At 70.7% G+C, this 56,186-nt stretch carries 52 protein-coding genes and 5 pseudogenes (2 of these 57 cut by a window edge); 40 read left to right on the forward strand and 17 right to left on the reverse strand.

Annotated elements, in window-relative coordinates; genetic code table 11:
• The 5 genes in view from ACTWP8_RS09535 to ACTWP8_RS09555 are tightly spaced (at most 26 nt apart) and all read left to right on the forward strand, a layout consistent with a single transcriptional unit that may run on beyond the window.
• Positions 1-366: the end of a lipid II flippase MurJ gene (locus tag ACTWP8_RS09535; RefSeq protein WP_443321705.1), read on the forward strand. It extends 2,169 nt beyond the left edge of the window; 366 of the gene's 2,535 nt are visible here — the last part of the coding sequence; the start codon falls outside the window, past its left edge; it ends in the stop codon at positions 364-366.
• Between the two features lies 1 nt (position 367).
• On the forward strand, positions 368-1,117 hold the full coding sequence (locus tag ACTWP8_RS09540) for a polysaccharide deacetylase family protein (protein WP_443321706.1): 750 nt from the start codon (positions 368-370) through the stop codon (positions 1,115-1,117).
• Between the two features lie 26 nt (positions 1,118-1,143).
• A complete protein-coding gene (locus tag ACTWP8_RS09545) occupies positions 1,144-2,340 on the forward strand; it encodes a glycosyltransferase (protein ID WP_443321707.1) in 1,197 nt (398 codons plus the stop codon).
• Positions 2,341-2,348: 8 nt separating this feature from the next.
• Complete coding sequence (locus tag ACTWP8_RS09550; RefSeq protein ID WP_443321708.1) at positions 2,349-3,080, forward strand: Wzz/FepE/Etk N-terminal domain-containing protein; 732 nt, start codon at positions 2,349-2,351, stop codon at positions 3,078-3,080.
• On the forward strand, positions 3,077-4,267 hold the full coding sequence (locus ACTWP8_RS09555) for a GNAT family N-acetyltransferase (protein WP_443321709.1): 1,191 nt from the start codon (positions 3,077-3,079) through the stop codon (positions 4,265-4,267). The genes ACTWP8_RS09550 and ACTWP8_RS09555 overlap by 4 nt, the downstream gene beginning before the upstream one ends.
• 68 nt (positions 4,268-4,335) lie before the next feature.
• Here ACTWP8_RS09555 and ACTWP8_RS09560 read toward each other — a convergent pair whose 3' ends face one another.
• Entirely contained in the window at positions 4,336-5,472 is a 1,137-nt protein-coding gene (locus ACTWP8_RS09560) for a glycoside hydrolase family 26 protein (protein ID WP_443321710.1), read from the reverse strand.
• A gap of 113 nt (positions 5,473-5,585) precedes the next feature.
• Between ACTWP8_RS09560 and ACTWP8_RS09565 the strand changes: the two genes are divergently transcribed.
• The 4 genes from ACTWP8_RS09565 to ACTWP8_RS09580 all read left to right on the forward strand — a co-directional run bounded on the left by ACTWP8_RS09565 (position 5,586) and on the right by ACTWP8_RS09580 (position 11,570).
• Positions 5,586-6,878 (forward strand): carboxylate--amine ligase, encoded by a 1,293-nt coding sequence (locus ACTWP8_RS09565; RefSeq protein ID WP_443321711.1) that lies wholly within the window; start codon positions 5,586-5,588, stop codon positions 6,876-6,878.
• A gap of 148 nt (positions 6,879-7,026) precedes the next feature.
• The gene (locus tag ACTWP8_RS09570) at positions 7,027-8,232 is read left to right on the forward strand and encodes an NAD(P)-binding domain-containing protein (protein ID WP_443321712.1); all 1,206 of its coding nucleotides are present in this window, start codon (positions 7,027-7,029) and stop codon (positions 8,230-8,232) included.
• A 549-nt stretch (positions 8,233-8,781) separates the two neighbouring features.
• On the forward strand, positions 8,782-9,750 hold the full coding sequence (locus tag ACTWP8_RS09575; RefSeq protein ID WP_443321713.1) for an MBL fold metallo-hydrolase: 969 nt from the start codon (positions 8,782-8,784) through the stop codon (positions 9,748-9,750).
• Positions 9,751-9,989: 239 nt separating this feature from the next.
• A complete protein-coding gene (locus ACTWP8_RS09580; protein WP_443321714.1) occupies positions 9,990-11,570 on the forward strand; it encodes an alpha/beta hydrolase in 1,581 nt (526 codons plus the stop codon).
• A 50-nt stretch (positions 11,571-11,620) separates the two neighbouring features.
• Here ACTWP8_RS09580 and ACTWP8_RS09585 read toward each other — a convergent pair whose 3' ends face one another.
• Positions 11,621-12,367: a type 1 glutamine amidotransferase domain-containing protein gene (locus ACTWP8_RS09585; RefSeq protein WP_443321715.1), complete on the reverse strand. Its 747-nt coding sequence runs from the start codon at positions 12,365-12,367 to the stop codon at positions 11,621-11,623.
• Positions 12,368-12,650: 283 nt separating this feature from the next.
• On the opposite strand from ACTWP8_RS09585, the gene gvpO reads away from it, so the two are divergent.
• The 11 genes from gvpO to ACTWP8_RS09640 all read left to right on the forward strand — a co-directional run bounded on the left by gvpO (position 12,651) and on the right by ACTWP8_RS09640 (position 18,093).
• Positions 12,651-12,953 carry a gas vesicle protein GvpO gene (gene gvpO, locus ACTWP8_RS09590; protein WP_443321716.1) on the forward strand — a complete coding sequence of 101 codons (303 nt, stop codon included), beginning with the start codon at positions 12,651-12,653 and terminating at the stop codon, positions 12,951-12,953.
• A 38-nt stretch (positions 12,954-12,991) separates the two neighbouring features.
• Entirely contained in the window at positions 12,992-13,426 is a 435-nt protein-coding gene (locus ACTWP8_RS09595; RefSeq protein WP_443321717.1) for a gas vesicle structural protein GvpA, read from the forward strand.
• The gene (locus ACTWP8_RS09600; RefSeq protein ID WP_443321718.1) at positions 13,423-14,169 is read left to right on the forward strand and encodes a GvpL/GvpF family gas vesicle protein; all 747 of its coding nucleotides are present in this window, start codon (positions 13,423-13,425) and stop codon (positions 14,167-14,169) included. Before ACTWP8_RS09595 ends, ACTWP8_RS09600 begins: the two co-directional genes overlap by 4 nt.
• Positions 14,169-14,441: a gas vesicle protein GvpG gene (locus tag ACTWP8_RS09605; protein ID WP_443321719.1), complete on the forward strand. Its 273-nt coding sequence runs from the start codon at positions 14,169-14,171 to the stop codon at positions 14,439-14,441. The genes ACTWP8_RS09600 and ACTWP8_RS09605 overlap by 1 nt, the downstream gene beginning before the upstream one ends.
• Positions 14,438-14,767, forward strand: coding sequence for a gas vesicle protein (locus ACTWP8_RS09610; protein ID WP_443317417.1), 330 nt, complete (start codon positions 14,438-14,440; stop codon positions 14,765-14,767). The genes ACTWP8_RS09605 and ACTWP8_RS09610 overlap by 4 nt, the downstream gene beginning before the upstream one ends.
• Positions 14,764-15,636, forward strand: a complete 873-nt coding sequence (locus tag ACTWP8_RS09615; protein WP_443321720.1) for a GvpL/GvpF family gas vesicle protein — start codon at positions 14,764-14,766, stop codon at positions 15,634-15,636. The genes ACTWP8_RS09610 and ACTWP8_RS09615 overlap by 4 nt, the downstream gene beginning before the upstream one ends.
• A complete protein-coding gene (locus ACTWP8_RS09620; protein ID WP_443321721.1) occupies positions 15,633-15,848 on the forward strand; it encodes a gas vesicle protein in 216 nt (71 codons plus the stop codon). Before ACTWP8_RS09615 ends, ACTWP8_RS09620 begins: the two co-directional genes overlap by 4 nt.
• Before the next feature lie 8 nt (positions 15,849-15,856).
• Positions 15,857-16,135 (forward strand): gas vesicle protein K, encoded by a 279-nt coding sequence (locus ACTWP8_RS09625; RefSeq protein ID WP_443321722.1) that lies wholly within the window; start codon positions 15,857-15,859, stop codon positions 16,133-16,135.
• A gap of 180 nt (positions 16,136-16,315) precedes the next feature.
• A complete protein-coding gene (locus ACTWP8_RS09630) occupies positions 16,316-17,359 on the forward strand; it encodes a YihY/virulence factor BrkB family protein (RefSeq protein WP_443321876.1) in 1,044 nt (347 codons plus the stop codon).
• Positions 17,360-17,456: 97 nt separating this feature from the next.
• On the forward strand, positions 17,457-17,627 hold the full coding sequence (locus ACTWP8_RS09635) for a hydrophobic protein (protein ID WP_443321723.1): 171 nt from the start codon (positions 17,457-17,459) through the stop codon (positions 17,625-17,627).
• 349 nt (positions 17,628-17,976) lie between these two features.
• Positions 17,977-18,093 carry an LPFR motif small protein gene (locus ACTWP8_RS09640; RefSeq protein ID WP_443317423.1) on the forward strand — a complete coding sequence of 39 codons (117 nt, stop codon included), beginning with the start codon at positions 17,977-17,979 and terminating at the stop codon, positions 18,091-18,093.
• 52 nt (positions 18,094-18,145) lie between these two features.
• On the opposite strand, the gene ACTWP8_RS09645 is transcribed toward ACTWP8_RS09640, so the two are convergent.
• Positions 18,146-18,967, reverse strand: a complete 822-nt coding sequence (locus ACTWP8_RS09645) for a SigB/SigF/SigG family RNA polymerase sigma factor (protein WP_443321724.1) — start codon at positions 18,965-18,967, stop codon at positions 18,146-18,148.
• Between the two features lie 236 nt (positions 18,968-19,203).
• A complete protein-coding gene (acs, locus tag ACTWP8_RS09650) occupies positions 19,204-21,321 on the reverse strand; it encodes an acetate--CoA ligase (protein WP_443321725.1) in 2,118 nt (705 codons plus the stop codon).
• A gap of 482 nt (positions 21,322-21,803) precedes the next feature.
• On the opposite strand from acs, the gene nhaA reads away from it, so the two are divergent.
• The 4 genes from nhaA (at position 21,804) to ACTWP8_RS09670 (ending at position 28,638) form a co-directional block, all read left to right on the forward strand.
• On the forward strand, positions 21,804-23,690 hold the full coding sequence (gene nhaA / locus ACTWP8_RS09655) for a Na+/H+ antiporter NhaA (RefSeq protein ID WP_443321726.1): 1,887 nt from the start codon (positions 21,804-21,806) through the stop codon (positions 23,688-23,690).
• A gap of 350 nt (positions 23,691-24,040) precedes the next feature.
• Positions 24,041-26,119: a M4 family metallopeptidase gene (locus ACTWP8_RS09660; RefSeq protein ID WP_443321727.1), complete on the forward strand. Its 2,079-nt coding sequence runs from the start codon at positions 24,041-24,043 to the stop codon at positions 26,117-26,119.
• A 145-nt stretch (positions 26,120-26,264) separates the two neighbouring features.
• Complete coding sequence (locus ACTWP8_RS09665; protein WP_443321728.1) at positions 26,265-27,908, forward strand: sensor histidine kinase; 1,644 nt, start codon at positions 26,265-26,267, stop codon at positions 27,906-27,908.
• The gene (locus ACTWP8_RS09670) at positions 27,835-28,638 is read left to right on the forward strand and encodes a response regulator (RefSeq protein WP_443321729.1); all 804 of its coding nucleotides are present in this window, start codon (positions 27,835-27,837) and stop codon (positions 28,636-28,638) included. The genes ACTWP8_RS09665 and ACTWP8_RS09670 overlap by 74 nt, the downstream gene beginning before the upstream one ends.
• Before the next feature lie 33 nt (positions 28,639-28,671).
• Here ACTWP8_RS09670 and ACTWP8_RS09675 read toward each other — a convergent pair whose 3' ends face one another.
• Positions 28,672-31,461 (reverse strand): AAA family ATPase, encoded by a 2,790-nt coding sequence (locus tag ACTWP8_RS09675; RefSeq protein WP_443321730.1) that lies wholly within the window; start codon positions 31,459-31,461, stop codon positions 28,672-28,674.
• 172 nt (positions 31,462-31,633) lie between these two features.
• Between ACTWP8_RS09675 and ACTWP8_RS09680 the strand changes: the two genes are divergently transcribed.
• The 6 genes from ACTWP8_RS09680 (at position 31,634) to ACTWP8_RS09705 (ending at position 38,668) form a co-directional block, all read left to right on the forward strand.
• On the forward strand, positions 31,634-32,251 hold the full coding sequence (locus ACTWP8_RS09680; RefSeq protein WP_443321731.1) for a TetR/AcrR family transcriptional regulator: 618 nt from the start codon (positions 31,634-31,636) through the stop codon (positions 32,249-32,251).
• A gap of 485 nt (positions 32,252-32,736) precedes the next feature.
• Positions 32,737-33,699, forward strand: coding sequence for a hypothetical protein (locus ACTWP8_RS09685; RefSeq protein ID WP_443321732.1), 963 nt, complete (start codon positions 32,737-32,739; stop codon positions 33,697-33,699).
• 81 nt (positions 33,700-33,780) lie between these two features.
• Positions 33,781-34,266, forward strand: a complete 486-nt coding sequence (locus ACTWP8_RS09690; protein ID WP_443321733.1) for a DoxX family protein — start codon at positions 33,781-33,783, stop codon at positions 34,264-34,266.
• Positions 34,267-34,645: 379 nt separating this feature from the next.
• On the forward strand, positions 34,646-35,245 hold the full coding sequence (locus tag ACTWP8_RS09695; RefSeq protein ID WP_443321734.1) for a universal stress protein: 600 nt from the start codon (positions 34,646-34,648) through the stop codon (positions 35,243-35,245).
• Between the two features lie 74 nt (positions 35,246-35,319).
• Positions 35,320-38,028, forward strand: a complete 2,709-nt coding sequence (locus ACTWP8_RS09700; RefSeq protein ID WP_443321735.1) for a bifunctional acetate--CoA ligase family protein/GNAT family N-acetyltransferase — start codon at positions 35,320-35,322, stop codon at positions 38,026-38,028.
• 127 nt (positions 38,029-38,155) lie between these two features.
• Positions 38,156-38,668, forward strand: a complete 513-nt coding sequence (locus ACTWP8_RS09705) for a flavodoxin domain-containing protein (RefSeq protein WP_443321736.1) — start codon at positions 38,156-38,158, stop codon at positions 38,666-38,668.
• A gap of 739 nt (positions 38,669-39,407) precedes the next feature.
• Here ACTWP8_RS09705 and ACTWP8_RS09710 read toward each other — a convergent pair.
• Positions 39,408-39,641, reverse strand: a complete 234-nt coding sequence (locus ACTWP8_RS09710; protein ID WP_443321737.1) for a hypothetical protein — start codon at positions 39,639-39,641, stop codon at positions 39,408-39,410.
• A 265-nt stretch (positions 39,642-39,906) separates the two neighbouring features.
• Between ACTWP8_RS09710 and ACTWP8_RS09715 the strand changes: the two genes are divergently transcribed.
• Positions 39,907-41,043, forward strand: a complete 1,137-nt coding sequence (locus tag ACTWP8_RS09715; protein WP_443321738.1) for a PP2C family protein-serine/threonine phosphatase — start codon at positions 39,907-39,909, stop codon at positions 41,041-41,043.
• Between the two features lie 193 nt (positions 41,044-41,236).
• On the opposite strand, the gene ACTWP8_RS09720 is transcribed toward ACTWP8_RS09715, so the two are convergent.
• From ACTWP8_RS09720 to ACTWP8_RS09730, 3 genes and pseudogenes are all read right to left on the reverse strand, one after another.
• On the reverse strand, positions 41,237-41,458 hold the full coding sequence (locus tag ACTWP8_RS09720; protein ID WP_443321739.1) for a hypothetical protein: 222 nt from the start codon (positions 41,456-41,458) through the stop codon (positions 41,237-41,239).
• Positions 41,459-41,971, reverse strand: a complete 513-nt coding sequence (locus ACTWP8_RS09725; protein WP_443321740.1) for a hypothetical protein — start codon at positions 41,969-41,971, stop codon at positions 41,459-41,461.
• 361 nt (positions 41,972-42,332) lie between these two features.
• Positions 42,333-42,506 (reverse strand): annotated as a pseudogene (locus ACTWP8_RS09730) (universal stress protein); the annotation flags it as partial.
• A 150-nt stretch (positions 42,507-42,656) separates the two neighbouring features.
• On the opposite strand from ACTWP8_RS09730, the gene ACTWP8_RS09735 reads away from it, so the two are divergent.
• Both ACTWP8_RS09735 and ACTWP8_RS09740 read left to right on the forward strand, forming a co-directional pair.
• On the forward strand, positions 42,657-42,803 hold the full coding sequence (locus ACTWP8_RS09735) for a hypothetical protein (RefSeq protein ID WP_443321741.1): 147 nt from the start codon (positions 42,657-42,659) through the stop codon (positions 42,801-42,803).
• Positions 42,804-42,839: 36 nt separating this feature from the next.
• A complete protein-coding gene (locus ACTWP8_RS09740; protein ID WP_443321742.1) occupies positions 42,840-43,313 on the forward strand; it encodes a cyclic nucleotide-binding domain-containing protein in 474 nt (157 codons plus the stop codon).
• 420 nt (positions 43,314-43,733) lie between these two features.
• On the opposite strand, the gene ACTWP8_RS09745 is transcribed toward ACTWP8_RS09740, so the two are convergent.
• Positions 43,734-44,936 (reverse strand): globin domain-containing protein, encoded by a 1,203-nt coding sequence (locus ACTWP8_RS09745; RefSeq protein WP_443321743.1) that lies wholly within the window; start codon positions 44,934-44,936, stop codon positions 43,734-43,736.
• A 456-nt stretch (positions 44,937-45,392) separates the two neighbouring features.
• On the opposite strand from ACTWP8_RS09745, the pseudogene ACTWP8_RS09750 reads away from it, so the two are divergent.
• From ACTWP8_RS09750 to ACTWP8_RS09760, 3 genes and pseudogenes are all read left to right on the forward strand, one after another.
• Positions 45,393-46,063, forward strand: a pseudogene (locus ACTWP8_RS09750) (molybdopterin-dependent oxidoreductase); the annotation flags it as partial.
• A 67-nt stretch (positions 46,064-46,130) separates the two neighbouring features.
• Complete coding sequence (locus tag ACTWP8_RS09755; RefSeq protein WP_443321744.1) at positions 46,131-46,517, forward strand: universal stress protein; 387 nt, start codon at positions 46,131-46,133, stop codon at positions 46,515-46,517.
• Positions 46,502-46,639, forward strand: a pseudogene (locus ACTWP8_RS09760) (BON domain-containing protein); the annotation flags it as partial. The gene ACTWP8_RS09755 and the pseudogene ACTWP8_RS09760, both read left to right, overlap by 16 nt.
• On the opposite strand, the gene ACTWP8_RS09765 reads toward ACTWP8_RS09760, so the two are convergent.
• The 4 genes and pseudogenes from ACTWP8_RS09765 to ACTWP8_RS09780 form a co-directional block, all read right to left on the reverse strand.
• Complete coding sequence (locus ACTWP8_RS09765) at positions 46,626-47,288, reverse strand: DUF4389 domain-containing protein (RefSeq protein WP_443321745.1); 663 nt, start codon at positions 47,286-47,288, stop codon at positions 46,626-46,628. The pseudogene ACTWP8_RS09760 and the gene ACTWP8_RS09765 sit on opposite strands and share 14 nt — an antisense overlap.
• A gap of 66 nt (positions 47,289-47,354) precedes the next feature.
• A complete protein-coding gene (locus ACTWP8_RS09770) occupies positions 47,355-48,089 on the reverse strand; it encodes a hypothetical protein (protein ID WP_443321746.1) in 735 nt (244 codons plus the stop codon).
• Between the two features lie 46 nt (positions 48,090-48,135).
• A pseudogene (locus ACTWP8_RS09775) lies at positions 48,136-48,408 on the reverse strand (Acg family FMN-binding oxidoreductase); the annotation flags it as partial.
• Between the two features lie 4 nt (positions 48,409-48,412).
• The gene (locus tag ACTWP8_RS09780) at positions 48,413-49,543 is read right to left on the reverse strand and encodes a site-2 protease family protein (protein WP_443321747.1); all 1,131 of its coding nucleotides are present in this window, start codon (positions 49,541-49,543) and stop codon (positions 48,413-48,415) included.
• A gap of 381 nt (positions 49,544-49,924) precedes the next feature.
• Between ACTWP8_RS09780 and ACTWP8_RS09785 the strand changes: the two genes are divergently transcribed.
• Positions 49,925-50,914 carry an Acg family FMN-binding oxidoreductase gene (locus ACTWP8_RS09785; RefSeq protein ID WP_443321748.1) on the forward strand — a complete coding sequence of 330 codons (990 nt, stop codon included), beginning with the start codon at positions 49,925-49,927 and terminating at the stop codon, positions 50,912-50,914.
• A gap of 73 nt (positions 50,915-50,987) precedes the next feature.
• Here ACTWP8_RS09785 and ACTWP8_RS09790 read toward each other — a convergent pair.
• Positions 50,988-51,338: pseudogene (locus ACTWP8_RS09790) on the reverse strand (NAD(P)-dependent oxidoreductase); the annotation flags it as partial.
• A gap of 459 nt (positions 51,339-51,797) precedes the next feature.
• Here ACTWP8_RS09790 and ACTWP8_RS09795 point away from each other — a divergent pair.
• Positions 51,798-52,700: a universal stress protein gene (locus ACTWP8_RS09795; RefSeq protein ID WP_443321749.1), complete on the forward strand. Its 903-nt coding sequence runs from the start codon at positions 51,798-51,800 to the stop codon at positions 52,698-52,700.
• Between the two features lie 138 nt (positions 52,701-52,838).
• On the opposite strand, the gene ppk2 is transcribed toward ACTWP8_RS09795, so the two are convergent.
• On the reverse strand, positions 52,839-53,711 hold the full coding sequence (gene ppk2, locus ACTWP8_RS09800) for a polyphosphate kinase 2 (RefSeq protein WP_443321750.1): 873 nt from the start codon (positions 53,709-53,711) through the stop codon (positions 52,839-52,841).
• A 768-nt stretch (positions 53,712-54,479) separates the two neighbouring features.
• Here ppk2 and ACTWP8_RS09805 point away from each other — a divergent pair.
• Both ACTWP8_RS09805 and ACTWP8_RS09810 read left to right on the forward strand, forming a co-directional pair.
• On the forward strand, positions 54,480-54,962 hold the full coding sequence (locus tag ACTWP8_RS09805; protein ID WP_443321751.1) for a pyridoxamine 5'-phosphate oxidase family protein: 483 nt from the start codon (positions 54,480-54,482) through the stop codon (positions 54,960-54,962).
• 101 nt (positions 54,963-55,063) lie between these two features.
• A complete protein-coding gene (locus tag ACTWP8_RS09810) occupies positions 55,064-55,792 on the forward strand; it encodes a response regulator (protein WP_443321752.1) in 729 nt (242 codons plus the stop codon).
• 15 nt (positions 55,793-55,807) lie between these two features.
• On the opposite strand, the gene ACTWP8_RS09815 is transcribed toward ACTWP8_RS09810, so the two are convergent.
• Positions 55,808-56,186, reverse strand: the 3' end of a protein-coding gene (locus ACTWP8_RS09815; RefSeq protein WP_443321753.1) for a GAF domain-containing protein. The gene runs 1,337 nt beyond the window's last position; the window shows 379 of its 1,716 coding nt (coding positions 1,338-1,716); its start codon lies off the right edge, out of view — the gene reads right to left on this strand; its stop codon occupies positions 55,808-55,810.

Here is a 56,186-nt window from a genome sequence, read left to right on the forward strand (position 1 = left end):
CTCATCACCATCGTCGCCGCCAAGGCCGCCATCGCGCACTGGGGCGTCCACGGCATCGCCGCGGCCAATGCCGCGGGCATCACGGTCACCGCGCTGCTCCTGCTCCGCGGCCTGGGCAAGCAGGGCATCGCCGTCGACGTCCGCCGCGTGACCGCCGGTCTCGCACGGCTCGCCCTCGCCGCCGGTGCCGCCGTGGCTGCCGGCTGGGCCGCCGCACCCCTCGTCCCCTCCACCCCCGGCACGGCCGCGGCCGGCTGCCTGATCGTCCCGGCCGCCTTCGCCGCCGCGGCGTTCGCCGTACGGGCGCCCGAAGTCCCCCTGCTGCTCCCCCCGCTGATCTCGTCCGCGAAACGGAAGCTCCTGTGACATGCCCGCTGATGAACCCTGGCTGCTGATGTACCACTCCGTGACCGGATACACGGAGGACCCCTACCGGATCACCGTCACCCCGGACCGGCTGCGCCGCCAGCTGCGCTGGCTGGCGGGCCGCGGCCTGCGCGGGGTCGGCGTGGCGGAGCTGTTGCGCGAGCGGGCCGCCGGGCGCGGGTCCCGCCTGGTCGGCCTCACCTTCGACGACGGCTACACCGACTTCACCGAGAACGCCGTCCCGCTGCTGCGGGAACAGGGCTTCACCGCAACGGTGTTCGTCCTGCCGGGACGGCTCGGCGGCGACAACGTCTGGGACCCGCTCGGCCCCCGCAAACCCCTGCTCACCGAGGACGGCATCCGCGCCGCGGCCGCCGCGGGCATGGAGATCGGCTCCCACGGCATGTTCCACGTGTCCCTCCCCGAGGCCGACGGGAACACGCTGCGGCAGGAGACCGCCCGCAGCCGCGAGCTGCTCCAGGAGATCACCGGCCGTACGGTGGACGGCTACTGCTACGCGTACGGCCATGTCGACGCCCGCGCCGTCGCCGCCGTCCGCTCGTCGGGATACGACTACGCCTGCGCCATCGACCCCGGGCCGCTCACCGGCCGGTTCGCCCTGCCCCGTATCCACGTCGGCGACCGCGACACCTCCCTGCGGCTGACCGTCAAGCGGCTGCTGCACCCTGTACGCCGCCGCGCCATGCCCGGGGAGGGGAGCGCCACGCCGCTCGCCGGAGCCGGCCGATGAGGGTGCCGGGGAGGGCGCCCCTGAGGGTGCTGCACATCATCACGGGCCTAGGCGCGGGTGGAGCGGAGCAGCAGCTCAGGCTGATGCTGCGTCATCTGCCCGTGCACTGCGACGTCGTCACCCTCACCAACCCCGGGGCCGTGGCCCGCGGCATCCGCAGCGACGGCACCCGCGTCCTCCACCTCGGCATGGGCGGCAACCGCGACCTGTCCGCGCTGCCCCGGCTGGTCACCGCCATCCGCTTCGGCCGTTACGACCTCGTGCACACCCACCTCTACCGGGCCTGCGTGTTCGGGCGGGTCGCCGCCCGGATGGCCGGGGTCGAGGCGGTGCTCGCGACCGAGCACTCCCTCGGCGCCACCTGCATCGAGGGCCGCCCGCTCACCCCCGGCACCCGGGCCCTCTACCTCGCCAGCGAGCGCCTCGGCTCCTCGACGGTGGCCGTGTCGGCCACCGTGGCGGACCGGCTGCGCGCCTGGGGCGTGCCCCGCCACCGCATCGAGCTGATCCCCAACGGCATCGAAGCCCGGCACTTCCGGTTCGACCCGGCCGCCCGGGCCGCCGCGCGGGCCATGCTCGACTTCCCGGACCAGGCCTTCGTGGCCGGGGGAGTCGGTCGCCTCGTGCCGGGCAAGCGCTTCGACATCCTGCTGCGGGCGGTCGCCGAACTGCCGGGCGCCCGGCTGCTGCTGGTGGGGGAGGGGCCGGAGAGGGCCGCACTCGAGCAGCTGGCCGTACGGCTGGGCGCCGAGCAGCGCGTACGGTTGCTGGGCGAGCGCGGCGGGGCCGTCGAGTGGAGCGCCGACCGGTCCACCGACATCCCCGGACTCCTCGCCGCCATGGACGTCTTCGTCTCCCCGTCCGCCGAGGAGTCCTTCGGACTGGCCGTCCTCGAAGCCCTGGCCGCCGGGCTGCCCGTACTGCACGTGACCTGCCCGGCGATCGACGAGCTACCGGCCGGAGAGGTGCCGGGTGCGCGGCGGATCGGCCTCGGCGTACGGGCCCTCACCGCCGCCCTGGCCGACGTCCTGCGCGAGTACGAGCGCGCGGGACCGCGCCGCCTGCCCGCCCCCGCCGCCGTCGCGCGCTACGACATCGCCCGCAGCGCCGAGCTGCTGACGGGGCTCTACGAACGCACCGCCGCTGCCTGTGGGAGAGCCGGGCGGGACGCGTTCCACCGCCCGTACCACCACGCCCCCGCCGTTTCCCGACCGAAGAGGTGACCGCCGTCATGACCGACACCGCCCTGGCAGAGAGCCCGGCAGCAGAAAGCCCGGCAGGAGAGTGCTCGTCAGCAGAGAACCAGTCAGCAGAGAACTCGGCACCGCGCCCGCGCAGGCGGATTCTCGCCGCGCTCCGGCCGCCCGCCTGGTGGCCGCTGGCCGTGTGCGTTCTGCTGGGCACACTCTGCGGCGCGGCCTACGGGGTGCTTAAGCCGCCGCAGTACACGGCCACCAGCTATGTGGTCGTCGCCACCTCGCGGTCCGCCGACCCCGCCACGGCGCTGGGCTTCGCGCACGCCTACGGCCGCGTCGTCACCAACAGCGCCGTCCTCGCCGACGCCCAGGCAGCGACCGGAATCCCCGCCTCCGATCTCGGGGCGCGCGTCCAGTCGATCACGTCCCCCGACGCGCCCATGATCGAGATCGTCGGGCGCGACACGCGGGCCGAACGGGCGGCCACCAACGCCAACGAGATCGCGCGCGCCCTCACCGAGTACGCCAACGCCTCGGCCACCAGTACCGGCGTGCGGCTCTCCGTGCTCTCCAAGGCCCCCACACCCACCGCCCCCACCTCCCCCTCGGCGCGGATCGCCACCGCCGTCGGGGCCTGCGCCGGGGGACTGCTCGGCGGCCTCCTCCTGCTCGTACGGCCCGGTGGCGGCCGCCGCTCCGCGGTCTCCGAGGCCCCCGCGCCGCCGGCCCGGACCGCCGCGCAGCCGGTGACCGAGGGGGCTCGGTGACGGCGGAAACGACCGCGCCCCCCACCGCACACCAACCGCCCGCCACCGGCCTGTCCGTGACGCTCTGCCACCACCCGGACCGCTTCGCCGCGCTGGCGCCCGAATGGGACCGCCTGCACCGGCGCTGCCGCACCGCGACGCCCTTCCAGACCCATGCGTGGCTGCACTCGTGGTGGCTGTCCTACGGGGCCGCCGCCCGCCTCCGGCTCCTGCTGGTGCACCGGGAGGGCAGGCTGGTGGGCGCCGCTCCGCTGATGCTGACGTACCGTCCGCTGCCGGTGCTCGTCTTCCTCGGCGGCGCCATCTCGGACTTCCAGGATGTGCTGATCGACGACAGCTGCGCGGGCGCCGCGGCGGCGGGGCTGGCCGGCGGGCTGCGCCGGGCCGCGCGGGGCGCCGTCGTCGATCTGCGCGAAGTTCGCCCGGGCGCGGCGGCCGAGCGGGTGGTCGACCGCTGGCCCGGCGTCAAGCGCAGACTCGACGACTCGGTGTGCCTCGAACTCCCCGGCCTCCCGTTCGACGAGCTGATGCAGCGCCTGCCCCGCTCGGCCGCCCGCAGAACGCGCGCCAAGCTGCGCAAGCTCGACTCGATCGGCATCGAGCACCGCAGCGTGCCCGAGTACGAGGTGCCGGAAGCGGTCGCCAGCATGCTGCGGCTGCACAACCTCCAGTGGCGGGGCCGCGGCGTCACGCCGGAGCACCGCAGGCCCCGGTTCGTCGAACACCTCGCGCGCGCCGCCGGGCAGATGGCCGGAACCGGTGACGCCCTCATCACGGAATACCGGAGGGGGGAGCAGGTGCTGGCCATCGACGTGACGCTGACCTCCCCCGACCTGGCGGGCGGCTACCTCTACGGAGCGCACCCCGATCTGCGGGCGGCCAAGGCCGACATCACCACCATGCTGCTGCGCCACGACGCCGCCTACGCCGCCGAGACCGGCCGTAGCGTGATCAGCCTGCTGCGCGGCAACGAGACCGCCAAGCACCACTGGCGGCCCGTCACCGTCACCAACCAGCGCTTCCTGCTGGCCCGGCAGGAGATGGCGGCGGCGCTGCGGCTGCACGCCGCCCAGGTGGCGGGCCGGGCCCGGCTGGCGGAGGAGGCCAGGACGCGGTTCCCGGCACTGCTCGCCTGGCGGGCCCAGCTGAACGACTGGCGTGCCGGAGCGGCCCGCCCGGCCCACTGACGCGCCCGGCCGGACCCCGGACGGGGGGCCGGGGGCTGCGCCCCAGCCCCGGGGGCAGGGCCCAGACCCTAACCGCTGCGCCAGCTGAAGCGGATGCAGAGCCGGCGCTCGCCGAGGATCGACTCCACCCACGAGCCCAGATCCACCGTCAGGCAGTCGGCCCCCTGCTCCCCTGGCCGCTTCCCGGTGAACTGCTGGGCCCGGAAGACCCTCGAGGCCAGCGGATTCTCCCCGCAGCGCCAGACCCCGTGCGGACAGTAGTCCGTAATGGTGTGGTACGCGGGCGGGTGTTCCGCGATCCACCGCAGCATGCGGCGCATGTATTCCGGGTTGTCGCCATTGCGGAACAGGCCCCATTCCGGATACGAGATGGGCTTGTTGTGCTCGCGCGCGAATTCCACCTGCGCGCGCAGCCCCAGAGGCTGGTTGACCTGCTCGTCGAAACTGTGCCCGGGCGGCTGGTCGTAGGAATCCATGCCGATGATGTCGACCACGTCGTCGCCCGGATAGCACTCCGTCCACGGGATGGCGTCCTCACCCCGGCTGGGCGCGAAATCGAATCGGAACCGCTGCCCGGGAATGGAGCGCATCGCCCGTACGATCCGCCGCCAGTACGCCCGCCACGCGTCCGGGTGCGGCGCGCACCGGCCGGTGTACGTGGTGCCGTTCATCTCCCAGCCGAGCACGATCACCGTCTCCGGCACCCCCAGCGCGACCAGCCGCCCCGCCAGGGTGTGGAACACCCCGTCGAACTCCCCCCGCGCGCCGCGCTCCAGCAGCTCGGCGACCTCCTCGTCCGGCACGCCTTCCTCGTTGCGCTCCAGCATCGGGACGTTCAGCACGAACATCCGGCCGGGGGCGGAGCGCCGCCACAGGGCCCATGACTCGAGCAGCCGGACGTCGCCCTCGATGTCCGCCCAGTGGTTGCCGGGAAGGTAGGTGTGCCCGACCCGCATCTCGGATCCGCCGAGCCAGTCCTGCATCCCGGCCATCTGTTCCACACCCTCAGGACCCGAGCCCAGGAACGCCCCCCAGGGAACGCCCGGCACCGGCTCCACGAAAGGCGCGTTCTCCTCGGCGGGTGTACTCTCCCCGGCCGGTTCCAGCTCAGCGGCCCCTGCTCCCAGGGCCGCCCCGGCGAGCAGAACTCCCGCGGTGACCGCTCCCAGGCAGGTCGCGGCCAGCCTCCGAGGGGGGTGGGACATGGCTACTCCTTCCGGCGTGCAACCAGCGCGGAATGCATACCCTACGAATCCATTTGGGACGTATTCCGGAGAACTCCATCGCCCGCACGGCCTATTGATCCCGAAGAGGAGCAGTGCACCACGAATCCGCGGCCCGCCCCGCCCTGTCCCCCATGCTCGACACCGGAGTACCGGCACTGCTGATCCGCCTCGACCGCAATCCTTTTCACCACGGAACCCTGGGGGCCGTCAGATCCCTGGGACGCGCCGGAATCGAGGTGCATACGCTCGTCGAATCCCCCGGCAGTCCGGTCAACCGGTCCCGCTACGTCCACCGGGTGCACCGCTGGCCCTCCGGCGATCCGTCGGCAGCCCGGCTCTCCATGGCTCTCTGTCAGATCGCGGAGCGGATCGGGCGGCGTGCCGTGCTGATCCCCATGGACGACGTCAGCGCCATCGCCGTCGCCGCGCTCGCCGAGCGTCTTGCCGGCTCCTTCCTGATGGCGAGTCAGCCCAGCGGGCTACCGGAACGGGTGGCGGACAAGGCCGCGCTCGCCGACCTGTGCCGCAGCGCCGGCGTACCGCACCCGCCCACCGTCATCCCCGGCAGTGCCCCGGAGGCGGCCGCGGCCGCCGACGAACTCGGGCTGCCCCTCGTGGCGAAGTGGAGCAGGCCCTGGCTGCTGGCCGGTGCCGCAGGGCTGCGCAGCACCACCCTCGTTCACACCCCCGACGAGGCGCGGCAGCTCTACGAGCGAAGCGGGCAGGCGCGCAGCCCGCTGCTGCTTCAGCGGCACCTGCCGGGCGGCCGGGGCACCGACTGGTTCTTCCACGGCTGCTTCGGCGAGCGCTCCGCCTGCCTGATCGGCGGTACGGGGCGCAAGGAGCTGTCCTGGCCGGTGGGGACGGGGCTTACGGCCGTCGGCACGTGGCTGCCCAACGCGGAGGTGGACGCATCGGCCCGGCGGCTGGCCGAGCGGCTCGGGTACCGGGGCATCCTCGACCTCGACTTCCGGCGTGACGCCGCGACCGGCTCGTACTGTCTGCTCGACTTCAACCCGCGCCCGGGTGCGCAGTTCCGGCTGTTCGCCGACCGGGCCGGGCTGGACGTCGTACGGGCGCTCCACCTGGACCTGACGGGGCGCCAGGTAGCTGCCCCGCAGCCGCTGCCCGGGCGGATCTTCGTGGCGGAGAACTACGCCCTGCTGTCCGGGCTGGCCACGGCCGCGGCTGCGCGGCAGCGGTCCGGGGCGCGGGAACGGCGGCGGGCCCGTACCGGGAGGCTGTACCGAGCCCCGGAGACCGCCTGGTTCGCCGCCGACGACCCCGCCCCCTTCGCCGCCATGGCCGCCGCGTGGGTGGGGCGGGGCGGCCGGAAGGGACTGCGGCGGCTGCGGCCCCGGCCCGCCGCCGTAGCGGCCCCCTGATGCCACAGCGGCCCTCTTGTGTCTGAGCTGCTCCCGAATCCGATCAACCGACCCACCGCGCCCCCACGGCGCACGACCTTCACGACGATCGCTGCCCCAGCGATCGCCGCACGGCGATCGCTTCACGACGAGAGAGCGGGAACCATCCATGTACGACCTGGTAGTCGTCGGCGCCGGCCCCTACGGACTGTCGATCGCGGCCCACGCGGCCGCGGCCGGACTGCGGCTGCGCGTGCTCGGCCGCCCGATGGCCTCATGGCGGGACCACATGCCGCCGGGCATGTTCCTCAAGTCGGAACCCTGGTCCTCGAATCTGTCCGACCCCACCGGCGACCGCACGCTGTCCGCGTATTGCGCCTCCCGCAAACTGCCCGCCGAGCACGGCAGACCGGTGCCCATCGCCACGTATACGGACTACGGGCTGTGGTTCGCCCGGCATGCCGTGGAGCGCATCGACGAGCAGACCGTGACCTCCGTGCGCCCCAGCGCCGGCCGCTTCGTGGTCACCACGGACGACGGGGAGACGATCCCGAGCAGGACCGTCGCGCTCGCGGCCGGGGTCATGCCCTTCGTCAACGTCCCGGAACCGCTCGTCGCGCTTGATGAGAATCTCACCTCCCACAGCAGCCACCACGGCGATCTGGCCCGGTTCAAGGGCAAGGACGTCACCGTGATCGGCGCCGGGCAGGCGGCCCTGGAGACCGCGGCGCTGCTGGCCGAGGAGGGCGCCACCGCCCGCGTCGTCGCCCGCTCGGGCCGCCTCAACTGGAACGCCCCGCCCCAGCCCCTGAACCGCGGGCTGATGCGCTCGCTGCGCGACCCGCACTGCGGTCTGGGCACCGGCTGGCCGAGCTGGGTCTGGTCCGAGATCCCGTGGGCGGTGCGCCGCCTGCCCGGCTCCACGCGGCTGCGCATCGCGGCCACCGCGCTCGGGCCGGCCGGCGCGTGGTGGCTGCGCGACCGCTTCGAGAGCGCCGTGCCCGTACTGCTGGGCTACCGGCTGCGGGCGGCGTCCCCGTCGGGAGGCGGTGTGCGGCTGGACCTCACCACGCCCGCGGGCGCGCGGACCGCCCTCGAGACCGAACACGTCATCGCCGCCACGGGCTTCACACCTGATCTCACGCGGCTGCGGCTGCTGGACCGGGAACTGGGGGCCGGGCTGCGGCGGGTGGGGGGTGGCGGGGCCCCGGAGCTGAGCGGCCGGTTCGAGTCCTCGTATCCCGGGCTCTTCTTCGCGGGCCTGCTGACCGCGCCGTCGTTCGGGCCGGCGATGCGCTTCGTCTACGGGGCGGGGTTCACGGCGCACCGGCTGGTGCGGGGGGTGCGGCGGAGGCTGGGAAGGACGGGGAGCTGACATGCGGGCCCTTCGCGGGCCAACGAGATCATTGCGGCCCACTCGCTGGCGGCTCGGGCTCGCCGTCATGGAACCGCCCCGCCCCGGAAACCGCCGCACCGCGCGGCGATTTCCGGGTCGCCGGTTCTCCGGTTCTGCGGGTCGTCTCCGGCCCGTCGTCAGCCCTTCTTGTGGTGAACGGTGCCGCGCAGCGCCGCGAAGGCGTCGTCGCAAGTGCTGTACGAAGTCGGCCCCGAACTCCGTCACTTCATCCGTGCGGCGGTCGGTCTGGAGCGCGGTGACGGTGAAGGACCCCGTGGTAAGGGAGTCGCTGGAGCAGAAGCGCCCGTTGCCCGTGACGTAGACGCGGGCCAATCGGGCCTGTCCGCAGAGCGGCCTCCGCGGACTTGCTCGCGCCTGTCATCGCGCCAGCCGTCGCGTCAGCCATCGCGCCAGTCGTCGCCCCTCGGGTCCGGCGTGGTGGCTCTGGCTGAATGGCGATGGCGGTGCGGTGAGTGCGGTCCCGGTTGTCACTCCTGTTGAAACCGCGCGCGCCTCGCGTTCGTCACCGTGGCTGATGTCATCTGCCACGAGGAGGAGTTCATGGTCGCGTCCGATGTGAAGCTCGAGGAGGTCGCCGACGGGGTGTTCGCGTATCTCCAGCTTCCCGGGGGCTGGTGCCTCAACAACGCCGGTTTCGTGGTCGGTTCCGAGGAGTCGGAGACCGTGCTCATCGACACCGCGGCGACCGAGGGGCGGGCGCGCGCGTTGCGCGACACCGTGGTTGCGACCGCGGGCCGGATGCCCGGCGTGCTCGTCAATACGCATCACCACGGGGACCACACCTTCGGCAACCACCTCTTCACCCCCCACGCGCGCGTGGTCGCCCACCCGCACTGCCGTGAGGAGATCCTGCGCACCGGAGTGGACCTCCCGACGATCTGGCCCGATGTCGCATGGGGCGACATCGCCGTCACCCTGCCCACGACGACGTACGCCGACCGCATGACCCTCCACAACGGGGACGGGGATGGGAGCGGGGACGGCGACATCGAGCTCATCCACCCCGGCGTCGCGCACACCGTGGGCGACACCGTCGTATGGCTGCCCGAGCAGAGGGTGGTCTTCACCGGTGACCTGATCTTCTCCGGAGGCACGCCATTCGTCTTCATGGGGTCGGTGGCCGGCTCGCTCGCCGCGGTCTGGCTGCTGCGCGGGCTCGGCGCGGAGACGGTCGTACCCGGGCACGGGCCGGTCTGCGGGCCGGAGGTGTACGACATGGTGGAGCGGTACCTGACCTGGATTCTGCGCCTGGCCGAGCAGGGCCGCGAGGCCGGGATCACTCCGCGCGAGCTGGCGCTGGAAGCGGACCTCGGGGAGTTCGCCGGGCTGGGGGAGCCGGAGCGGCTGGTGATGAACCTGCACCGGGCGTACGCCGAGCTGGAGGGCCTGCCGGACGGCACCCCGCTGCCGCTCCCGGACGCGCTCGCGGATGTGATCGCGTGCAATGGCGGCGCGCCGCCGGTGTGCCACGCTTGACCGGCCGACGCGCCTCCCGTGGCCTCCGCCTCGCCTGTTCCTCACCGAGCGGGACCGGTCACACAGATCCACAACCCCCCACAACAGGAAGATCGGTTCCATGTGCAACTCCAGAGGAGGATCCGGTGGGTCGTAGACGCATGACCCACAGGCTCGGTCGTCGTTCGTCCGCATCCCACGCGCGGAGTGGCCCCCGTTTCCTGCATCGCCTCCGGTTCGTCGTCGCCGGTGTGGGCGTGATGGCGGTTGCCGGGGCCGGTTTCGCGGTCGCGGGCCCGCGGGCCGGGTCCGGGAGCGCGCCACCGGTTCCCGAGCTGTCCTGGTCGCCGTGCCCGGAAGACGAAGGCGGCAAAGAGGGATTCACGTGCGCGAAGGCCGAGGTGCCGCTCGACTACCGTGAGCCGGACGGCCGCAAGATCTCGCTCGCGGTGACCCGCCACAAGGTCGCCGACCCGGCACAGCGGCAGGGCACGCTCTTCCTGCAGCCCGGCGGACCCGGCAGCTCCGGAGTGGACTTCGCGCGCGGCAACTACACCGACCTGCCGGCCGGGCTCCGCGACCGGTTCGACGTTCTCGGGTACGACGTGCGGGGCGTCGGGCGCAGTTCGCCTCTGGAGTGCTGGGACGACAAGCAGTACCTCCAAGCCGTTACCGAGGCCAAGGGGAACCCCGGGCCCGGCGCCTTCGCCCCGGCGCTGCGGACCGCAGCCGGATTCAACCAGGCCTGCCTGCAGAAGTCCGCCGACCTGCTGCCCTTCGTCGGCACCGACTACGTCGCCCGCGACATCGACCTGCTCCGCCAGGCGCTGGGCGAGGAGCAACTCACCTTCTACGGCCGGTCGTTCGGCTCCTACATCGGCACGGTCTACGCCGACCTCTTCCCGGACCGGGTGCGCGCGATGGTGCTCGACGGGGCGTACGACCCGGTGAAGTACGCCGACCGGCCGCACGCCTATGACCGGGGGCAGTACCTGGCCCTGGACGGGGCAGTGGACCGCTTCCTCGACTGGTGCGCCGACGAGCCGTCCGCCTGCGGGTTCGGTGGCGGTTCGCCCAAGGAGTCCTTCGGCAAGCTCGTACGGGACGTGGACGCCGATCCCGTGCCGACCTCCGGCGGAGGGAAGGCGAACGGCTACACCCTCGTCTACCGTCTGCTGTTCAACATCAACGAGGGCAAGGTCCTCTGGCCGGCCATCGGCGAGGCGCTGCATCGGGCGGAGCTGCGCAACGCCGAGTCCTTCCTGCTCAAGCCGCCGTCAGCGGCCAGCTTCGACTTTCTGACCGCCAACGTCGTGGTCGAGTGCGCCGACCGCGCCTACCCGCACGACACCGGCCTGCTCGAGCGGAGGCTGGCGGCCAACACCGAGGATGCGCCGTTGCTTGGCCCGGCTCTGGGCTACGGCCCGCCGACGTACGACCACCAGCACGGGACCGCATGCGACCAGTGGCCCGGTGAGCAGGTCAGCCGCCACGAGGGCTCGTATCGCGCCGAGGGGTCCGCGCCCATCCTCGTTCTGGGCACGACCGGCGACCCGGACACGCCGTACCGCGACGCGGTCGCTCTGTCGCGGCGGCTCGACAACGCCTCGCTGCTGACCTTCAAGGCCGAAGGGCACACCGCATTCGGCCGGAGCGAGTGCGCCACCGCAGCGGTCACGAGCTATCTGACGGACCTCATCCTCCCGCCGGAGCGGACCGTCTGCGCGGACGAGAAGCCGCCTGCGCCGGGGCCGTCCTCCCCGTCGAAGGCGGGGTCGCGGCACAGCGAACACCTCGAGGGCGTCAGCGACCTGCTGGACCTGATCGGCGTCGCGCGCTGAGCTGTGCGGCAGCTACGGTGTGCTGCGCGGCCAGAACTCCCGGGCCACGCTCAGGATGCGCCGAGGCCGGCAAGGAACCGCCGGGCGAAGAGGTAGGCGTCCCCGGGCCAGCGGGCGGAGACGTAGTTCCGGTCTTCGACGACGAAGGCATGAGTGTCGTCCTCGGCGGAGCCGCGCTTCGTACCGCCCCAGGGGCCTCGCTCGAACCTCTCCGGGGCCGCGAGCGCGGCTCGCACCTCGTCTTCGACGTACGCGGGGTAGGTCCGGTAGTAGCGGCCCAGCTTCCAGGCCGTGAGCAAGTAGGCGCTGCGCTCCATGTACTTGGGCAGGCAGGTGGTGGTGCGGTCCCACAGCAGGCTGCGGCCGGTCTCCGGGTCGCGCGTGCGGGCCAGTACGAGGACGCCGTGGCAGATGGCGCCCACGGGTCGGCCGAGCTTCCAGAACTCGGCCACCTTGTCCCGCAGCGTGGCGGATCCGAGGTACTGGCGCATCCCGGGAGCGTGGCCGCCGGGCAGGATCAGCCCGTCGAACGCGGTCGGCTCGATTGCGTCCCAGGCGATGGTGTCGCGGTACTCACTGCTGCCGGTGAGCTGCCGGTAGAACTCCTTGGGCTCGTCCTCCGCTCCGAGCTTGCCGAAGACCACGCCGGACAGGAGCCGGGGATCGGCGGCCGGTTGGGTGCCCGCCCGCTCGGTGGCGAAGACGACCTGATGGCCGGCATCGGTCAGTACGCGCCAGGGGACCGCCACCTCGGTGACGTCGAAGTCCCGGTCGGGGAGGGGCATCAGTACGCGCATCAGTCTCCTTCTCCCTGGCAGCGGTCCGTGTGCGCGGGGACGTCCTTACGGAATCCTTCCGCCGCACCAGCCCCCCGCGCTGCGACGATAGTCGATCAGCGGGTAAGGAGGATGCGTCGCCGAACTCGCGTTCCTCGCGAAGCCGTGACCAATCCCACGTTTGCCTGATGCCCTTTCAAACTACTTGAAAATTCGGTGAGTAGACCCCCGCGGGGTCTTCGTATGTGTGTCGGGAACGGGTTTGCCCCGGCCCTGACGCGGTACCCGCTGTACCGAGGGAGCCATGGCAGAGAGATCCGACAATTCCGATAACAGCGCGGCGGACAGCAGTCCCCCGGCGTTGGACGTCCTGCGCAACGCCGGGGCCCAGTTCAGGGAGCTGAGCGGCTTGGGCGCGGAGGCCGTCACCCGGTTCGAGCGCAGGGAGGACGGCTGGCTGCTCGAGGTGGAGATCCTCGAGCTGGCCAGGATCCCGGACACGATGAGCCTGATGGCGTCGTACGAGGTCACTACGGACCGGGAGGGGACGATCACCGGCTATCGCCGGGTCCGTCGATACGAGCGCGGCCGGGCTGATCAGCGCTAGTCCGCCGCGCAATCCATCGATAGAGAGGAAACTCCAAGGTGAGTGTTGTCCCGGCGCAAGAGACCCGGGGCTCAGGCGGCACCAGCGGCCTCTACGACGTCCTTGAACTGATCCTCGACCGCGGGCTCGTGATCGACGTGTTCATACGCGTCTCGCTCGTCGGCATCGAGATCCTCAAGGTGGACGTGCGCGTCGTGGTCGCGAGCGTCGACACGTATCTGCGGTTCGCCGAAGCCTGCAACCGGCTCGATCTGGAGGCGGGCCCCAGGAAGGATCCCGGACTGCCCGACCTGGTCGGTGAGATGACCGAGTCCGGTGCGCGCGGCAAGTCCAAGGGAGTCCTGTCCGGCGCAGCGGAGACCATCTCCGACGCCTTCAGGCAAGGCCACTCCCGCAGCGATGAGGGCGAGGAGGAATCCGCGCCGCGCAGGCCCCGGCGCACGACTTCCCGCAAGAAGGAGGAGTCGGAGTGACCACCTATGTCTACGGCATCATGCGCGAGGAACACCCCGAGCCGCCCGAGGGCATGGGCGGCATCGGCGACCCGCCCCACCCGGTCAGGACGCTGCGCGCGGGCGGTCTGGCCGCAATCGTCAGCGACTGTCCGCCGGAGCTGCGGCCCAAGCGGCGCGACCTGCTGGCGCACCAGCATGTGCTGACGGAGTCCGGAGAGGCCGGCCCCGTGCTGCCCCTGCGGTTCGGCAGTCTCTCCTACGACGACGACACCGTACGGGCCGTGCTCGGCGAGCACGCGAGCCACTACGCGGAACAGCTCGACCGGCTGGACGGCCGTGTCGAGTACAACGTGAAGGCCGTGCACCACGAAGAGACCGTGCTGCAGATGATCACGAACGAGGACCCGCGGATGCGGGCGCTCAGCGAGGCCAACCAGCGGGCGGGCGGCGGTTCTTACCAGGACCAGCTGCGGCTGGGCGAGCTGGTGGCGAACCGGGTGCGCGAGCGCGAGATACACGACGCCAAAACCGTCCAGGAGGCGCTGGCCCCGCACGCCGAGCAGCAGTGTCCCGGGCCGGAGTCGCCCACCTGGCTGGTCAACGTCTCCTTCCTGCTGGAGCAGAAGGAGTCGGCTGCCTTCCTCAACGCCGTCGACGACCTTCGGCAGGCCAACCCTCACCTGAACCTTCAGGCGACCGGGCCGCTCCCCCCGTACAGCTTCGTCACGGAGGCGCCCGCCGCACACCCGGCGGAGTCGTGATGGGACTCATCGGCGAGGTCCTGCTCCTGCCGGTCGCACCGGTACGCGGAGTGGGCTGGGTGCTGAGACAAGTCGTGGCGGAGGCGGAGCGGCAGTATTACGACCCGGCCGCGATCCAGCGCGAGCTCAGCGACCTGGCGGATCAACTGGACAACGGGCTGATCGACGAGGCCGAGTTCGACCGCCGGGAGGACGAGCTGCTGGACCGCCTCGAGATCGCACAGCAGCGGCGTACGGGCACACCTGGGCCGGGGAGGGGACGGCCGGCGTGACGGGAACTCTGCCCGAGCCCTACGGTCCCTCCGGCAGCAGCGCCAATCTCGCGGACATCCTGGAACGGGTGCTCGACAAAGGCGTCGTGGTGGCCGGGGACATACGGATCAACCTGCTGGACATCGAGCTGCTCACGATCAAGCTGCGGCTGATCGTGGCCTCCGTCGAGAGAGCCAAGGAGATGGGCATCGACTGGTGGGAGCACGATCCCGCGCTGTCGTCCGGTGCCCGCCGCCGTGAACTCGCCGCCGAGAATGAGCAGTTGCGCGACCGGATCGCCGCTCTGGAGCTGCGGCAGGCGGGACAGCCGGAGGAGCAGCCATGACCGATGCGACCGAGTTAGCCGAGCCGGCCGAGTTGCAGTACGCCTACGCCGTGATCAGGGCCGAGGACTGCCCGCTGCCCGAGGGGCTGCGGGGGGTCGGCGGCACGCCCGTTCTGGCCGTGCGGGCGTCCGGCTTCGCGGCCGTTGTCAGCCCGGTCTCCGCCGCCGAGTTCGACGAAGTGCCGTTGCGCACGCATCTGGAGGACATGCGCTGGCTGGAGGAGACGGCCCGCAGCCACCAGCGGGTGGTGGACGCGGTCGCGAGAGCGGGCTGTGCGCTGCCGCTGAGGCTCGCCACGGTGTACCGCGGCGAGGAGAGCCTGCGCGGGATGCTGGCTTCGGGCCGGGAGCGCTTCGAGGCCACGTTCGCTCTGCTGGACGGCCGGGACGAGTGGGGTGTGAAGATCTACGCCGATATCGACCCGGCCACCGGCACGGCCGCTGCCGATCCCGGTGCTGGTGCCGCCGCGAGTACGGGCGGTCGCGTACGCCCCGCCTCGGGGCGCGACTACCTGCGGCAGCGCCAGCGGCACCGGCGGGCCCAGGAAGAGGCATGGCAAGAGGCAGAGGACCGGGCGCGCGAGGCGCACCAGGCGCTGGGGCGGTTCGCCGAACACACGCGGCTGCACCGCCCGCAGGACGCCCGGTTGTCCGGGGCGACCGGGCGGAACATCCTCAACGGCACGTATCTGGTGCGGCGCGAGGAGGCCGACGCGTTCGCCGCGCTGGTGGGCGAGCAGGCGGGGCGGGCCGTAGGGCTGCGGATCGAGTTGACCGGGCCATGGGCGCCGTACTCCTTCACCGGCCTGGCCGGCGGATCCGGCGGCGGTAACCGGGCGGAGACGGCGGAGACGGAGAGCGCTCGGTGAGCGAAACGTCGCCGGTGAGCGTCGAGCCGCTCGCACAGAGGCAGATCGCCCTGGTGGACCTGCTGGACCGGCTGCTCGCGGGTGGAGTGGTCGTCGCGGGTGACCTCACGCTGCGGATCGCCGACGTCGACCTGGTCCGGATCAATCTGCACGCCCTGATCAGTTCGGTGAACGAGAACGTGCCGTCGCTGTGGGAGCGCGGAGAGGAGTAACGGACCGCATGGAGCGCAACCGGCTGGAGCTGGACCGGGACACCGTCGAACGGGACCTGATGCGACTGGTGCTGACCTTGATCGAGCTGTTGCGCCAGCTGATGGAGCGGCAGGCGCTGCGCCGAGTGGACCAGGGAGACCTGACGGAGGACCAGGAAGAGCGGATCGGCCTGACGTTGATGCTGCTGTCCGAACGTATGGAGGAGCTCTGCACGCGGTACGGGCTGGCGCCTGAGGACCTCAACATCGACCTCGGACCACTCGGTCCCCTGCTGTCCCGGGACTAGGGTCTCTTCGCCGAAACCGCCGCGGCCGCCGCCGGTGGGGGGCGACGGCGGCCGCGGGCCCTGCGGCGCCACCGTCCGATGCCGAGAGTCCACGGGCGCCTGCCCGGCGTCCACCGCCTCATGTGTGCCGCCCGGCGCACCGGCAGGGTTAGCTGCTGCGCTCGTGGTAACCCTGCGGGCATGGCTCCCATCTGGAAGCGCAGACGCGGCCATGAGGACGCGGAGCCGGCTGTGGGCACGGGCCCGGACCGTCAGGTCGAGGAGGCGGCCCCGCATCAGCCCACTGACCTGCGCGGCCGATCCTGGATGGCGGTGCTGCGCCGCACGCGCAAGGAGTTCATGGAAGACGAGCTGCCCGACCGGGCGGCCGCCCTGACCTACTACAGCGTGCTGTCGATCTTTCCCGCGCTGCTGGTGCTGGTCTCCGTCCTCGGTCTCGTGGGCAAGTCCGCGACTGACGAGATTCTGAAGAACATAGAGAAGCTCGCCCCTGGCCCCGCACGCGACATTCTGAGCGACGCGGTGGAGCAGCTGCAGCGAAGCAGCAGCACGGGTGGCGTGCTGGCGGCGGTGGGTCTGGTGGGCGCGGTTTGGTCCGCCTCAGGCTATGTCGCGGGCTTCATCCGTACCTCCAATGCGGTGTACGACCTTCCCGAGGGCCGCCCGGGCTGGAAGACCGCACAAGTGCGCCTGGGGCTGACCATGACGCTGATGGTGCTGCTGGCCGTGAGTGCGGTGATCGTCGTCTTCACGGGTCCACTCGCCAGGGAGGTGGGCACTGCTGTCGGCCTGGGGGACGCGGCGATGACCGCCTGGTCGATCGCCAAGTGGCCGTTCCTGGTGTTGCTGGTGGTGCTGATGATCGCCCTGTTGTACTGGGCCGCGCCCAATGTCCGGGGTCGTGGTTTCCGCTGGATCACCCCCGGCAGTTTCCTCGCCGTGCTGATCTGGCTGGCGGTCTCGGCAGGCTTCGCGCTCTATGTCGCGAACTTCGGCTCCTACAACAAGACCTACGGCACCCTGGCCGGCGTCATCATCTTCCTGGTGTGGCTGTGGCTGACCAATCTTGCGATCTTGCTCGGACTGGAATTCGACGCCGAACTGGCGCGGGAACGTGCCATCGCCGGCGGCCATCCGAAGGAGGAAGAGCCGTACGTGCAACCGCGGGACACCCGCAGGTTTCCGCGTCGCCAGGAGGACGGCGACGCCCCAGGCTCCGGATGACGACTTCGGATGACAAGAATGGGGCGCACTATCTGCAACTATCCGCCGTGATTTGAACCTAGTTGCCGGGGAACCCGGTCGGCGGAGGTTGATAACTATGGTCCCCCTGCTTCTCGTTCTGCTTCTTGCCCTGCTCCTCTTCGGAGCCGGCTTCGCGCTCAAAGTCCTTTGGTGGATCGCTGTGGTCGTGCTGGTCGTTTGGCTGCTGGGCTTCGTCGTCCGGCCCCCCGCCACTGGCGGCCGGAGGGGGCGCTGGTACCGCTGGTGAATCCCTCACCAGCGTTCCGAGGACGGAGCCCCAGTCCCCTGGCGCAGCGCAGTCGGCGTGTGACCGTCTGTATCAGCCACTTGGCACCCCGCGAGATGGCACCCCGCGAGAAAGTTCTCGCGGGGTGCCTCTGAACAGCGGCTCAGGATGTCCTCATTTCCCAGGACTCCTTGAGCTCGGACTTGCTCAAATTCGAGCGGCCCCTCGATGCTCCGGCGCTTGGCTTCGGCGTACAGGAGCGGGTGCGTTCTTTGTTCACTCTCGCTTCCCATGCATTGGAGGGGGTACTCGGGACCCGAATTCCACACAATTCAGTGGCCATATGCGGCCCAGGATGGAGGAAAGGACAATGCTTCAGGCCATCGCCGACGTGCTGCGCGCCATCGGCAGCACCCTTGCATCGGTCGTCACCCTGCCGTTTCGGGCTCTGGCCCGCTTGTTCGGTGGCGCTTCCCGACGCGCTTGACAGGTCCTCGCCGACGTCGCCGTCCTCGACGGCTCGTAGCCACGTGCCCTTTCTATGCCGCGTCGGCCATGACCTGCTCGCAGAGCGAGGAGCAGGTCCGGCTGATGAGCCGGGAGACGTGCATCTGGGAGATGCCGAGCTGATCGGCGATACGGCTCTGCGTCATGTCGCAGAAGAACCGCATGTACAGGATGTGGCGCTCGCGCTCCGGCAGCCGCCTGAGCGCGGGCTTGAGGGATTCGCGGTCGACGGCGCGGTCGTAGCCGGAGTCCTGGTCGCCGAGAAGGTCCACGAGGGAGAAGCCGTCCTCCGAGCCCGGAAGTTCCGCGTCGAGGGACAGCGGGGCGTAGCTGTCGAGGGCCTCCAGGCCGGTACGGACCTCCTGCTCGGTCATGCCCGTGTGCTCGGCGACCTCCTCGACGCCGGGGCGGCGCCCGTCGGCCGTGTGGGACAGCTCGCGGTGAGCAGCGCGTACGCGGTTGCGCAGCTCCTGGGCCCGGCGGGGCACATGCAGGCCCCACAGGTTGTCGCGGAAGTGGCGCTTGACCTCTCCGACCACGGTCGGCACCGCGAAACTCTCGAACGCGGCGCCCCGCTCGGGGTCGTAGCGGTTGACGGCCTTCACCAGCCCGAGGGCGGCCACCTGCTCCAGGTCGTCGAGGGACTCGCCGCGGTTGCGGAACTGCCGGGCCAGCCGCTCGGCCATAGGGATCCATGCCTCTACGACCTGTTGCTGCAGAGCCTGCTTCTTCGGCCCGTCGGGCAGGTGGGCGAGTTCCTGGAACTCGGCCGAGGTGTCGGGGGCGTCGTCGTGCGGATGCTTCGCAGATGTGCGCTTGGTCTGAGTCTTTGCCGGTGCTCGTACGGTCGTCATGGGGGATAGCTCCCTGGACGGCGGTTGGGTCGCCGCAGGAGCACACGGGCCCGGACAGCCAGGCGCCACGCGAAGAGACGCAGCCGTCGCTCCTGCGGGCGTGCCTTCGGTCCGAAGCACTCTCTTCCGCCTTGCCCGTCAGGCGTGGCCCAAACCCCCCGCCCGAACGGCAGTGCCCCAGGCGGCCATCATCAGCCACAACTCCCGCCCGTATCCTGCCAGTTGGTCGGCGCCGCTCACCCGGTCTCGCCGAACGCGCGGATTTCCTCGGCTTCTTGGGGGGTGAGAGGGCGCGGGACCTCGTCGCGGGCGAGTTTCTCGCTCTGGACGTGGTGCCGGATGGCGTCGACGACCTCCGGGTTGGCCAGCGTGGACACGTCGCCGACGTCGGCGAAGTTGGAGATCCCCGCGATGACCCGGCGCATGATCTTGCCGGAGCGGGTCTTGGGCATGTCGGGGACGATCCAGACGTGCCGGGGCCGGGCGATCCTGCCGATCTCGCGGTCGATCGCCTCGGCGACCTTGTCCTCGATCTCCCTGCCGGGGGAGAGGCCCGGTTTGAGGGCGACGTACATCTCGACGATGCGGCCCCGCATCTCGTCGACGACCGGGACGGCGGCGGCCTCGGCGACGCCGTCGACAGTCAAGCTCGCCGATTCGAGTTCCTTGGTGCCCAGCCGGTGTCCGGCCACGTTGATCACGTCGTCGACCCGGCCGAGGATGCGGTAGTACCCATCGGCGGCCTGAACGGCTCCGTCACCCGCGAAGTACGGCCAGTCCCGCCAGTCTTTGCTGCCGCGGTCGCGGCAGTACTTCTCGTAGTAGATCTGCACGAACCGCTCGGGCTGGCCCCAGATGGTCTGGAAGATCCCGGGCCAGGGGTTGCGGATGCAGATGTTGCCGGCCCGGCCGCTGCCGGCCGCGACCGTGTTGCCGTCCTCGTCGTAGATCACCGGATGGATGCCGAGCACGCCGGGGCCGCAGCTGCCCGGCTTCATCGGTTGCAGCGCAGGCAGCGTGCTGCCGAGGAAGCCGCCGTTCTCGGTCTGCCACCAGGTGTCCACGACGACCGCTTCACCCTTGCCGGCCACGTCGTGGTACCAGCGCCACACATCGGGCTCGATCGGCTCTCCGACGGTCGTCATGTGCTTGAGGTGATAGTCGTATGCGGCCGGCTCTTCCGGGCCGAGCTTGCGCAGCATCCGGATCGTGGTGGGCGCGGTGTGGAAAATGTTCACGCCGAGCCGTTCGGCGATCCGCCACACCCGGCCGGCGTCCGGATGGACGGGCGAGCCCTCGTACATCACGCTCGTGGTCCCCAGCGCGAGCGGACCGTACACGATGTACGAGTGCCCGGTGATCCATCCGATGTCGGCGCAGCACCAGTAGGTGTCCTCGGGGTGGATGTCCTGGTAGTACTTCGACGTCCCGGCCACGTAGGACAGGTAGCCGCCGGTGGAGTGCTGGCAGCCCTTGGGCCGGCCCGTCGTTCCGCTGGTGTACATCAGGAACAGCGGGGCCTCGGCGGGCATGGAGACCGGCTCGAGGACGTGTCCGCGGTAGCGGGGGAGGAGTTCGTCCACGAAGAAGTCCCGGCCCTCGACCATCGGGGACCCCGACGCGTACCGGCCGGGGTGGCGCCGCCACACCAGCACCTTGTCGACCTCAAGGCCCTGCTCGCGGGCCGTGGCCACCGCTTCGTCGGCCTTGGCCTTGTGGTCGATCAGGTCGCCGGCGCGGAAGTAGCCGTCCATGGTCACCAGGATGCGACTGCCCGAGTCGGCGACGCGGCCGCCGCAGGCCGCCCCGCTGAATCCGCCGAACACCTCGGAGTGGATCACTCCCAGCCGGGCGCAGGCGAGCATGGCCACCGGCAGCTCGGGCACCATCGGCAGATGGAAGGTGACCCGGTCACCGGCCCGGACGCCGCAGAAGTCGCGCAGCAGGGCGGCGAACTCATTGACCCGCCGGTACAGCTCCTGGTACGTGATCGCCTCGGTGGCCTCGTCCTCCGGCTCGGGCACCCAGATCAGCGCCGCCTTGTTCCGGCTCGCCGCCAGGTGCCGGTCGACGCAGTTGTAGCAGGCGTTGAGCCGGCCGCCGACGAACCACTTCCAGAACGGCGGGTTGCCGGTGTCCAGCACCGTGTGCCAGTAGGCATCCCACGTCAGGAGCTCGGCGTACTCGGTGAAGCAGTCCGGGAAGCGCTCCTCGGCGAACCTCTCGAAGATGGCCGGGTCGCCCGCGTTGGCCTGGGCGATGAACTTCGCCGGCGGCTGGACGTACTCCTCTTCGCGCCAGTGGACCGCGATCTGAGCCTCGGAGACCGGTGCCTGGTGTTGTTCTGTGGTCATCGCTGGACCTCCCGGCTCGCCGCGGTCAGCTCTCCTCGAGCAGGCCCGCGCACACGCCGAATTCGTACAGTTCCGCGGAAGCCGCCGACTGCCTGCTGAACGCCGGTACGTCGCCCCGTGTCAGCGAGTCCCAGCACAGGGTGTTCCCAGAACTGGGAGATCCTTTTCATCGTATCGCCGACCGGGGTCCGCACGCTTCTCCTGGGTGGCCGTCGACGATGTCGGCCAGGGAGCCTGGTACGGGAACGACGCATCTACGTGATCACGACCGCAGGAGGCCCCTCCCGTCAGGGCCAGGTCTTCGAACTCGACCCGGCCACCGATGAGTTTCAGGTGCTGTTCGCCTCGCCCGGCTCCGATGTCCTCAACGCAGCACCGCGCGGCCACGCGCCCGCGGGCCCACGGGCGCAGGCTCCGGACCGCCCGGAGCGACGAGGTCATCGGGCCGCGCAGAGGCGCCGGTCAGCAGGGAGAATTGCGGGGTGACACAACCATCGGCGACTCCGCGTTTCTCCGGCCAGACCGTGTGCGGCGACCACATGCGGACCCCCTTGCGCGATTTCCTGAGGACCGAGACCGGCAGTGCGGCCGTGCTGCTGGCCGCGGCGATCGCCGCGCTCACCTGGGCCAATCTCGGCCCGTCGGCGTACGAGTCCTTCTGGCAGACGCATCTTTCCGTCCGTATCGGGACCGCAGGCGTGTCGCTGGAGCTCCGCGAGTGGGTCAACAGCGGGCTGATGACGCTGTTCTTCTTCGTCCTCGGTCTCGAGGCGCGCCGCGAGTTCGACATGGGCGAGCTGCGCGAACGGCGGCGGGTCGCGCTGCCGCTGCTCGCCGGCCTCAGCGGGATGATCGTCCCGGTCGCGATCTATCTCGCCGTCAACGCGGGCCAGTCGTCCGTGCACGGCTGGGGAGCCGCGATGTCCACGGACACCGCGTTCGCCCTCGGCATTCTGGCGCTGCTGGGGTCCCGCTTCCCCGAGGGGCTGCGCGCCTTCATCCTCACCGTCACCGTCGTCGACGACTTCGTCGCTCTGGGCGTCATCGCGATCGCCTACAGCGATCGCATCGACCTGCAGGCACTCCTGATCGGCCTCGGGATCTTCGGCGTGATCCTGCTCATCCGGGCAGGCGGGGTGCGCCGGGGACCGGTGTACGCGGCGCTCGGGGTGGCTGCGTGGCTGGCCTTCCTGGAGTGCGGAGTCGATCCCATCGTCGTCGGCCTTGCGATGGGGCTGCTGACCTACGCGTACCCGGCGGCTCGCAGCGATCTCGAACGCGCAAGCGGCCTGTTCCGGTTGTTCCGCGAGCAGCCGACACCGGAGCTCGAGCGTTCCGTGCGCGCCGGGCTCGCCTCCACGATCTCCCCGAACGAGCGGCTGCAGCGGATGTACCACCCGTGGACCAGCTACGTCATCGTTCCGCTGTTCGCCCTGGCCAACGCGGGGATCGCCTTGAGCGGCGACCAGCTGGCCGGGGCCTTCGGCTCGCCGGTCACGCTGGGCATCCTGTTCGCCTTCCTGGTGGGGAAGCCGATCGGCATCCTGGGCGTCTCGTGGCTGACCACCCGGTTGAGCCGGGGCAGGCTGCGGCCGCAGGTCGGCTGGGGCGCGATTGCGGCCGGCGGCACGATGGCCGGTGTGGGCTTCACCGTGTCGCTGCTGATCGCGACCCTCGCCTTCGACGGCGACCGGCTCGAGGAGGCGAAGATCGGCATCCTCAGCGCGGTGGTCTGCGCCTTCGCCGCCACCTGGGCGGTCACCCTGGTGATCAGGGCACTCCCCAAGCCCGTGCGGGTGCGTTCGCTGCTCGGCACGGCCAAGACCATCGTCGACCTGGAGGCACCGGTCGACCCCGACCGCGACCACGTACGCGGCCCCCTCGACGCGCCGGTCACGCTGGTCGAGTACGGAGACTTCGAGTGCCCCTACTGCGGCCAGGCTGAGCCCGTCGTCCGCGATCTGCTCGCAGACTTCGGGGACCTTCGCTACGTCTGGCGGCACCTGCCGCTGAACGATGTCCATCCGAACGCTCAGCTGGCGGCCGAGGCGTCGGAGGCCGCCGCCGCCCGGGGCGCCTTCTGGGAGATGCACGACCTGCTGCTCGACCATCAGGGTGCCCTGCGGATCCCCGATCTGGTGCGCTACGCCGAGGAGATCGGCCTGGACACCGAGCGTTTCCGCGAAGATCTGCGGGCGCGCGTCGGTGCCGCCCGGGTGGCGGAAGACGTCGAATCCGCCGACCTCAGCGGAGTGTCGGGGACACCGACGTTCTTCATCAACGGCCGACGGCATCACGGCGCGTACGACATCGCCGGCCTCTCCGCGGCCGTCCGCGCGGCCCGGGAACGTACGGCGCTGGTGCCATAAGACGTCCCTCGCTCCGGTGAGGGCAGGCCGCCGGGGCACGGCGCCGCCCTCACAGCGAGCATCATCGCCCAGGCGCGCGCCTCCGTTGCCACCACCGACGCTTTAGTTGTCCGGAGGCTCCTCCCTCAGGCCGATCCCTGAGACGTTCGTCGGTCCTTGAATTCCTCTCACCTCACCCGGTACGGGCGGCCATCGGGTCCCCTGGCGGCTGACCGCCGCGCCGATGGCCGCCACCGGTCTGAGCGCTCGAGCGCCCCCAGTGCCGGGCTCCATTACCCCACGGATGCAAAGGACTTCTCGTGACAAGACGACGACGTGCTCCCCTTCACAGGAGGCCCACGCCTCTCATCGTGGCCATAGGACTGGTGGCCTCCCTCGCCACCGTCATAACGGTCAATGCGTCCGCCGATCCGCCGGATCCACGGGCGTCGGACTTACGCGTACTGGCCTACGAGGCGCTCAAGAGCGATCCCGCCCAGACGCACTACGCGCGCGGCCAGACATTCCGTACGCGGTCCATCGAGCAGGACGACAACGGCGACCGGCACATCCGGATGGACCGGTACTACCGGGGCCTGCCGGTCATCGGCGGCGACCTCGTTCTGCACATGAGCAAGGGTGGCGGGCTGAAGAGCACCAGCCAGACGCTCACGGAGGCGCCTGACCTCGGCACCGATCCCGCACTCTCCGTCGAGGAGGCGTGGAAGCGGGCGTTCAGGCACACGCCCGTGCGGGAACGAGCGCAGGGCGGGGCGGTCAAGAAGAGCTCGGCCGCAGCCGGCCCGGGCAAGGACGCCGCCCGTGCCGCGCGTGCCGGTTCCCGGCTCGTCGTGTGGGCGGGGAAGAAGAAGCCCCGGCTCGCCTACGAGAACGTCATCCGGGCAGTCCGCGCCGACGGCACTCCCGCCCAGGTGCACACGTACGTCGAGGCGGAGAACGGGAAGGTTCTGGGAACCCGGGATCGGTATCTGCACGAGCAGGGGACGGGCAACACCCTGTACAGCGGGCAGGTGGAGCTGGAGACAACCCCCGGCGAGCAGGGCGGGTTCGAGCTCAGGGACGACTCGCGCGGCGGGCTGACCACCCTGGACGCCAACAACGGGTGCGTTCAGGGGGATCCGCTGTGCGAGACCGGTGCGGGCGGCGGGTCCGGTAGCGATCAGAGCCAGGGCCCGAACAACGCATTCGAGGAAGGGGAGTTCTTCGAGGAAGAGGAGTTCTTCGAGGAAGAGGGGGGCTTCGAGGAAGGAGGCTTCGAGGAGGAAGAGTTCTTCGAGGAGGAAGAGTTCTTCGAGGAGGAAGAGGTCTTCTTCGGCTTCGGTCCCCTGCCGGCAGTGCGGGGGAAGGCAGCCAAGTCATACTGTCTCGAGGGAGTTCCGGTCTGCTACGGATCGGGCCAGCAGGTCAGGCAGTTCGAGGGCGCTCCACCTCCGGGTGAGGATGGTGGCCAAGTTACGCCTCCGGGTGAGGACGATGGCCAAGTTCCGCCTCCGGGTAAGGGGGGCGACGGTGGTGAGGGCGCTCCGCCTCCGGGCGGAGGCGATGACCAGGGCGGTGGTGACGCCGACAATCCGCTGGGCATCCCTGGAGCCACCTCCATCGTCAGCGAGGACAACTCCTTCGGGACCGGAGACGCATCCGATCGCGACACCGTCGCAGCCGACATTCACCACGGAGCCTCCCAGGCCTCGGACTACTTCCAGGAGAAGTTCGGCCGCAACGGTTTCGGTGGTGACGGGCGAGGCCCGACCGTGTACGCGCACTACGGCGACGGTGTCACCAATGCGTTCGCCGACCCGGTGACCTTCAGCGCGGTCTTCGGTGACGGGGACGGCCAGAACGTCCAGCCGCTCACCGAACTCGACGTCGTCGCCCACGAGATGGCCCACCTGGTGACGCTGTCGAACAACGCCCTGTCCGGACCGGGCGAGGCCACGGCGCTCAACGAGTCCACGAGCGACATCTTCGGCGCCATGGCGGAGTTCTTCACCAACAACCCGGAGGACCCGCCGGACTTCGTACTTGGTGAGGGCCTGGAAGGCGACTCCCAGGAAAAGCTGTTGACGCGCTTCATGGACCAACCCTCCAAGGACGGAAGGTCGCCCGACTGCTTCTCATCCGACGTCGGCCAGCTCGAGCCGCACGACGCCGGCGGCGTGTCGAACCACTTCTTCTTCCTGCTGGCCAACGGCAGCGGTGAGTCGGAGTTCGGCAACAGCCCGACGTGCGACAACTCCCAGGTGAAGGGCATCGGAAGGGAAGCCGCCGAGCAGATCTGGTTCCGCGCCGTGACGACGTACTTCACCTCGGACACCGGCTTCCAGGACGCCCGGAAGGGCAGTCTGCAGGCTGCTGCCGACCTGTTCGGCCAGGACAGCACCGAGGCCCAGACCGTCGCCAAGGCGTGGGAGGCGGTGAACGTGAAGTAGCGGGCCGAATGGGGCTGATGGCCCCATGGCGCCGTACGGCCGGGGGTACCGTCGAGCGGATCGACGGTACCCCCGGCCCCCGCGCCTGCCCGGCAACGGTCGGGCTCCGGCGTGACAGCAAGTCGTCAGGGAGGACGGACGGCCCATGGCAGTCGGCATCAGGAAAATCCGGGCGTCCGTGGCGCGGGCGGAAGCACTGCTCACCAGGCCACGCGCGCGGCGATCCCGGCACCGGCGGGAGCGAGGCCCGGGGCGGCCGACGATCAGCCGGGGCCTGGCGATCGATACCGGGCTCGCGGTGGCCGCGATCGTTTACAGCCTTCTCCAGTCGCTGCTGTTCCTCCCGCTCTCGCTCGTGGCCTACGGGGAGCCCGATGCGGCACCCTCCGGTTTCCTCCTCGTGGTGGTCACCACCGCGGAGATCACGGCCGCCCTCTCCGTCCTCATCCGCCGCCGGCTCCCCCTGGTCCTGGCCGCGACCTCCCTCACCGATCTGTGGCTGGGGGGCTCAGGAGTCACCTATCCGCTGGCGATCTACACACTGGTCGTACGCGGGCGGACCCGCTGGGCGGTCGCGGTCGGCCTGGCCGGGGCGACCGTGCCGCTTCTGGACTTCCTGCTGATCACCGGCGAACGACCCCCCGTGCCGCTGTTCGTCCAGGACACGGCGCTGGACTACCTGCTCCCCATGCTCATCGCTCCGGCGCTGGTGGCCACGACGGTCCGCACGCACCGCGCTCTCATTCACAGCCTCCGGCGCAGGGCGGAACAACTCCAGCGGGAGCAGGAACTGGCCACGCGCAACGCCCGGTTGGAGGAGCGCGCGCGGATCGCCCGGGACATTCACGACGTGGTCGCCCACTATGTGGGGCTGATGGTCATCCAGTCAGGAGCCCTGGAAGTCGGCACTGCGCAGGAGTCCGAGGCGCACAAGAGCGCCCGACTCCTCGGCGACCTGGGGCGGCGCGCGATGGGTGAACTCCGGGACCTTCTGGACGTGCTGCGCTACGAGGACGGGCAGGGGCACGACGGGTACGGAGACGGGCCCCGCGGGGGAGAGGGCGAGATGTCGGCCGCTTCGGAAGCCACAGGCGCGGAAGCGTGGCGGAAAGACGTCGCCGCTCTGGTGAACGAAGTCCGGCGCGCGGGCGTACTAGCAACGTGGCAGGTCAGCGGAGAGCCCGAGAGAGCCGGCGCGGCGGCGCTGCGGGCCGCCTACCGCGTGATCCAGGAGGGGATCGCGAACGCGGTACGGCACGCGCCCGGCGCCGAGGTCCGTGTGTCGGTCGCGGCGTCCGCGCAGAGCCTGGAGATCAGCGTCCGCAACGGGCCGCCTGCCGAGCCAGTGGGCGCCCCGGTCGAGCCGCGCGCCCCGGTCGACCCGCGTGCCCTGGTCGACCCGCGTGCCCCGGGCGGTCCGATGTCCGTGTCGACGACAACGGGTGGCGGACATGGCCTCATCGGGATACGCGAGCGGGTGTCCCTGCTGGGGGGAGCCGTGCGGGCGCATGCGACGCCGCAAGGCGGCTTCAGCCTGACCGCCCGTATTCCGGCCACGCCGGCAACGTCGGCTGGGCCGACCGCCGAGTCCGCCACCGCTCTCGCCGCCACCGCCAGCACCGGTGCGACCGGCAGCTCGTGGAGTGCTGCGAAGTCCGGCGCGGCGGAGTCCAATGTTGCGGAGTTCCCAGGTTCCGTTCCTTCCGGAGAGCCCGATGATCCGGGTCCTGCTGGCGGACGACGAGCTGCTGGTGCGTCAGGGCATCCGTCTGGTGCTGGAATCGGATGACGAGATCGCCGTCGTCGCCGAGGCCACCGACGGCTCGCAGGCCGTCGACATCGCTCGCCGGCACCACCCGGACCTCGCCATCGTCGACATCCGTATGCCCGGGTTGGACGGGCTGGCCGCAGCCCGCGAACTGGTCCTGCTCCCGCGGCCGCCGCGTGTGATCATGCTGACGTCCTACGCCCTGGACGAGTACCTCTTCGCCGCCCTCGAAGCCGGCGCCGACGGCTTCCTGGTCAAGGACGTCTCGCCGCACGACCTGCTGAGCGCCGTCAAAGTCGTCGTGGGCGGCGACGCGATCATCTCCCCGTCGATGACCCGCTCGCTGATCCAGCGTTTCACCCTCCCCGCCGCCCGGCAGGTCTCCGGCTCCGAGGACCGTTTGCGTGCCCTCCCCGAGGAGCAGCGCACCATCCTCGCCCTGCTCGCCCAGGGCCGCTCCAACGCCGAGATAGCCGCATGCCGTGGCCTGACCGAATCCCAGGTCAAGACCCAGGTCAGCCGGATCCTCCGGCTGCTCCGCCTCAGCAACCGCGTCCAGGCGGCGATCCTCGCGTACTCCGCGGGCCTGTCGCACCAGCCGTCGGCGGCTCAGGCACCACAGGCACCACAGGCACCACAGACACCTCAGGCTCAGGCACCTCAGGCTCAGGCACCTCAGGCACAGGCCCCTCAGACACCTCCAACCCGCCCCGGACGAGGTGTCGCGCGACCTCGACCCCTCGGCCGCTGACCGTCCGCGGCGCCGCGCCTCCCCGCGTACGGTTCACTCGCCGTGCCCGTTCCCCGACGCGAACAAGCGGATCAGATCCGCGCGCGAGGTCATGCCGAGCCGCTCGAAGATGCGGCGCAGGTGGTAGTCGATGGTGCGGGGGCTCAGGCAGAGCCGGGCGGCCACCTCCTTGTTCGTCGCACCCCCGGCCACCAGCCGTACGATCTGGCGTTGACGTGAGGTCAGACTGCGTGCCGCGCCGACCGGCTCAGGGCCGTCCGGCCCCGTGGCCCGCCCGTCGTCACCTCCGGCCCGTAGTTCGGCTCGGGTCCGGTCCAGCCACAGCCGTGCCCGGTAGCGCCGGAAGACCTCTGCCGCCTCACGGAGTTGGACCCGGGCGTCCCCGCGCCGGCGCTCCCGGTTGAGGTACTCGCCGTAGAGCAGAGCGGTACGGGCCCGCTCGAGTTCGCGATCCCCGCTCCGGTGCAGGCGCAGGGCATGCCGGAAGTGTGTTTCGGCGTCGTCGGCTTGCAGGAGCGCGCGGCAGCGTGCCGCCAGGGCGGCCGGCCATTCCCGGCCGGTCGCCTCGGCCCATCGCGTGAAGGTGGCCGCGGCCCGCTCGGCCCGGGACCGGTGGCCCGCCCGGACGGCCGCCTCCACGTATGTGGGCACGGCCTCGATCGCAATGCCCGGGTGTCCCAGCCTGGTACGGGCGAGCCGGTGCAGCTTGGCGGCCGCCTCGGCCCAGTCTCCCGAGGCGAGGTCGAGCTGGGCCAGGCCCCACAGGCCGAGAGCGGAGGCGAGCCCCACGCCGTGTGCCGCCGCTTCGTCGATGACACGGTCGGCGTACTGCTGGCACACCTCGGCGTCACCGGCGAGCCCGGCTGCGAGCATCAGCATGCCCATGAGGTTGCGGGCGCAGTTGAGTTGGCCCGTCTCGCGGGCGAGCCGCAGCGCCTCGGTGGCGGTGAGCGCTGCGGTGTCCGGTCCGCTCAGCCAGCACTCCGGGTAGGCGAGGTACTGCATGGCGTGCGCCATCGTGGGAGTGTCGCCCGCCGCGCGCGCCAGCGTCACCGCGCGTGAAGCGAGCGCACGCGCGCGGGTGTCGTCGGCGGCGAACAGCGCACCGTGGGCAGCCCAGGCGAGGAGCAGCGGATCGTTCACCCGCGCGGCTGCGTCAAGTCCCTTGCGCAGCCGGGCCACCCCTGAGGGCAGCCGTCCCTGGAAGGAGTCGGCGACCCCGAGGAGAAAGTCGGCGGCGAACCCGACCTCCGCCTGATCCGGCCCCGGTGTGCCGTCGAGCAGGGCCAGCGCACGCCTGCCTGCCCGTATCGGCAACGCGGCGCTTCCCGCGTACAGACCCGCCTCCCCGGCGGCGACGAGGGCTTTGACGGCGAGCGATGGGTTGTCGCGGGCGAGTGTGTCCGCGGCGGCCACCAGCAGGTCGTAGGCATCGGACGCCGCGGTGTGGTGCAGGGAGATCACGCCCTGCAGATAGGCCATGCGTCCCCGCAGGGACGTCTGGTCCGCACCGACCAGGGTTCCCGCGCGCTCCAGCAGCCGGGCCGCGCGCCGCAGCCGCCCGGCCCGCCTGCTGCAGTCCGCCGCGGTGACCAGGCGGCGTCCCCGGCGGCCGTCATCGCCGGTCAGTTCGGCCGAGCGTTCCATCAGTGCCGCGGCGCGCGCGTGTTCGCCGTGCTGCCGGGCCCGGGCCGCCTGGCGTTCCAGATCGTCGGCCAGCCGGGCGTTCGTCTCCGACAGCAGGGCCGCCTCGTGCCAGCAACGACGATCGTCGTCGGCTTCGGCGAACGCCCGCGCCAGAACCTCGTGGGCCCAGTGCCGTTCGGCCAGACCGACACCGTGATAGACAGCCCGGCCGAGGTCGGGGTGACGGAAGAGCACCGAGGTCGCCGACAACGTGACCAGCCCGGCGTCCTCGGCGGGTTGCAGCGCCGCCGGGTCGATGCCCGCCCGTCCGGCCATACGGAACAGGGAGATGGGCTTCAGGTGCGGTTCGGCAGCCAGCAGCAACAGCAGCCGCCGGCAGTCGCCGGGAAGCCGGCGGAACCGAGCGAGCCGGATGTCCGTGAGCCGGGGTACGAGGGGCAGGGGATCGGGCAGTTGGGCGGGCTGGCTCAGCTGCGCCGGGGTCAGTGTCCGTAACAGTTCCAGCAGGACGAGGGGATTGCCTCCGGCCGTATGGACGAGGACCTCGCGTACGGCGGGCGCGACCGGCGAGGGCTGATGCTCCGTGATCAACCGCAGGCAGTCGAGGTCGCTCATGCCTGTCAGGTGCACCACCGGCACACCCGGCAGGAGCGCGGACCCCTCGCCGTCCGTGCCGGCCAGGATCAGTACGCGCGCGGAGCTGATCCTGCGGGCCACGAAACCCAGGGCGTACCGGGACTCGGCGTCGGCCCAGTGCAGGTCGTCGACGCTGATCAGCACGGGACGTCTGTCACCGGCGCTCACCAGCAGCCCCAGCACCGCGTCGGCGACGAGCAACCGCTCGCGGGGCGGTGGGATGCGCCCGAGCAGCACCCGCTCCAAGGCCTCCCGGGAGACCGGCGGGAGGCGGCGCAGGCAGGCGGTCAGCGGCCGGACCAGCCGCTGTACCACTCCGTACGCCAGGGTCTCCTCCGTACGCACCCCGTCGGCGCGGATCGTGTGGAAGTCGTGCGCCAGGCGGGACGCGTGCCGGATCAGGGCGGTCTTGCCGATCCCCGGATCTCCGGTCAGCAGCAGAGCACCGCCGCGTGCTCCGCGGCAGGCTTCGACGCTGTCCGCGAGCCGGCGGCACTCGGTGCGTCTGCCGATGACTGATTGCTCCGTGCCGTACGTCACGAGCGCGTGCCTTCCAACTCGACGCCCCGGCAAGAATAATGATTATTCTTCGGCTGCTGTGCAACCGTTGGGACGGAATCACCTCGGCCGGGGGCGGCATCCCAACGGCCGCAGCCCGGCAGCCCCCGCCGCCTGAGGGCAGCCGTCACCGCCGCCCGGCTACGCTGGGTCCGTGGCAGAGCCCGATTCTCTCTCAAGGCCGTCCAGTCCTGTGATCCGCGACCGGCTGATCGAAGCGGCAGTCCAGGAATTCGGCGAGCAGGGTTACGACCGAGCCCGGGTGCAGGACATCGCCCGCCGCGCCGGGCTCTCGACCGGAGCCATCTACGGCAACTTCCGCAACAAGGCCGACCTGCTCGCCGAGGCCGTCGACTACGGCCTGGCGGCCGCGTCGCGGAAGCTCGGCCAGGCAATGGACCGCGGTGCCGCCGCCGCCGACGTTCTCGAACTGATCACTACCGGCCTCTCCGATCCACACCGGCGCATGTGGGCGCCTCTGATGAGCGAAGCGCTCGCCGCCGGGCGGCGGGACGGCGAGGTCGCGCGCCGAGTCCACGCCGCTCTGCACCGGGCGGAGACCGAGCTCACGGAGCTGGTCGCAGGTGCCCAACGGGACGGCTCGTTCACCGCTGACATCGATGGGGCGGCCCTGGCCCGCATGGTGCTCTGTGTGTCCATAGGCGTGGACGTTCTCGAGGCCCTGAACGTGAAGAGTCCGGACCGCAACGCATGGGCCTCTTCCATGCACCGTCTGTTCGCCGGCCTGGCCGCGCATGGGTCTAACCGCTGATCGGCTGCAGGACAGCGACGGCGCTCACCGGTGGCACGGCCGCGGATCGGCGAAGTCACCAGTGTTGTCGCGGCCAGGCCGGCCCATGGCGCAATAAAGAATGCAGGTCAGCCACTCAGCGGCGTATTTCCTGAATCTCCTGCCATTTGAGGTCTGTTGACACGGGAAACGCCGGACGCCACTCTGCGGTGCACCAAAGCAAGGGCAGGTCGGTGACCCGGCAGCATTCGACACGGCCCACCGGCCGTCGTCGACATGGGAACCCGGCACCGGCACGGAATGCACGCCCTCGGCGTATTCGGCTATCGGGTCGGACGAAGTGACCTTCCGGCAACTCGAGCCGAATGGCAGCACATTCCGCCTTCCGTTGCCTTGAGGCTTGGACCGCCTTGGGCCGCCCGCCTCCGCGCGCCGGTCCAACAGATCTGCACAGCCCATCTGCACAGCCCACGTCATGACGTCCTGAACCGCAAGGAGGAAAAACCGTGTCTCTGCGCAGCCTTCCGCTCATTTCCGTCACCATGGCCACCGCATTAGCGGTCGGCGCACCACAGGCCGTCGGCGCCGCCGGCCCCGCGCCGGCCGACCGGGAGACCGCCCCGACCCAGCAGGCCTCCGCCCCGCAGACCACCACCGTGCGGTACGGGCCGTTCACCATCCCCGCCGCGACCGAGGACGACCACGGCACGACCCACAACCGCATCAAGTTCAACATCCAGAAACCGTGCGACAACTGCTTCATCACGGGCTTCAAGCCCAACCTCGTCTACGCGGACGGGTCGAACGCGAACGTCAACACCGGCCCGATGCTGCACCACGTGGTGCTGGGCACCCACAGGACACGCGACGTCGTGTGCAATGGTCCTCAGCGGATTTTCGCCTCCGGCAATGAGCGGGTGGAAAGCGTTCTGCCGTCCGGATACGGCTTCAAGGTCGGACGCGAGCGGTGGAACATGATCTACGACCTGATGAACCACGTGCCGCAGGAAAAGACGGTCTACATCTCCATCACGTTCACCCATGAGTCCGCAACCGGCTCCCGCCTCAAGCCGGTCACACCGATCTGGATGGACGCCGGCGGCTGCCTCGGCAGCGTGTACGACGCTCCCCAGGGCGTCAGTGAAAAGACCCGGCGGTGGCGCTCCACGATTTCCGGGAATCTCGTGCACATGCGCGGCCACCTCCACCACGCAGGCCACTCCGTGTGGACCGATAACCTCACCACCGGCGAGCCGCTGTGCACCATCGTGGCGGAGGAGGGCGGCAGCCCCGAGTTCATCGATCCCCACGGGCACACCGAGATCTCGGACATGCCGCCCTGCAGCGGCGAGCCCCTGGGCACGATCGAACGGGGTGACGTCCTGCAGATCACGAGCAGGTACGAAATCAACGGTCACTCGCACGACGGCGTGATGGGGATCATGGTCGGCTGGGTGGCCGAGAACTGATCCGCGCGGACGAAGAGGTGGGGGCGGCCCGGCGGTCCACCGGACCCGCCCCACCGACCACCACCGTCGAGAGGTGCACTCATGAACCTGGATCAGCTCCGCGGACCGGTGCTCTCGCTGTTCCGCATCGTCACGGGCTTTCTCTTCCTGCTCCACGGAATGGCCTCGCTGTTCGGCCTGTTCGGCGGCGCCCGCGGGAGCGGGCAGGCGGTCGAGTTCGGCACCTGGCCCAGTTGGTGGGCCGCGCTCATCCAGCTGGTCTGCGGCGGGTTCGTCTTCGCGGGGCTCCTCACCCGCACCAACGCGGCGATCGCATCCGGCTCGATGGCCTACGCCTACTTCGTGGTGCACCAGCCGGTTGCGCTGCTGCCCCTGGCCAACGGCGGCGAGCCGGCGGCCACGTACTGCTGGGCGTTCCTGCTCATCGCCGTCCTGGGACCGGGCAGCTGGGCCCTCGATTCACTGATCCGCCACTCCCGCGAACGGGCGGCGCCGGAGGGCGAGGCGGCGCGCCGTAGGTCATCCCGGATCTCCTGGACACCCTGGACCTCTTCAAGGAACGCCTGATCCGGCAGCAACGCGCGCGGGCCGAGGCTTTGCCTCGGCCCGCACACGTTGGGGATATGGAACGTGGAACGTGGGTCGTTCACGAGATCCGCTGCCCAGGGACAACGCATCCAATCGATCACGGACTTCCCGTCAGTCGCAAGATCACTCCCCGAGCATATGCATGCGCATGTTTCCTGGTCGCATGTCGGGGCCTGGTCCGGTGGGATCGATGCGGTGAAGCCCCGGGATGCCGGATGTGTACGTCCAGCGGACACGGGGCCGGATGGCCGGGGCAAGGGACCATCGGCCTCTCGGTCCCAACCGCGCCCGGGGGCACGCTGGGTGCCAGGGGCAGCAGAAAGCTGCGATCTGCCGCGTCGGACACGGAGGTATCCCCATGTCGCGCCCCATCACCGTCGGTCTGGACGGATCGCCCGAAAGCCTGGCCGCTGCCGACTGGGCTGCCGACGAGGCGATGCGGCGCCGCCTGCCGCTGCACCTGGTGCACGCCTGGATGCTGCCGCCACAGACGGCACGCGTCGCTCAGGAACCCGAGGTGCGCAGGCAGTGGTCGCTGCACATCCTCCGCGAGGCCGAAGCGGACCTGACGGCCCGGCACCCGGAGTTGGCCGTCTCCGCCGAGCAGGCGCCGGACACTGCCGTGGAGGCTCTCCTGGCCCGGAACGGGACCTCGGAGATGCTGGTGCTCGGCTCGCGGGGACACGGTGCCGTGACCGGATTTCTCCTGGGCTCCATCGGTATGCAGGTCCTTGCTCGGGCGAGGAACCCGGTGGTGATGGTTCGCCACGACGCCGAAGCGAATCCGAGCGCGCCGGTGGCGAGGTGGTCGTGGGGATCCATGACCTGGGGGAGCCGGCGAACTCGCTGCTTGAGTTCGCTTTCGCCGCCGCCTCGGCGCGACGGGCCCCGCTGCGTGCCGTACGGGCCTGGAATCTGCCGCCCCTCTCCGTGTACAGGCCGGAATCCCTGCGGCTGATCGGCCTTTACCGACCGTGGAAGTGCAAGGCCCGGAAACAGAGGGGTACCCGCCCCCGCAGAGAGGACGCGGCGATGGGAGCCACGACACACCCCCCGAGCGAGGTCCACGCTCTGCTTGCCGACGGCAGCACCGTCGCGATCCGGCGTGCACGCCCCGACGACCGGGGCGAGGTGCTGCGGATGCACGAGGGGATGTCGCAGGAGGATCTGCGGCTGCGGTTCTTCGGAGTGAATCCCCTCTATGCGCGCGAGGCGGCGGCACGTATCTGCGCGCCCGCACGCAGCGGCTATTGCGCTCTTGTCGCCGTGGCGAACGGGCGCGTGGACGGAGTCGCGGAGTACAGCGTCCATCCGGCGGGCAGGGACGAGTGGCCGTCCGCTGACATCGCACTCGCCGTCGCCGAGGGGCGGCACGGGCAGGGCATCGGCACGCTGCTGCTGGAGCACCTGGTGCACGCCGCGCGCGACGCGGGAATCCGGACCTTCACCGCCGACGCGCTCGCCGAGAACCACGCGGTCCTGCAGGTCTTCGCCGACCTGGGCCTGCGGACCTCCCGCCACTTCGAGGGCACGGAGGTCCGCTGCACTGTGCATCTGGAGGAGGACGAGCACTACCTCTCGGCCGTCGACGAGCGCGGCCGGATCGCGGATGTGGCGAGCTTGTATCCGCTGCTGCGCCCGCACTCCGTCGTGGTGGTCGGAGCCGGGCGGCGCCCGGGGTCCGTGGGACGCGCCGTGCTCAGAAATCTCCGCGCCGGCCGCTTCGGCGGACGGCTGCACGCGGTCAACCCGCATGCCCGTGCCATCGAGCGCACCCCGACGTATCCCTCGGTCGGCTCCCTGCCCTTCACGCCCGACCTCGCCGTACTCGCCGTGCCCGCAACTGCCGTGCCGGATACGGCGGAGGAGTGCGGCAAGCTGGGCGTCCGTGCGCTGGTCGTCCTGACCGCCGGGCTCGACCACGAGCAGGGCGCGGCGCTGCTCGCCACCTGCCGCCATTACGGCATGCGCCTGGTAGGCCCCAACTGCCTGGGCATCGCCCACACGGACGACACGGTCCGGCTCAACGCCACCTTCGCCGCCCACCGCCCGCTGCCCGGCAGGGCGGGCATCGCGGTCCAGTCCGGCGGCGTGGGCATCGCGCTGCTCGAGCGGTTCTCCCGGCTGGGCATCGGCGTCTCCAGCTTCGTCTCGCTCGGCGAGAAGTACGACGTCAGCGGCAACGACATGCTGCAGTGGTGGGAGTCCGACCCGGGCACAGACCTGGCCGTGCTGCACCTGGAGTCCTTCGGCAATCCACGGGCCTTCTCCCGTACGGCGCGACGCGTCGCCCGCAGCATGCCGGTCCTCACCGTGGACGCCGACCGTTCCGACGCCGGACGCCGCGCCGCCGCCTCCCACACGGCCGCGGCCGCCACCCCGACGATGACCCGGCAGGCACTGTTCACCCAGGCCGGGATCATCGCCACCCGCAGCATCGGCGAACTCGTCGACACCGCCGCCTTGTTGCGTACCCAGCCGCTCCCCGCGGGGCCGAGGATCGCAGTGGTCAGCAACGCCGGCGGGGCCGGGGTACTCGCCGCGGACGCGTGCGTCGAGGCGGGGCTGACCGTGCCTGGCTTCGACGACCAGCTCATCCGCGAGCTGCTCGCCGACCTGCCGCCCGGTGCTGCTGCGGCCAACCCCGTGGATGCCACGCCCGCGGTGACCGCCGAGCAGATGCGCGCCTGTGTGGACCGGCTCGCCGCCGACGCAGCCGTCGACGCGGTGCTGGTGGTGCTCGTCCCCACCGCGCTGGCCACGGGAAGCGGCGACGACCCGCTGCAGGCCCTCACCGGCGCGTCAGGGCGGCGCACCCGGCCCGTGGCCGCGGTCCTCCTCGACCAGGACACTCCCGTACGGCTGCTCACGACCCCTGACGGCCCGGCGATCCCCGCCTACGCGGAGCCGCAGCAGGCCGCCCGTGCCCTCGCACACGCTGCCCGCTACGCCTCGTGGCGCGCCGAACCCCCTGGCAGCGTCCCGCCGCTTCAGGAAATCGACCTGGCAGGGGCGGCGGCGGTCGTCGAGGAGTACCTCGCGGCGCACCCCGAGGGCGGCTGGCTCGATCCGCGGGCCTGCGCCGCGCTGCTCGGCCGTTACCGCATTCCGCAACTGCCGTGGGCCTGGGCCGAGGACGAGGACGCCGCCGCACGGGCCGCCCGGAACCTGGCAGGCCCCGACGGGCGAGTGGCCCTCAAGGCGTACTGGCCCGGCCTGGTGCACAAGAGCGAGCAGGGCGCGCTGCGCCTCGACCTGGAAGGGGAGGATCAGGTCCGCCAGGCCTACCTGGACCTGCGGACCCGCTTCGGCGATGTCATGACCGGAGCTCTCGTACAGCCCATGGCGCGGCGCGGGACCGAGCTGTTCGCGGGTGTCGTGCGGGACGAAGTCTTCGGCCCCTTGGTGCTGTTCGGCCTCGGCGGCACCGCCACCGAGGTACTCGCCGACCACGCGGCCCGGCTCGCCCCGCTCACCGACCGCGACGTGCACGCACTCATCACGTCACCGCGCTGCGCCCCGCTGCTCTTCGGACACCGCGGTGCTGCCGACGCCGTCGATCTGGAAGGCCTCGAGCAGCTGCTGTTGCGACTGTCCCGGATGGCCTGCGATCTGCCGCAGCTCGCCGAGGCCGACCTCAACCCGGTCGTGGCCCGACCGGACGGCATCGTGGCGCTCGACGTCGGGATCCGCCTCCTGCCGCGCCACGCCCACGACCCCTACCTGCGCCGACTGCGCTGAGTCAGGCAGAGCAGAGGAACCCCTTTGGAATCGGCGCCGAGCGACCGGCCCGGCGGTGGTCGACGATAGGAGATGAGGCCGCCGTCGCCCGTCGGCGGCGGCCACCGATCATCATGCGGAGGTGGACATGAACCCGCAGCGTGTGCTCGTCGCGTACGGCACGAAGAGCGGTTCCACTGCTGAGATCGCCGAGTGGATCGGTGAGTCGCTGCGTGAGTCCGGCCTGGATACCGAGGTGCGGTCCGCGGCCGAGGTCCGCGATCTCGAAGGTTACGACGTCGTCGTTCTGGGCGGGGGCCTCTACGCGGGCCGTTGGCAGCGGGATGCGACTCGCTTCGCCCGCCGTCACCACAAGGCTCTCGCCACGCGTCCGGTGTGGCTGTTCAGCAGCGGCCCACTGGACTCGTCGGCCAACGAGCGCGACATCCCTCCGGCACGGGGCGTGGCCCGGATCGTCAAGCGGCTGGACGCCCGTGAGCACATCACTTTCGGCGGCAGGCTCCAGGAGGGGGCCAAGGGCTGGATCGCCCGTCAGATTGTCAGGTCCGGCAAGGGCGGCGACTTCCGTGACCCGGAGCGCATCCGCGCCTGGGCACGCGGAATCGCAGTCGAAATTGCCAAGGAAAGATCGGCCATCTGACTGGAGACTCCCGCGAATGTCGACGGCTGTTCGCGCTTCGAGGCGGGCTCAACCCATTCCTGGCCGATCAGCTCCCGCACGGCCCGCATGGCTGCCAGCCGCGCATGACGGTCGCTCGTCGCAGTCATGAGTCGCCTCGCAGAAGTGATGCCGCTTTCTCGGCCGGGACATCCGTGAGGAAGGGCAGGATGCGGGACAGGCCGTGGAGGGTGCGGACGCCTGCGGCTGCCTGGATGACCGTGATCGGAAGACGAGCTTCGAAGAGGTCGGCCAACCATGTCGAGCGCAGGCGGCCCATGACCAGACGCAAGTACGCCTTGGCTCCTTCGCCGACGCGGCTCCACCCCGGGAATGGGCCCGGCCTCGGCTCGGCGGTGCCCTTCGTCGTCTACGCCCCAAAGGAGACAAGAAAGGAGACAAGCGCCGTTGTGCGGAGAGCCACCGTCCGAGGACAGTTGTCGACGATCACGCAATTCCCCGGCTCTAGGAGACTGAGCGTCACGTAATTCCCCATCCTCGCGACCAGGAGTCCCCATGGGGACGGCAACCCGGCTACCTCGGCACCTGGAAGGCGATGAGAAGGCCGCCCACGCGGCCGAAGAGCAGGCCGAGGAGGATGCCGATGAGGGCGTAGGTGAGGGCGATCAGCACACTGGCGGCGATTTCGCGCGGTCAGGGCCAGCAGGGCTGCGGCCGTGGCAAGCAGCGCGAGTACCAGGCCGGTGGCCAGTGCGGGCGGCTACCAGCCGGGAGGGCGCCAGCCCGGCCAGGACCAGGCGGCGGTCGACCGCGCGGGCAGCGCGCATCTGGAAGTACATGGCGATCGCGGCGATGAACCGGCGGCCCAGCCGGCGGTGGCGGTCTGCACCGCCGGCCCGCCGGGGCCGCCGAGCAGCTCGGCAGCATCCGCCATCGGCTCGGCAGCCACCACCACGAACACCACCGGCACCAGGATCAGCACCAGCAGGTTCACCGGGGTACGGGCGGCCTCGGCCAGGAACTGAGCGCTTCAGTTGCCGGGTCAGCGGCTGAGTTGGCGAGCCTGAGCGCAACGGGCACGGTAGCGCTGGGGGAGGTGTCGGCCAGGGGTCCCCGGATGCCCCGGGAGGCCGCGGGAGCGATGAGTGGAACACGCAACTTCAGCGAGGCAAGCTGTACCCATGCGGACGCTCTTCCGCCCAGCTCCTACGCCGGGAGCGGGCGGTCACAGCCGGGCCCTTTTCCGAGTCGCGCAGTGCGTGCCGTTCGTGATCATACTGCTCGGGCTGGGGATCGAGCTCTCGCCTGCGCACGATATCTACACCGGCCCTCTCCTCGTCGCGATGCCGGCGCTGGCTTCGCTGACGATGGGCCCGAAAGGCACCCTCTCGGCAGCAGCTGGAGCCCTGGCCGTCAGCCTGATCACCACCACCCTGCACGAGGCGTGGGGTGGCATGCTGATCTACAGCAACCTCCTGGGCCTCCTCGTGGTGTCCGTGGCCAGTGTCATCACGAGTAAAGCTGTGCGCACGCGCAGGCAGAGCGAGCTCACCCAGGTCCGCCGGGTCGCCGTGGCAGCACAAAGAGTCCTGCTGCGGCCTACACCGGCCAGGCTGGGCCCGGTACGGGCGGCCAGCATGTACCTTGCGGCTGAGACCGGAGCGCAGATCGGCGGCGACCTGTACGAGGCCGTACAGACCCGGTATGGGGTCCGGATGATCGTGGGGGACGTCCGGGGCAAAGGGCTGCCTGCTGTGCGTTTGGCGGCAGCCGTGCTGGGCGCCTTCCGGGAGGCCGTGCACTATGAGGACGACCTCGTGGAGGTGGTGAACCACTGCGCGGCTGCGCTGCACCGGGAGCAAGCCGCGCCGGGTGCGGTCGACCAGGACGAGAGGAAAGACCAGGCGGAGGATTTCGTCACTGCGCTCGTAGCTCAGGTGCCCGACGGCTTCGAGGTCCAGGTGGTCAATCGCGGCCATCCGCCTCCGCTGCTGCTGCACGAGGGCAGGGTTCACGCCCTGATGCCCAGCTCACCACTGCCACCCCTGGGCCTGGACGACTTCATAACCTGTCCTCCCGCCAAGGCGGAGAGCTATCCGCTCGCACCCGGTGACCGTCTGCTGCTGCACACCGACGGCGTGATCGAGGCCCGCAATCCTGACAACGATTTCTTCGCTTTGCCCGAGGCCATGGAAGCGGTGCACACCTGCACCCCGCCGCAGTTCCTGGAACACCTGCACCAGGCATTGATCCGTCACGCTGGGGGCCACCTGGCGGACGATGCGGCGATGCTCCTTGTCGACCGGCTCGACGAAGAAGAAGCGGACAACAAGCAGTCGGCGCAGATACTGCTTCCTGAAGGGACAGACCGAATTGATCTTCCGGCCACGTCCTGAGCGCGGTGCTTGGCGAAACCCGCCGACTGAAGCGCTCAGTCACATCGACGTCGCGGTGCAGCTGCTCGCGGCGCTAGCTCGGGCCCGGCAGGTCCGCGAGCTCGGGCTGGAGCGGAGGCGAGCACGAGGAGCGGTTCGGTGCCGGTGGGTCGGCGGCCCGTCGCCCGGGGCCTCCTGACCGCGCCTCTGTGGCTCACTCGATCTCGAGTACCTCTTCCACCGGTCTGCGGGGTGTCGCCGGGACGCGCTCGCCGTATCCGAGGCGCAGCACCATCTGCACGAATCCCATGGCCGACTGCGGGTCGTGGACGACCCAGCGCAGTTCGGGCCATTCGAGGGCGTGTGACGTCAGCGAGGTCGCCAGCCCGTCCAGGGTGGCCTGAAGCAGGACCCGCTCCAATGCCTGCCCCCGCATTCAGCCAGTCCTGGCGGCATCGCGGTCGGCCACCGGGCGGCGGCCTGCGAAGTCGCACACCGGAGCCTTGCCGCCTCGCTTGCGGGGCCCGAAGGCGTAGTCCGGGATCCCGTCGGACGATGCGGCGGCGTCGGAGCCGATACGGGTCCAGCGGACGACGTCCTCGAACATGGCCGGATCCAGGGAGTCACGCCCCTCGGCGTCCCCGACCAGGTCCAGCACTTCCTCCACATGGGCCGCTGCGGGAAAGACCAGCCGTGCTCCTTCCCAGCGGGCGGCGCCGACAGGCCGTCCTGTATCGCTGGGGGTATCTCCTCGTCGCTGAACGGCTGGCGGCTGGTGTGCCGACGGTGGAATGGCGGGATACAGCAGGGCGAGGTCGGTCTCGGGGCGTACGGGGCCGGCCAGCTCGACCGTGGCGAGCAGTTCCGTGTCCGCCGGGTCGGGCAGCAGCCGGGTGGTCGGCTCCCAACCTGCCTGAGCCGTCGGGGCGACCCGTGCAGCGAAGGCCAAGGGGCTACGCGACGCCCGATGTCGGCCCGCGCTCGGAGCCTGGGCCGAAGACCACACAGGCGAACGCAGACTCGCCGTTTCCTCCCGGTGCGATGGTGACTGCGCGGTCCGGCAGGACGGCGCGGATCGGGACTTCTCCGAATCGGGCACGGTCGCGCGTCGCCTCGGGTCTCCCGGCTAGTCAGGCCGCGCTGTACCAGGTCGAGGGTGCCGGCCATGGCGCCGAGGTGGATACCTTCCCCGGTCGTTCCGCCCAGCAGGTCGGCGATGTCTCCCTTGAGCGATTCCTGAACGTACTTTCATGCGTCAGGCCCCTTGAGCGGGGCCAGATGACAGTGCGGCGCGGCACACGTGCCGGAGCTCATGCCCGCTGCTGGATGACGGCAACGGGGCAGTGGGAGTGATGCAGAACGGCGTGGCTGACGCGGCCGAGCTGCAGGCCGAAGTGGTCATGACCTCGCACGGCGCCGACGACCAGCAGATCGGCCCCGGCCGATGCGTCCAGGAGCACCTCGTGCGCCGGGCCCTCGACCACATCACCTTCGGCCCGAGCGGGCCGCGACGGCGTGCACCCGGGCCGGTCGGCCCCACCCTGTGCCCCTTCAGGCCCTGGGCGGCGGACTCCTCCCGTCGGACGCTGGAGACGCACGACGAGAGCCCCTGCACCCGCCGGAGGGAGCCAGCAATGAAGCAGAGCAAGATCGGCAAGATCCCGATCGCGGTCCGGCTGACCCAGCAGGTGGACGGCGTGGTCTCGGTCATCGACAAGCTGACATACCGCTATGACGATTCCGGCACCCGGCCGACCGAGCACCGCCGCCGGTATCGATGACAACTTGCGCAGCAGCGCTGTGAGGGAGCGTTCATCATGACCACGAGATCTGGAGTTTTCGGAGCCCTGCCCGAAGACCACCGCGATCAGCTCATGGCTCTTGCCCGTGAAGTCTCGTTCCCGATGGGCGCCCGCATCTTCCATGAGGGCGGCAAGGCCGACCGCTTCTGGATCATCCACACGGGCACCGTCGCCCTCGATCTTCACGTGCCGGGCCGGCGCGCCGCGGTCGTGGAGACCATCGGTGCCGGAGAACTGCTCGGCTGGTCCTGGCTGATCCCGCCCGGACGCTGGCATCTGGGGGCGGAGGCGACCAGCCCTGTGCGTGCGCTCGAGTTCGACGCGGAGGCAGTTCGCGGGCTGTGCCAGGAGGCTCCGGTGCTGGACCACGCGCTGTGCACCTACGTCGCCACGGTGATCGCGAACCGGCTGATGGCTGCTCGTACGCGGCTGCTCGACCTCTACGGGCCCTACGGCAGCGGGCAGTTGCGCGGCATCGAGCCGGACTGACAGGAACCGAGCCGAACTGGCAGTCCTTCAGCCGCGCCATCCCACGTGGACGTGGCCGAAGGGTGGCCGTCCTCGAAGGCGACTTCGGTTCCGACGGCCGCCGCCGGGGCGGCATCCGGGGCGGTCCGGAAGACGATGGCGCTGTCGATGACCTCGTAGTTGACGGGGGACGGCCGCCGGGCCGTCGGGTGTCGACACCGACACCTGCCCCACGCCGTGGCCGGACAGCCGGTCCAGCACTCTTCGGGGCTGGATTCTCGCAGCTGGGGGTGGCGAACGGCCTGGGTTGTGCGCCACACACCAAGCAGGCGCTGTCTGGGCCGCCACCTCGCAAGATTCCCGCCTGGCTGGAGCATCGCGGCTGTTCCCTCCCACTCGTGTCGTCCTACGGACTCTTCCCGCAGGTGTGCTCGAGCTCGGTCAGGCCGCGTCGGGCAGCCACAGGTCGGGGCCGAAAACCTCGTATCGGATGTGCCGTGCGGGGACCCCGGCCTGCAGCAACTGGCCGCGTACGGCGCGCATGAACGGCAGCGGTCCGCACAGGTACACGGTGGCTTCCGCAGGAATGCCGACTCCCGTGAGGTCCATCAGCCCGGTGCGGGCCTCGGCCTCCTCCGGGCCCGGGCGCTGGTACCAGAAGACGGTGCAGGCCCCCGGCAGCCGGTCCGCCAACTCGCGTATCTCGGTGCGCAGGGCGTGCTCCGCAGGGGAGTTGTCCGCGTGCAGCACCAGCACCGGGCGGCTGGATCCGGTGGTGGCGAGGTGGTCGAGCATGCCTGCCATGGGCGTACAGCCGATGCCGGCGGAGACCAGGACGAGCGGGGTGTCCTCGTCATCGAGCACGACGTCGCCGAAGGGCGTGGAGAGGGTGAGCTCGTCCCCGGCGCGCACGGCCTCGTGGAGCAGGTTGGACACCTCGCCCTCGGGGGCGCCGTCGTCACCGGCGACGCGCTTGACGGTGATACGGCGCAGAGTCCTGTCGGGCGCAGAGGACAGGCTGTACTGGCGGAGTTGGTGCACGCCGTCCGGCATCCGCACCCGCACGCTCACGTATTGGCCCGCGCGGGCCGGGGGCGCCGGCTCGCGGTCGGCCGGGCGCAGCAGGAAGGACACCGTGTCCGTGGTCTCCTCGCGGCGGTCGACGACCGTCCACTGCCGCCAGATCTGCCCGGGCCGCACCCCCGCCTCCCGATAGAGGCGCGCCTCCCGGCCGATGAGGCCGCCGGCCATCAGCCAGTACACCTCGTCCCAGGCGGCGGCCACCTCGGGGGTGAGCGCGTCGCCCAGCACCTCGGCGATCGCGCCGAACAGGTACTTGTGCACGATCGTGTACTGGTCGTCGGTGACCCCGACGGCGGTGTGCTTGTGGGCGATCCGGTCCAGCAGCGCGTCCGGCCGTGCGTCGGGGTTGGCGAGCAGGGCGCTCGCGAAGCCGGCGATGGAACCGGCCAGGGCGCGCCGCTGGGCCCCACTGGCCTGGTTGCCGCGGTTGAACATTCCGTCGAGCAGTTCCGGCCGGTCGCGGAACATCGCGCCGTAGAAGCTCGTGGTGATCGCGTCGAGTGACTCGGCCACGACGGGCAGCGTGGCACGCACTACGGCCGCGGATTCAGCGGACAGCATGAAACCTCCCAGGGACGGGATGAGGATGGGAATGGGGGCGCAGATCGCGTCGGCGGCGAATCCTGTATAGCAATCCGAGAGCCCACAATTTCGAGACAATTCGGCACAGTCTGTGAAGGTCGGGCCCAACGGCCCATGGGAAAGGGACTCATGGCCCCCGTGGGAGATCCACGACAGAGGCCGAATGGCTTCGTCGCCGGGCGCACCCCGGCCCTAACCAGGCCCGCATGCGTCCGGCCGCTGGTCATCAGGACGGGTGTGACAGGCGGCCGGACCATGACCGGACGGGCACGTGCGCCGCGCGTGCTGCGGCGGTTGGGGACGGCCGGGGCCGAGCAGGCGCTCGCTGCGTGCTGACAGGCACGGTTCCGGCGGGGCATCCGGGCCGGGTGGTCGCTACACCCGGGACGTTCGGCCCAAGGGGCCTACGGCAGGCGCCGCTTAGCGTTCGATCTGATGGAGAAGAACAAGGCCGCGGGTCCATCCGGCACCCGCGACGCACACCGCTGGCCGCTCGCTGCCCGGCGGCTGCTGACCCGCCGTGAGGTGTCGGACGACGGACGGGCGTGTTCGGGGAGGGCGACCCCAAGTGGGAGAGCTTCTACCGGGACCGCTGGGCGCACGACAAGGTGGTGCGCTCCACTCATGGCGTCAACTGCACGGGGTCCTGCTCGTGGATGGTGTACGTCAAGGACGGGATCATCACCTGGGAGCACCAGGCCACCGACTATCCGTCGATCGGTGCGGACTGTCCCGAGTACGAGCCGCGCGGCTGCCCGCGCGGGGCGTCGTTCTCCTGGTACACCTACTCGCCCAGCCGGGTCCGCTACCCGTATGTGCGGGGCGCATTGCTGACGTTGTGGCGGGAGGCGCGGCGGCGGCTCGGCGACCCGGTGGCGGCATGGGCGGAGATCACCGGTGATCCGGCGAAGGCGCGGGCCTACAAGCGGGCGCGCGGCAAGGGCGGCCTGGTGCGGGCCGACTGGGACGAGGTGAGCGAGCTGATCGCCGCCGCCCACGTGCACACCATCAAGGCGTACGGTCCGGACCGGGTAGCGGGCTTCTCACCGATCCCGGCGATGTCCATGGCGTCGTTCGCGGCCGGCGCCCGGTTCATGTCGTCGGTCCCGGATGGAGGACCTGCGGCCTCTCTGACCCGCGTCCCCGGGCGGTCACCCTGAGGGCATCGCCCCGATGCCCTCGACCCTGGAGGTACGCCCATGTCCCGCCCTGTCACCGCCCGGCTTGGACGGCTCCCGCGAAAGCCTGGCCGCTGCTGCGCGGGCCGTGCGCGAAGCCCTGCGCCGCGGACTGCGTCTGCGCCTCTTACACGTCTGGGGACTCGCCGTCCTAGCCCCCGAGCCCTTCGTGCGAACCGAATCGCAGCGCTACTGGTCCGAGCCCATCCCTCGCGAGGCATTAACGGACTGCGGCACCCCCCGATACCCCGGTTTTGGACAGCAGGTCCGCCTCGAGGGAGGAGTTCCGCGGCCGCGACCCGAAAGCCGAGGCGAGCAGCTGCGACGCCTCTCCGATCCGGCCAAGGCGGGAGCGGCGACCAGACGGTTCGCGTCAGCGTGAACGAGGGGGTCGTCACACTCAGCGGACATATCCGGGACACCTCGCTCATCTCGGTGGCCGCGCGCCTTGTCCGCGCCATAGAGGGCGTCGTGGACGTCCAGAGCCACCTCACGGTCGAGTGAGCTCGGTCCTGTCGGGTTCACGCCCGCCCATGTCCAGCCTGAACGGCGGGTACTCGTCGGTCATCAGGGCCGCGTAGGCGCTGACCCGCACCACCCAGCGAACCAGGCCGAGCACGAAGTCGAAGACTGAGAGCGGGTAGCGGCCGGTGGCAGCCAGCACGATCACCGCGACCAAGCTGAGGTAGCCGATGAGCCCGAGACTCCCCGACCACTGGTAGCCGCCGACGAAGAAGCCGATGGTGATGTAGTGCGGGATCGCGAGCAGCCACCACTTCACCAGGACCAGACCTCGGGAGAGGCGCTCGGGGTAGGCGACCTCGAGGCGAGCGGGATAGTCGGGCACGTCGGCCAGCGCGAACGGCGGGTACTTGTCGGTGCCGAGGCCGGAAAGTGCGTAGTAGCTGACGCGCCAGTTCCACCGGAGGACGCCGACATTGAAGTCGAAGAGGGGGCGCGGGTAGCGGCCGGTGAACAGGATGGCGAAGAAGGCGCCGATGGTCAGGAGTACGAGCGCGATCCACAGGAAGACCAGCACGATGTAGTGCGGGATCGCGAGGAGCCATTTCACCAGCCACAGCCACCGGGACAGTCGAGGGTCGAGCGAGGCCTCAACGCGAACCGGGTACGGGAAGAACGGTGCGGAGGTCACCTTGATCATCTCCTTCACGCCCCCGGTGCGGGCGGAAGAGGTGTCGGCCTCCTGGCTCCCGCAGCGTCAAAGAGCGGCGATGCAGCGGGAGATGACCAGGCCGGGGCCGGCCGCCGCACTCGGGGAGACGCGTTCGCGCACGACGCGCGTGCGCAGATTCTGGAACTGCCGGATCTGCATGATGAGGTGGGCGGGCTCGCCGAACACGACGCCGACGACCGACATGAGAGGCCGCGGCCTGGCGCGGCCGCGCGTGCGGACGACGACACGGGTTCCGTCCGCAGGGGTGGGCTCCAGATGGAATCCCCAGACACCGCTGGTGTAGGCGTGCGGCAGCGGCCAACGGTGCGGGTCGAAGGGGCGGCCGGAGGGCAGCTGGAGTTCGGCGAGCAGGACGAGCGTCCTGGGTGGATCCACCTTTGCCGCTGTGAACCAGGCCTTGCCGTCCGGCACCGTGTCGAGGTGGTCCCCCTCCTTGAGGTCCTGCCACTGCGGCATGATGGTCTCGGCACTCGGCCGGCCGAAGTGGTCGAGCAGATCCCAGCTGTACCAGCCCGCCCGGTCGTAGCCCATCTGCTGCAACCAGGGCCAGACCTCTTCGGGCGGCGCCGGGAGGGTGGCGGCCATCGTCGACTGGTCGTCGGCGTAGGGGATGAGCTCGTCTCCGGGGTAGGTGCGGGCCGCTTCGTCGCCGGTCGCTCCCCAGCGAAGGAGCCGGGGCCGTACGACCGCGCCGTAGAAACCTGTCGTGACGCCCAGAGCCAGAAGGAACCGCGTCAGGAAAAGTCCGGAACCGCTCATATGTCCACGCTCCCATCAGCCTGGGAAGGGCACCACTCACGGTTACTCAGGGCTCGATGTCGAGGACGTCCCGTACCGGGCGTCGTGGTGTGGCGGGGCCCTGAGGCCCGTATCCGAGGCGCAGCACGATCTGCGTGGAGCCCATGCCGAAGACCGGATCGCGCAGCGGACGGCGCAGGTCGGGCCACTCGACCGCCTGGGTGGTGGGCGAGGCGACCAGGCCCTCGAGGGTGGCCAGTAGCAGGACCCGCGCCATGGCCTCGTCGGCCCGCATCCAGTCCTCCGGCCCGTCGCGGGCCGTGCTCAGCAGGGCCAGGTTGCACTCAGCTGCCCGTCCGACCTGCCAAGGTATGGCGCTGGAGGAGTCGGGACACGTCGTGGGCGGTGATGATTCCCTGCAAGTGGCTGTTGTCCATGACCAGGATCCGTATGCCGGCCGAGGTACGGGTGCGGTCGAGGACGTCGTTGAGCAGGTCGTCCGGGGCGGCGGTCGTGCACTGCGACAGCGGGGTCGCCACCTCGCGGACGCGCAGGGCCTCCCGGCGCTCGCTGGGCACTGCGGCGAGCCTGCGCACGTCCACGAGGCCGCTGGGCCGGCCCTCGAAGTCCAGCAGCGGAAGGGCGGAATGGCCGGCCTGCGCGGCCACCTCGTCGATGAACCGGGCGACGGTGAGCCAGTCTGGGCCGGTGACCGCCGGACTGGACATCGCATCGGACACCCGCACGCCCCGCAGGGCCGTAGCCAGCCTGGCGCGCTGCCGCTCGGCGCTCGCGGTGATCACGACGAAGAGGCCGATGAGCATGAGCCAGAGGCCGCCCGTGTTCCCGCGCAGGAACGCCACCCAGCCGCCGGCCATCAGCAGAACTCCGAGAACCTGGCCGCTGCGGCCCGCAGCCCGCTCGGCCCGGTCCCGGTCCCCGGTTCGCCACCACAGGAACGCCTGGACGACGCGTCCTCCGTCCAGTGGGGCGGCGGGCAGCAGGTTGAACACGCCCAGGAACAGGTTGGCCCACCCCAGCCACACCAGTACGGCCGTGGGCACGGCCGCCCCGGACAGCGCATGGAAGCCGATCCCCGCCCCGAGCGCGGCACCTCCGATGGCCAGGCTCGTGAGCGGCCCGCTGAGCGCGACCAGCAGCGCCACGGCAGCGGTCCGCGGCCTGCCCATCTTCGTCACGCCGCCCAGCGCCCACAGCGTGACGTCCTCCACCGGGACGCCCTTTCTGCGGGCGGCGACGGCATGCGCCGCCTCGTGCAGGAGCAGGCTCCCCATGAGGAGCACCGCCCCTACTGCACTGGCGAGGACGTACACAGAGTCCGAGTGGCCGGGCGTCCAGGTGGGAAGGGTCCGGCGGCCCAGTCCGTACGCGAGCAGTATCACGAGCACCGGCACGCTCCAGTGCATCCGCAGGGGCACCCCGAAGACACGTCCGATCCTGACCGAGCCGCTCATCGCCGCCTCCCGCCGGAAGGGAAATCGGTGATCCACTACAAGTGTCGCTCTCCGCCCCGCGGCGCGAGCCCGCATATTGATTGAGAGGGATCCATCCAAGCCTGAGGAATCGTGCCGGGATGGCGATGCCACCTTCGATTGATGAGACACCTGAGACCTCGAGGCGATGCCCTGACCCTGACCACAGGCGCCGCCCTGGGTGATCGCGCTGAGGTCTCGGCCCGGCGGTCGGCGTCGCACGAGCCGTCAGCCCAGGATGTACAAGCGGAACCTCGCCTCTGCTGTCGTCGCTGTGCGTCCGGACCTCGGTGGAATAGTGGAGGGGAGGAGACGGACCGCGTTCCCCGAGCAGGCCCGTCTGAGCGCCGAGGGAGGTTCCCGGTGCCGGTGCAACGGCTCGGCCCGAAGACCGTGACGGCCCTCGTGGAGGACGCCACTGCCGCTCCGTCCATGCACAATGCGCAGCCATGGCGGTTCCGCTTCCTTCGTGACAGCAGCGCATTTCACCTGCACGCGGATCTCGAGCGCGCCATTCCGCGCTCCGATCCCGACAATCGCGGCCTTCATCTCGGCTGCGGCGCCGCCCTGTTCAACCTTCGCGTCGCCGCGGTCCACGCGGGCCTGGAGCCGGTCACCGAGTTGCTGCCCGACCCGGCGGACCCGCAACTCCTCGCACGCGTGCGGCTGACCGACCTGGCGCTGCCCCGCAGCCCCCTCCGGCCCCTGTACCCCGCCATCCACCACCGCCACACCAGCCGTGATCCCTTCTCCGAACGCGAGATACCTCCTGCCGTGCAGGACGACCTCCGCGACGCCGCTGGACGGGAAGGAGCAGAGCTCGTCTTTCCCGGCCCGTGGCATGTGCAGACGCTGCTGGAGCTGGTGCACGACGCGGAGGGGCGCGATGCCGTCGACCCGGAGCGCTCCGAGGATCTGGCTCGCTGGACCCGTCTCGGTGTCGACAGCGTCGAGACGACGCCCGACGGAATCCCGGAGTACGCCTTCGGGCCCCGCAAGCGGGACGGCAAGGCTCCGGTGCGCGATTTCGCAGGCCGCCGACCCGTGGCAGGCCGCGGTTCCGCGACCTTCGAGCACACCCCTCACCTGGCCTTGCTGGGTTCTGCGGGCGATCGGCCGGAGGACTGGCTGCGCGCAGGCCAGGCGATGGAACGCGTCCTGCTCCTGGCCACCGTGAACGGGCTGGCCACTTCGCTCACCTCCCATGCCCTCGAATGGTCCGATCTGCGCTGGCTCGTACGCGACCCGCAGACGTCCGTGGGATACGTGCAGATGGTGCTCCGTCTCGGATACGGGCCCCCGGGCATCAAGAGCCCACGCCGCCCCGTGCGTGAGGTGCTCGACATCGACTGAGCCGGCCAACGCTTTCGGCTGCGCTCGATCGTCCTCAACGATCGGAGCAGGCAGCCGCCGGAAGGGTCATCCGGACGAGCTGGTGCGTCTCCGGCAGGAGCGGGACATGAAGGCTTATCAGATCGGACTCGGCGAACGGGCGGTCGCGGTCGACGTAATCCATACCCAGCGCCAGGCAGTCGGAGCTCCGCGCGATGTCGCAGCCCAGCAGACGCATGCCGAAGCCCGTAGCAATGCGGGCGAACGCGGTGCCGATCTTTCCGGTCCCCAGGATGCCGGCCGTGCGGCCGTGGAAGTCACGTCCCATCAGGCCGTTGAGCCGGAAGTCGAAGTCGCGGGTGCGGGACACGGCCCTGTTCGGTCGCTGTGCTGCATCCTTCCGTGCCCGAAAGGACGACATCGAGGGCGACGTCGAGGATGCCCTCCTTCAGCCGTACTGGATGCCGGTACCAGCGCCACCAAGCAGGGTGCCCGGCCCGCCAACTCCAAGGCCACGGACTCGAGTCGCAGACCGTCGAATCCACCCATCCCCTGCCAACCACCGATGCCCTGCACGGTGGGCAGGAGGTGTGGTGCCAGGGGCTCGGCGTGAACGGGACGCAGGGGCATGCCACGGGATGCGGCCTCCTGTGCGGCCCATGCGGCGGCCACCAGGCTCGGTCGGGAACCGTCGATCCCGGCCAGCACGTAACGAGTCATCATGTCCGCCTCGCCTTTCCGGACTTCCGCCTCCGGGATGCTCTGACGCCAACGGTCGTCGAAACGGGTCATGGCGCCCCATGGGCCTTCCGGTCCCCGTACGGAGGTCCTGCGGCCCCTCTTCTCCGCGGCCCGGGGCCAGCAGGCTGGACGCACCCCCTGATCCATGGACTTGGAGGCATCGATGTCCCGCACCGTCACCGCCGGACTGGACGGCTCGCGCGAGAGTCTGGCCGCTGCCGCGTGGGCCGCCCGCGAAGCACGGCGTCGCGGTCTGCCACTGCGACTCGTACACGCCTGGGAAGCGCAGCCCTACGTCACCGACCCTCTTGTGGGGCCGATCGCGCAGCGCCACTGGTCCGAGCGCATTCCGCGCGAGGCCGTCGCTGCTCTGCGGCAGCAGTACCCCGGAGTGGAGATCACCGCGGATCAGATCGCCGGAGAGACCGCGGCTGTCCTGTCTGCGGCTGCCGAGGACGCCGAGCTGCTGGTCCTCGGCTCGCGGGGTCTGAGCGGCGTCGCGGGCTTCCTCGTCGGTTCCGTGGCCTTGGCGACCGTGGCCCGCGCCAGGGGCCCCGTCGTCCTCGTACGGGCCGGGGAGGTGGCCGAGGACGAGCATCAGCCGGACTCCCAAGGGCTCCCGTCGACCACGACTCCGTACCGCGATGTGGTTCTCGGGCTGGATCTGACGCGGCCGTGCGATGAGGTGATCGAGTTCGCCTTCGATGCCGCCGCCCGGCGCGCGGCCGTACTGCGGGTCGTCCACGGCTGGAGCCTGCCGCCCATCCACGGCTACGGCCCGGAAGCGATCGCCCCTGAGCCCGACGACGACTTCGGTGCACGGCAGGACCGTGCCCTGTCCGACGCTCTGCGTCCGTGGCGCGCCAAGTTCCCCGGGGTTGAGGTGATCGAACAGGCCATGATCGGCCGACCCGCCCACCACTTGGTGGACGCCTCGGCCGACGCCGGAGTGATGGTCGTCGGCCGGAGGAACCGTCGCTCACCGGTCGGCACCCACATCGGTCCCGTCACCCATGCGGTGCTGCACCGTTCCTCCGCACCCGTCGCGGTGGTCCCGCACGACTGAGTCGGCTCACTCTCTGTGCAGCGTCACCTTGAGGGCCTCGGTGCGGGGGCGCGCGGCGGCCTCCGGCATCCGGTGCCGCTCGGCTGCGCCTCGGCCCGGTCCTGCGGGCGGGCCGGGCCGTACTGCGTCGTGGTCCCGCTATGACGCCGGTGGGTCCTGGTTTTTCACCAGCGTCGCGGCGTGGTCCGGCACGTGGGTCTGGAGCCGCTTCGGCGGGCGCTCGTAGCCGGTGGACGGCGGGCGGGGCGGCAGATGGAGGTCCGGCTGCCGCACGTCGCTGTAGGGGACGGTCGAGAGCAGGTGGGCGATCATGTTGATACGGGCGGAGCGCTTGTCGTCGCTCTCCACCACATACCAGGGCGCCTCGGGGATGTCGGTGTGCACGAACATCTCGTCCTTGGCCCGGGAGTACGCCTCCCACCGGGTGATGGACTCCAGGTCCATCGCGGAGAGTTTCCAGCGCCGAGTGGGGTCGTTCAGTCGCTTGCGGAACCGCCGTTCCTGTTCGGCGTCGCTGACCGAGAACCAGTACTTGCGCAGCAGGATCCCGTCCTCGACCAGCATCCTCTCGACGATGGGGCACTGGTGGAGGAAGCGCTGGTACTCCTCCGCGGTGCAGTAGCCCATGACGCGCTCGATGCCGGCGCGGTTGTACCAGCTGCGGTCGAACAGCACGATCTCGCCCGCGGCGGGCAGCTGCTCGACGTAGCGCTGGAAGTACCACTGGGTGCGCTCGCGCTCGGTCGGCACCGGGAGGGCGACGATGCGGGTGACGCGTGGGTTGAGGTGCTCGGTGACGCGCTTGATCGTGCCGCCCTTGCCCGCGGCGTCGCGCCCCTCGAAGACGACGACCAGCCGCGCGCCCTCGGCCCGCACCCACTCCTGGACTCTGACCAGCTCGGTCTGCAGCCGGAGCAGCTCCTCTTCGTAGCGAGCTCGGGGGAGGCCGCTGGACCCGCCCTCCCTCTTCGGCCCGCCGCCCGTCGTCCGCTTCTTGTTCTTGCCAGGCACCCTTCTCGCCTCCCTCACCGTACCGGCCGGATGGGATCAGGATGGCGGGTCACGGCGAAGGACCGCCTCCGGGCCGGCTCCGCCGTCATCGTCATCAGTGGCGTTGAGCACGACCTTCAGGTACCCAGTGTCCGCGCCGAGGCCGCACGACAGGTCCTCGGTCAGGCCGTGCCAAGTCCTCGGCCGCTCCGACGACGGCATCGGCTCCGAGGTGCTCGGCTGCCTTCAGCCGGGCCGTGCGAGGTCGACGACGATGATCCTGCCGGGCGGAGCTGCGCGGTGCACACCGGGGCCCGATCGGCCCGGCCCCGACCGCCGCCGGCCACGCCCGGTCTCGGTCTCGACCTCCCCGCGCTGTTCTCCCGGCCCCGATCGCCGCCGGTCACGCCGACCCCGGCCCCGACCACCTCGCCCACGGCCTCAGACCAAGGTGCGGCGGGCCGGCCCCTTCGTTGCACCGTCGCGGGAGCCCCCGCGGGACCACGCGATGTCAGTCGCGGGGGACGACCGCGACGGGGCAGGCGGCGTGGTGGAGCGCCGCGTGAGCCACGTGTCCGAGCCGCGCGCGTGCGCGGCGGCCGGAGGTCCCAGGCCCCGATGGTCCTCGGAGATCGGCCACCCGGCCCCAGTGCCGCAGCCCCAGGCGCCGAGGATTGGGCCGAGTGGGCCCCGATTCTCTGCTGCATGGGGCCGGTTGAGCCGGGGCGGAGCAGGTCAGGGACCTTCGCCCCTGGTGTGCCGCCACCGGCCGTGCTTTCACTGTGCTCCATGGCGGACACCTCGAACTCAACGGACAACCGGCATGACCGGCATGACCGGACCGCAGATCACGGGCCCCCGCGCCCAGCCGAACTGTCCAGAGCGGAGGCGCTGATGCTGCTCGGCAGTGTGCCGATCGGGCGCGTCGTCTTCAGTCACGAGGCGCTGCCGGCCGTCCGGCCGGTCAACCACATCGTCGACGACGACTGCGTCATCATCCGGACTCATTCCGGAGCCGCCCTCCTCGGCCCGGCCCAGGACGGTGCTGTGGTCGCCTATCAGGCAGACGAGCTCGATCCGGTACGCCGCTCAGGATGGAGTGTCGCCATCACTGGAGTGGCGACGCTGGTGCGGGACTATGCGGAGCAGCAGCGGTACTGCGATCTCCTCCGCCCTTGGATCGGCGGAGAGATGGAGTATGCGGTGCGGATCACCACCGACCTCGTCACCGGCTGGCGTATCGGTCCTGCCGCGGCCTGGGACGGCCAATAGGGCCGTCCGGCCCTAGGTGTGACGACTTGTCGGCAGGCATGATGATGCAGTTGCCCTCCCCTGCAGCGCGGGGGGCGATTCCCGGACAATGGAGATATGTGATGTCGGACGGCACGCAGGCGGAGGAGAGGGCTCCGGTGACGGTGTTCCTTCTCGATGACCACGAGGTGGTACGGCGCGGTGTGCACGACCTGATGGACGCCGAGCCCGATCTGACGGTGGTCGGCGAGGCGGGCACCGCCGAGCAGGCGCTGGTGCGCGTGCCCGCGCTGCGTCCTGACGTCGCGGTGCTGGACGTACGGCTGCCGGACGGGGACGGCGTGAGCGTGTGCCGGGAACTGCGCTCGCGGATGCCGGAGCTGGCCTGCCTGATGCTCACCTCGTTCGATGACGAGGAGGCGCTGCTGGACGCGATCATGGCCGGTGCGTCGGGCTATGTGCTGAAGCAGATCAGCGGCACCGACCTCGTCACGGCAGTGCGCACGGTGGGCTCGGGGCAGTCCATGCTCGATCCGGGTGCCACGACCCGATTGATGGCCCGGCTGCGCGGCGATGCCCCGGGCCAGGAGAAGCCCGAGGTGTTGGACGCCCTGACCGACCGGGAGCGGGAGATTCTGACCCTGGTGGGCGAGGGCCTGACGAACCGTGAGATCGGGAAGCGGCTCTTCCTGGCGGAGAAGACGGTCAAGAACCACATCTCCCGGCTGCTGGCCAAGCTGGGCGTGGAGCGCCGTGTTCAGGCCGCGGTGATCGCCACGCAGGCACTGGCTGCGCACGACCAGCAGGCGGATTCACGCTCCGGACCCGGCAGGGGACGCCTACGCCATTGAACCCCAACTCTCGGTCTACGGCCGGCCCCGCGGCGCCGTCCACACCAGCCGGGTACCGCCTTCATCCGGTCTCTGCAGATCCAGCTTCCCGCCGAGTTCTTCGGCCCGCTTGGCGATGTTGCGCAGACCGCTGCGCCGCCCCTCGGCGGGAATCCCGACGCCGTTGTCGGTCACGGTGAGCGCGACCTCTTTGGTGGTCGCCTGGAGGATCACCTCCACCCGGCCGGCGCGTGAGTGCCGGGCCGCGTTGCTCAGGGCCTCGTTGAGCACCGCCATCACGTGCTCTGCCACCGACGGGGGCACATCGGTATCCAGTAGCCCTTCCATGCTCAGCCGTGGTGCGAAGCCCAGCGTCGACTGCGCTTCGCCGACGGCCCGGGCCACCCGCGCGCGC

This window comes from Streptomyces sp. 7N604 (assembly GCF_052245475.1).
In the GTDB taxonomy this organism is placed as follows: Bacteria; Actinomycetota; Actinomycetes; order Streptomycetales; family Streptomycetaceae; genus Streptomyces.

Excerpts from the sequence above, each read along its gene's own strand:
- ACTWP8_RS09540 (WP_443321706.1), top strand. The coding sequence starts at position 368 with ATGCCCGCTGATGAACCCTGGCTGCTGATGTACCACTCCGTGACCGGA.
- ACTWP8_RS09550 (WP_443321708.1), top strand. The coding sequence starts at position 2,349 with ATGACCGACACCGCCCTGGCAGAGAGCCCGGCAGCAGAAAGCCCGGCA.
- ACTWP8_RS09560 (WP_443321710.1), bottom strand. The coding sequence starts at position 5,472 with ATGTCCCACCCCCCTCGGAGGCTGGCCGCGACCTGCCTGGGAGCGGTC.
- ACTWP8_RS09570 (WP_443321712.1), top strand. The coding sequence starts at position 7,027 with ATGTACGACCTGGTAGTCGTCGGCGCCGGCCCCTACGGACTGTCGATC.
- ACTWP8_RS09580 (WP_443321714.1), top strand. The coding sequence starts at position 9,990 with ATGGCGGTTGCCGGGGCCGGTTTCGCGGTCGCGGGCCCGCGGGCCGGG.
- ACTWP8_RS09585 (WP_443321715.1), bottom strand. The coding sequence starts at position 12,367 with ATGCGCGTACTGATGCCCCTCCCCGACCGGGACTTCGACGTCACCGAG.
- gvpO (WP_443321716.1), top strand. The coding sequence starts at position 12,651 with ATGGCAGAGAGATCCGACAATTCCGATAACAGCGCGGCGGACAGCAGT.
- ACTWP8_RS09605 (WP_443321719.1), top strand. The coding sequence starts at position 14,169 with ATGGGACTCATCGGCGAGGTCCTGCTCCTGCCGGTCGCACCGGTACGC.
- ACTWP8_RS09615 (WP_443321720.1), top strand. The coding sequence starts at position 14,764 with ATGACCGATGCGACCGAGTTAGCCGAGCCGGCCGAGTTGCAGTACGCC.
- ACTWP8_RS09625 (WP_443321722.1), top strand. The coding sequence starts at position 15,857 with ATGGAGCGCAACCGGCTGGAGCTGGACCGGGACACCGTCGAACGGGAC.
- ACTWP8_RS09630 (WP_443321876.1), top strand. The coding sequence starts at position 16,316 with ATGGCTCCCATCTGGAAGCGCAGACGCGGCCATGAGGACGCGGAGCCG.
- ACTWP8_RS09635 (WP_443321723.1), top strand. The coding sequence starts at position 17,457 with ATGGTCCCCCTGCTTCTCGTTCTGCTTCTTGCCCTGCTCCTCTTCGGA.
- ACTWP8_RS09640 (WP_443317423.1), top strand. The coding sequence starts at position 17,977 with ATGCTTCAGGCCATCGCCGACGTGCTGCGCGCCATCGGCAGCACCCTT.
- ACTWP8_RS09645 (WP_443321724.1), bottom strand. The coding sequence starts at position 18,967 with ATGACGACCGTACGAGCACCGGCAAAGACTCAGACCAAGCGCACATCT.
- acs (WP_443321725.1), bottom strand. The coding sequence starts at position 21,321 with ATGACCACAGAACAACACCAGGCACCGGTCTCCGAGGCTCAGATCGCG.
- ACTWP8_RS09665 (WP_443321728.1), top strand. The coding sequence starts at position 26,265 with ATGGCAGTCGGCATCAGGAAAATCCGGGCGTCCGTGGCGCGGGCGGAA.
- ACTWP8_RS09670 (WP_443321729.1), top strand. The coding sequence starts at position 27,835 with ATGATCCGGGTCCTGCTGGCGGACGACGAGCTGCTGGTGCGTCAGGGC.
- ACTWP8_RS09690 (WP_443321733.1), top strand. The coding sequence starts at position 33,781 with ATGAACCTGGATCAGCTCCGCGGACCGGTGCTCTCGCTGTTCCGCATC.
- ACTWP8_RS09695 (WP_443321734.1), top strand. The coding sequence starts at position 34,646 with ATGTCGCGCCCCATCACCGTCGGTCTGGACGGATCGCCCGAAAGCCTG.
- ACTWP8_RS09700 (WP_443321735.1), top strand. The coding sequence starts at position 35,320 with ATGGGAGCCACGACACACCCCCCGAGCGAGGTCCACGCTCTGCTTGCC.
- ACTWP8_RS09705 (WP_443321736.1), top strand. The coding sequence starts at position 38,156 with ATGAACCCGCAGCGTGTGCTCGTCGCGTACGGCACGAAGAGCGGTTCC.
- ACTWP8_RS09720 (WP_443321739.1), bottom strand. The coding sequence starts at position 41,458 with ATGCGGGGGCAGGCATTGGAGCGGGTCCTGCTTCAGGCCACCCTGGAC.
- ACTWP8_RS09735 (WP_443321741.1), top strand. The coding sequence starts at position 42,657 with ATGAAGCAGAGCAAGATCGGCAAGATCCCGATCGCGGTCCGGCTGACC.
- ACTWP8_RS09740 (WP_443321742.1), top strand. The coding sequence starts at position 42,840 with ATGACCACGAGATCTGGAGTTTTCGGAGCCCTGCCCGAAGACCACCGC.
- ACTWP8_RS09745 (WP_443321743.1), bottom strand. The coding sequence starts at position 44,936 with ATGCTGTCCGCTGAATCCGCGGCCGTAGTGCGTGCCACGCTGCCCGTC.
- ACTWP8_RS09755 (WP_443321744.1), top strand. The coding sequence starts at position 46,131 with ATGCCCTCGACCCTGGAGGTACGCCCATGTCCCGCCCTGTCACCGCCC.
- ACTWP8_RS09770 (WP_443321746.1), bottom strand. The coding sequence starts at position 48,089 with ATGAGCGGTTCCGGACTTTTCCTGACGCGGTTCCTTCTGGCTCTGGGC.
- ACTWP8_RS09780 (WP_443321747.1), bottom strand. The coding sequence starts at position 49,543 with ATGAGCGGCTCGGTCAGGATCGGACGTGTCTTCGGGGTGCCCCTGCGG.
- ACTWP8_RS09795 (WP_443321749.1), top strand. The coding sequence starts at position 51,798 with ATGTCCCGCACCGTCACCGCCGGACTGGACGGCTCGCGCGAGAGTCTG.
- ACTWP8_RS09805 (WP_443321751.1), top strand. The coding sequence starts at position 54,480 with ATGGCGGACACCTCGAACTCAACGGACAACCGGCATGACCGGCATGAC.
- ACTWP8_RS09810 (WP_443321752.1), top strand. The coding sequence starts at position 55,064 with ATGTCGGACGGCACGCAGGCGGAGGAGAGGGCTCCGGTGACGGTGTTC.